Below are 57,671 nucleotides of genomic sequence, written 5' to 3' on the forward strand. Positions count from 1 at the left end.
CGACCAGGACCGTCCGGCTCCGGAGCACCACAGCCATACCCGTGTGATCACCGGCGCGGAGTGAGAAGGGGGAGACGGTGGTGTACAGCTACGCGCGCGACCGCGACGGAGCCGCTGGGCCCCGCGCCAAGGGCACGACCGCGACAGAGCAGGGGCCGACCGCGACCGGACAGGATCAGGTCGTCACTGAACAGGGTGCGACCGAGACCCGACGGAGGCCGATCGTGACCGAACACGGGCCGATCCTGGCCGCCTTCCGGCAGCAAGCCGCCCGCTCCCCGGAGACGACCGCCCTCATCATCGGGGAAGCGGTCCTCACCTACCGCGAACTCGACCACGCCTCGGCCGGGCTCGCCCAGCTCCTGCGGCAGCGCGGTGCGCGGCCGGGCCGGGTCGTCTGCATCCGCGTCGAACAGAGCGCCCTCGCCGTCATCGGGGTACTCGCCGCGCTCCGGACCGGCGCCGCCTGGGCCGCGCTCGAACCGGACCTGCCGGCCTCGCGCGTACGGGCGCTGTTCCGCGACACCGACTGCGCGGTGGTGCTGAACACCGGGGACGACCCGGCCATGACGGGCCTGGCGGACCCGCCGCAGCGGCTCGAAGCCGCCGGACTCCGGATACCCGACCTCATCGAGACGGGCGCGCGCGTCGCCGACGTGGACGAGGGGTACCCGCCGGTCTCCGAGGACGCCCCCGCCTACCTCGTCTACACCTCGGGATCGACCGGGCTCCCCAAGGGGGTCATGGTCAGCCGTGCCCAGCTCGCCGCGTCCATCGGCTCCCGCGCCGGGGTCTACGGCACCGAACCCTCCACCTTCCTGATGGCGATGCGGCTGTCGTTCGACGGCATGCTCGGCGGCATGTTCTGGTCGTTCCGCAACGGCCACACACTGCTGCTGCCCGATCTGCGGCAGCTGAGGCAGGTCCGGGAACTCGCCCGGCTGGCCGGCGCACACCGGGCGACCCATCTCATCGTCGTCCCCTCCTACTACCGGGCACTGCTGGACGAGAGCCGGCTGCTCCCCGATTCCCTGCGGCTGGTGGTGGTCGCGGGCGAGGTCTGTACGCCGGAGCTGGTGCGTACCCACCACGAGCGGCTGCCCGGCGTGCTGCTGGCGAACGAGTACGGCCCCACCGAAACGATCATCTCCTGCACCGTCGAGCCCGACCCGGACGCCTCCCGGCCACGGATCCCCATCGGCCGGCCCTGGCCGGGCGCCGAGGCTTGGGTACTGGACGACCGGCTGCGCGAGGTACCGGCCGGGGTGGAGGGCGAGCTGTACATCGGTGGCGCGTTCGTGGCCCTCGGCTACGCCGGACAACCGGGCAGAACGGCCGAGAGGTTCGTCGCGGACCCGTTCGGGCGGCCGGGAGCGCGCCTGTACCGCACCGGTGATCTCGCCCTCGTCGACGAACGGGGAGCGCTGCACTACCACGGCAGAACCGATCTCCAGGTGAAGATCCGCGGCACGCGTATCGAACTCGGCGAGATCGAGAGCGTCCTGGAGCGCCATCCCGCCATCGGCCAGGCGGTGGTGGTCTGCGAACCGGCCGAGGACGACGAGCCGCGCCTGACGGCCTTCTTCACGCCCGCCGGGCCCCAGGTCACGCCGCCCGGCGGGATGGCACTGCGCCGGCACTGCCTCGGACATCTGGTGGAACAGGCCGTGCCCACCGTGTTCGTGCCGGTCGCGCGGATGCCGCTGAACAGCAGCGGCAAGGCCGACCGTACGGCGCTGTCGCGCGACTTCGCCCCGGCGGGCGGGCCCGAGGGCGGCGCGGCGGGGGATCCGGCCGACGGCCGGCTCGCCGGCTCGACGCGCGAGAACTCCCCCTGGGAGGGGTGGACCGGCCACCGGCGGAGCGTCGGAGCCATCTGGGCGGCCGTGCTCAGACACCCCGACACCGGTCCCGACGACAACTTCTTCGCGGTCGGCGGCAGTTCCCTCAAGATCATCGATCTGCACGCCCGGCTGAATCAGCGGTGGCCCGGGGTGCTGCGCATGGGAGAGCTGTTCGACCTCATCACCATCTCCGCCCAGGCGGAGGCGATCACGAACCGCGTGGGCACGGGCACGGACGCGCAGGCGGACGCCCGGCGACAAGACCTCACGACCCCGACCGCTTATGAGCTGTGAAGGCAGGGTGCTGCATGAACGGGATGGCGACATGAGCGGTACGGGCACGGCATACGGGCGCGACGCGACGCGCGAGGACCGCGCGACGCGGGGAGACGGTGTGACGGCGGACGACGGCGCGACGCGGGCGCGACCGGCCGTCGCGGTCATCGGCATCGCCACGCGCTTTCCGCAGGCGGACAGCCTCGACGCGTTCCGGGCGAATCTGCGGAACGGCGTCGACTCGGTGCGCCCCATACCGCGGGAACGTGTCGAGTCCACCTGCCTGGACCCCTCCGCGGACTACCCGGAGCTGGGGTATCTCGACCGGATCGATCTCTTCGACCATGAGTACTTCGGTCTGTCGCGGCGCGAGGCGGAGGTCACCGACCCGCAGCACCGGATCGCCCTCGAACTCACCCACGAGGCCCTGCAGAACGCCGGATACGCCCCCTCGGGCCTGCGCGACAGCCAGACCGCCGTGATCTTCAGCTCCCCGAGCAACGGCTACGCGCCGCTGGTCCGCGAGCACGGCACGCTGAGCATGATCGGCAACGTCCCCTGCATACTGCCCGCCCGGATCTCCCACATCTTCGGGCTGACAGGGCCCTGCTACGGCGTCGACACCGGCTGCAACGGCTCGCTCGTCGCCGTACACCAGGCATGCCGCGAACTGCGCGACGGCGACGCGGAGTACGCGGTGGCCGGCGGGGTGAGCCTGCGTCATGTCGTCGCGCCCGCCGCGACCGTGGCGGCCTTCCCCGGCATCAGCTCGCCGACCGCCAGATCCCGGGCGTTCGACCACGCGGCGGACGGAGCGGGCGGCGGTGAGGGGGGCGCGGTCCTGCTGCTCACCACCCTGGAGCGGGCGTTGGCGGACGGCGCGTTCATCCACGCCGTGATCCGCGGCAGCGCCGTCGTGCACAACGGCCGGCACTCGGCCACCATCAGCACGCCGAGCGCCAGGTCCCAGGCGGAGGTCATCCGCAAGGCGTGGCGCAGCGCGGACCTGGACATCGGGACGGCCGGGTACGTCGAGACACACGGCTCGGGCACCCGGCTCGGCGACGCCATCGAGGCGGAGGGGCTGGCGCTCGCCCGCCCCGGCGACCGCCGCGGCCTCGCGGTCGGTTCCGTGAAGACCAACCTCGGACACCTGGACCACGCCGCCGGAATCGCCGGGCTGGTCAAGACGATCCTCAGTGTGCGCCACGGTGAGCTGTACCCTTCGCTGCACTTCGAACGGGCGGCGGACGAGGTCGATCTCGAGGGTGCCCGCCTCGACGTCGTGACATCGCTCCGGCCCTGGCGCGACGAGGTGCGCCGCGCCGGTGTCAGCTCGTTCAGCCTCGGCGGAGTCAACGCGCACTGCGTGGTGGAGCAGGCGCCCGGGACGGCCGTACGGCGGCGCTCGGCGGACACCGGCGCCGGCGCGGCCGGCGGAGCGGCCGGCGGACCGGGCGCCGACGCGGCGCGCTTGGTCGGTGTATCCGCCCGTACGCCCGCCGAGCTGATCGCCCTGTGCGAACGGCTCTCGCTCGAACTGCGCCACAGCACACAGCCGTTGGCCGATGTCGCCAGGACGCTGAACGAGGGACGGGAGCACCACCCCCACCGCGTCGGCGCGGTGGCCGGCCGGACCACCGAACTGGCCGTCAGACTGGCAGCGGAGGCCACCTGGCAGCGACTGGAGACCCCGGCCACGGCAGTGTCACCGCGGACGGGCAGGACCGAGGCCCGGTCCGCCGCCGCGCCCCGCGTGGTGTTCCTGTTCTCCGGGGACGCCGACCCCGGCCGGGCGCCGGAGGCGGACCCGCTCCCGGGCCCGCTGCCCGAGCGGCTGCCCGTACCGGCCGACCGCGCCACGATGGTGCGCGGCCAGCTCGCCGCGTACACCCGGCTCACCCGGGCCGGAGTGACCCCCGACGGACTGATGAGTTCCGGGATCTCCCGGTATACCGTCCGGCATCTTCAGAACACCCTGACGCCCGCCGACACCGCGACGCTGGAGCGGGCGACGAGCGGCCAGGACCCGGCGGTGGCCGGGAAGGCGCTCCGGCTGGAACAGCTGAGGGCGGCGGCGGACGAACAACTCGCGGGCGGACCCGTCGTGTTCGTGGAGCTGGCGGCCCGTGGTGAGCTGGGCGAGCGGCTGGCGGAGTATCTGCACGGCCGCGCGGACGCCGCCGTCCTCACCCTGGACTCCGGCACGGACGGGGTGCTCGACGTCCTCGGGCACCTCTATGAGCGGGGGTGGGACCCCGACTGGTCCGCGCTGTCGGTGGCCGCCGGTGAGCGCGGGGGCGGCGTCGGACGCCGGGTCCCGTTGCCCGGCCACCGGCTCAGGGGCGTCCGCTGCTGGGCGCGGCCCGTCGGCGACATCATCTCCTTCGGGGGCTTCGGAGCCGCCGCGCCGGCGACGAGGGCCGCCGAGGCGGTGCCGCCCCCGGCGCTCGCCACCGAGCCCGTCCACGTCCCGGCGCCCGCCGAAGCCCCCGAGCCTGTTCATGTCTCCGCGCCCGCCCACGTGCCCGCGCCCAGGGCCGTTCCGGCGTCCGTTCCGGCTCCTGTACCCGCCGCCCCTGAGGCCCCCGTACCCGCGCCCGCAGCCGTTCCCGCCGCGCCCGCACCCGCCTCGCCCGCGCTTTCGTCCGGGCCCGGTCCGAGTGCGCCGTCCGGCCCGCAGACAGTGCTGAGCTGGCTCCGGGAATCCCTCACCGATCTGCTCCGCGCGGACGAGGTCCCGGCGGACGCCGACTACTTCGCCATCGGCGGGAACTCCGTCATCGGGCTCCAGCTCGTCCAGGGGATGGAGCGGCGCTACGGCGTCCACCTCAAGCTGGTCGACATCTACGACCATCCCGTCGTCGGCGACCTCGCGGACGCCCTCGCGGCCCGGCTGCCGCAGGCCCCGCCGGAAGAGGGGACACGGCCGGAACCGTCGGCCGCGGCGCCCGCCGTCCAGGACGACGGCCATGCGCTGCCCCCGATCCTTCCCGGCGAGGAACTGGTGCTGTCGTACGGGCAGGAACGCATGTGGTTCCACCACCAGCTGGACCCGACCACCACGCTCTACAACCTGCCCGGCGTCTCCCGGCACCGGGGCCCGCTGGTTCCCGGCGCCGTCCGGCTCGCCTGGGAGGATCTCGCCCAGCGGCACGAGACCCTGCGATCCAACTTCATCGAGGCCGACGGACGGCCGCGGCTGGTGATCCGCCCTGAGCTGGGCGACTTCTTCCGGTACGAGGACGTCACCGCCGACCCGGACCCCGAGGCCGCGGCGCGCGCGATCATCAGGACCGAGACCGGCTGGGTGTTCGACATCGCCCGTGATTCGCTGGTCCGGGTGACGCTGGTACGCGTCGCGCCCGAGGAGTATCTCTTCTGCTGGGCGATGCACCACGCGGTCAACGACGGCTGGGCGCCCCAGATCCAGATGAAGGAGTTCCTCGCGTTCTACACGGCCCGTCTGGAGGGCCACGTACACCGGTTCGACCCGCTGCCCGTGCAGTACCGGGACTACGCGCGCTGGCAGCGGGAACTGCTGGAGGGCTCCCGGCTCGACGGCGAACTCGACTACTGGCGCGGGCGGTTGAACGATCCCCCCGCGCTCGAACTGCCCACCGACCGGCCGCGTGCCACACGCATGGACTTCGCGGGAGCGTCCCACGGGTTCACCCTCCCCGGTGACCTGGTCAACGGACTGAGGGCCGTGGGCGGCAGGGAGACCGCCACGCTCTTCATGGTGCTGCTCACCGGCCTCAAAGTGCTGCTCGCGCGCTGGTCCGGTCAGCGGGACATCGTGATCGGCACGCCGACCATCGGCCGCAGCCGCCCCGAACTGTGGGGTCTGCTCGGCTTCTTCAACAACACCATCGCGCTGCGCTCCGACCTCTCCGGTGATCCGACCTTCCGGGAACTGCTGCGTCAGGTACGCGGTGTGGTGCTAGGCGCGCTGGACCATCAGGAGATCCCGTTCGACAAGATCGTGCGCGAGGTCGCACCGGAGCGTGATCCCAGCCGGAACCCGATCTTCGACGTGATGTACGTCCACCAGACGCTGCCGGCGGGCCTGGCGTTCGGCGAGGACCTGTTCGGCCCGGCCGGGCACGAGGACACCGGTCCCTACTTCCCCGGACTGCCCAAGGGCACGGCCAAGTTCGACCTCACGGTGGTCGTCGCCGAGCGGGCGGGCGAGGAATCACTCGACGTGGTGATCGAGTACGCCACGCAGCTCTTCGACGCCGGTACGGTCGAGGCCCTGTCGGCGTCGCTGATCGAGCTGTTGCGCGCCGTCGCGGCGGACGAGGACACCCCGTACGGGGAGATTCCCGTCCAGCCGGCCCCTGCCCAGCGGACTGTCACCGTCCCGACCGTCCCCGAGCCGACCGTCGCCCCACCGACCGTCACCGTGCCGGCTGTCACCGTGCCGGCTGTCACCGATCCGGCTGTCACCGTGCCGGCCGTCATCGAGGCCGCCGCCCCGGACCTCCCGGTCCCGTCCGGCGTTTCCGGAGACCCGGTCGGCGTCTGCGTGGAACTGCGTGGCGAGGTGGACGGAGCACGGCTGCGGACCGCGTTCCAGGAACTGGCCGAGCGGCACGCGGTGCTGCGCCCCCTGCGCGGTGACTTCTTCACCGCCGTCGACACCTCCGGCCTCGACGAACCGACGGCCGCCGCCCGCGAACTCGCCCTGGCCGAAGGGCGGCGGCCCCTGGACCCGGTGGCGGGCCGCCCGCTGCGCGCGCTGCTGATCACCACGGGCCGCACCGAGCACATCCTCGTGGTGACCACTCACCCCACGGCCTACGACGGAGGACAGCCCGGTGTGTTCTTCCGGGACCTGTTCGCCCTCTACGGCGCACGGCTGCGCGGACACCCGGCGGGTCTGCCCGCGCTGCCCGAAGTCCCGGTCCGGAACGCGGAGTACGCGCGCCAGGACGATTCACCCGATCCGCTCGCGGTCGCGGACGGTCCGCTCAACGGACGGCTCGACCACTGGAAGCGCACCCTCTCCGGGCTGCGCGCCTCCGGCCTGCCCGCCGACCGGCCGCGCCCCCTCGCCGGTACCGGCGCCTGCGCCGCCCACACCTTCCGGGTTCCGGAGGAACTCGCCGTCGAACTGACCCGGGCCGGAGCCCGCGAGGGGCTGCTCGCGGGCATCACCACGCTCCTCGCCCTGCGCTCCGAGACCGAAGAGGCGGTCATCGGACTCACCACGGCGCCGGGCCGGGCCCCCGGGGGAACGGGAGACGGCCGGGAGCGGCCCGGCACGGACGAACGGATCGGCGCGTTCGCGCGCACCGTGCCGCTGCGTATCGCGCTCGCCGACGATCCCTCCTACGACCTGCTCACCGAGCGGATCCGCGAGGTGGTCGCGGACGCCGAGAGCCACCGGGACGTGCCGCTCGCCGATATCGTCCGCGCGGCCGGCGTGCCCCAGGAGCCGGGGCGGGCGCCGCTCTTCGATGTCGTCTACGCCCACCACCGCCTGCCCGCGGCGCTCGGCTCCGCGGCCGGTGTCGAGGCCGGTGCCGTGCGGTGGCCGGGGGAGGAGGCGGGACGGCTCACCCTGCCCACCGGTACGGCGGTCCACGATCTGGCCTGGTCCGTCGTCGAAGGCCCCGAGCCGGGCGCGTTGCAGGTGTCGGTGGAGTACCGCACCGAGATGTTCGACGCCTCGACGGTCACCGCCCTCGCCGACGACCTGGTCGCCCTCGTGCGCGCCGCCGTCCGTGAGCCCGCCTCGCCCCTGTCGCACCTGTGGTTCAGCGCCACCGCGTCACTCGCCGACTGACATCCCGGACAGAGCCGAAGGAGATCCGCAACCGTGCGCGAACGCAAGGACAGTGAGCCGGCCATCGCCACCGGCGCGCCCGTGGGCGTCGTCGGTGCCGGAACGATGGGGATCGGCGTGGCGCAGTGCTTCGCGGAGGCCGGGTACCCCGTGGTGGTCGTCGATTCCGACCCGGCGGCACTCGGCGGCGGCCCGGCCCGCCTCCGCGCGGGGGTGCGGATGGCGCAGCTGCTGCGGCGTCGCTCCTCCGCATCAGCCGGAGCCGGAGCCGGAGCCGGAACAGACTCAGACTCAGGTACAGACTCAGGCAGAGGTGCCGGGGCCGGAGGCGGGACGCCCGCGTCCTCCTCTCCGTCCCCCGAGGCGCGTGTCGTCTGGTCGGAGAAGCTCTCCGACCTGGCCCCCGCCTTCTTCGTGGTCGAGTGCGCGCGCGAGAAGGTGCCGGTCAAGGAGGAGATCCTGCGGCAGCTGGACCAGGTGTGCGGCCCCGACACGGTCTTCGCGTCCTGTACCTCGTGCATCCCGATCACCCGGCTCGGATCCGTCACCGGCCGTCCCGACCGGGTGATCGGCACCCACTTCATGAACCCGGCCCCCCTCAAGGACGCCGTGGAGGTCATCCGCGCGCCCCGGACCAGCGAGCAGACCGTCCGGCGGACCGTGGACCTCCTCGCGGAGATCGGCAAGCAGGCCCTCGTGATCCGCGACGCGCCCGGTTTCGTGACGAACCGCGTGCTGATGCTGACGCTCAACGAGGCCGCCACCGTGCTGGGCGAGGGAACGGCCGACGCCGAGACCGTGGACCGCATCTTCCAGGACTGCTTCGGCCACCCGATGGGGCCGCTGCGTACGGCGGACCTGATCGGGCTGGACACCGTACTCGACTCACTCGACGTGCTGCGCGAGTTCACCGGCGACGAACGCTTCCGGCCATGCGCCCTGCTGGCCCGTCATGTCGCGGAAGGCAGCGTCGGCCGCAAGTCCGGCCGCGGTTTCTACCAGTACCCGGAGCAGAGGCAGCGTCCGGAACACCATCTCGTCTCGCGGGGAGGAGCCAGCCATGGCTGACCACCAGAGTGCGCGCACCGCAATGTCCGCCGCGGGCCGGGAGGTCTGGCGCGGCTCGCCGGACGGTCCCCGGGGACCGGGCCTGTACGCCGCGGAGGTCGTGGAGATCCACGGCGCCCTGGACGTCACGGCGTTCGAGAAGGCGCTGGCCCAGGTCGTCCAGGAGAGCGACGCGCTCCGCCTGCGGCTGCCGGGGAGCGAGCCCGGTACGCGGGAGGCCCCGGCCCTGGAGTCCGCCGACAGCCTGCCGTTGCCGCTGGTGGACGTCAGTGCCGAGCCCGATCCGGTGGCCGCGGCGGAGGAGTGGGTACGGGCCCAGCTCGCCCGGTCGGCCCGTCCGGCCGGGAACGCGGCGTCGGCACAGGCACTGATCCGCCTCTCCGCGCACCGCTTCCACTGGTTCCACCGGCATCACCGCTCGGTGCTCGACGGCTTCGGCTGCTCACTGATCACCCGCCGGGTCGCGGAGGTCTACACGGCGCGTGCCGAGGGCCGGCCGCTACGGGATTCCGCGCTGGTGTCACCGGCGGTGCTGCTCGCGGAGGAGGCCGAATACCGCGCGTCGGACGACCACGGGCGGGATCTGGCGTTCTGGCGCGAGTATGTCGCGGGCAGGACCGAGCCGGTGACCCTGGCCGAGGAAACGGCGCCGGGCGCCGCGGGCGCCGTAGGCGCTTTTGCCGAGGCTGCCGTCGAACCCGGGCTCCCGTTCGTTCTCACCACCGCCGTCACCGACCGCGTGCGCGCGGCGGCCCGCTACAGCGGCACCCCGTCCCGGGCCGTGCTGTTGGCCGCCGTCGCGGCGTACACACACCGGATGAGCGGCGGTACGGACCTCGTGCTCGGTCTGCCGGTCGACGGACGGCCGACCCGGATCTCCCAGCGCGTGCCGGGCGCCGCCGAGGACATCGCGGCACTGCGGCTGACGGTGCGCCCCGGTACGGGCTTCGGTCAACTCGCCCAGCGGGCGGCCCAGGAGAGCCGCCGTGTCCGCGCGCGTCAGCGGCTGCGGCACGAGGAGCTGTGCCGGGAGCTGGGACTGCCGGGCAGCCGCCCGCAACTCTACGGGCCCGTCGCCGACATCCGGACCCCCGGCCCGGAGATCCGGTTCGGCGCGCTGCCCGCCGTCACCCGCAGGGTGGGTCACGAACCCGTCCAGGATCTGCGCGTGGTGATCGACGAGCTTCCCGGCGACAGCCGTCTGCGGATCGCTTTCGAGGGCGCCCCCGGCCGGTACACCGCTGCCCAACTGGCGGCCCACGGACAGCGTTTCGGGCGTCTGCTGTCCGCCGCCGTGGCCGCTCCCGGCCTGCCGGTCGGCACGTTCGATCTCCTGGACGCCGGCCTGCGGGCGACCGTGCGCGGCTGGACGGGGGCCGTGGAGCGGCGCCCTCAGCAGGGCACGCTCACGGAACTGCTGGAGACCGCGGCGGCCCGGCACCCCGACGCGATCGCCGTCCGGGACCGTACGACGCGGCTCACCTACGGCGAACTCCACGAGCGGGCCAACCGCCTGGCCCATCTGCTGATCCGCCGGGGGGCCGGACCCGAGCGGGTGGTGGGGCTGCTGCTGCCCCGGTCGACCGAGGCGATCGTCGCGATGCTGGCGGTGCTCAAGACCGGCGCCGCGTATCTGCCGCTCGACCCCGCCTACCCGGCTCAGCGGATCCGTTTCATGATCGAGGACGCGCGGCCCCGGTGTGTGGTGACCGACACCGAGGGCGCCGGCCGGGACATCGAGGGCCTTCCGGGCGAGGTGCTCGTACTGGACGACGCGAGGACCGCGGACGAACTGGAGCGCTGCTCCCCGAAGCCGCCCACCGACGCGGACCGTGCCGCACCGCTGCTGCCCGCGCATCCCGCGTATGTGATCTACACGTCGGGATCCAGCGGTACGCCGAAGGGTGTCGTCGTCGCTCATCGCGGGGTCGTGCCGCTGATCGCCTGGGTGGCCGCCGAGTTCGGCGCTCAGGCGCTCGCGCACACGCTGGCCGCCACCTCGTTCAGCTTCGATGTGTCGGTGGCCGAGATCTTCCCCGCGCTGGCCACCGGTGGCAGTGTCGAGGTGGTCGGCAATCTGCTCTCGCTGCTCGACGGTGACCCGCCGCGCTGGTCGGGCGGGCTGCTGTGCGCGATTCCGTCCGTGTTCGCGAAGCTCATGGAGTTCGGCGGCGTGGAGCTGTCCGCGAAGACGCTCGCGATGGCCGGGGAGGCGCTCCCGGCCTCTCTCGCCTCCCGCGTGGCGCGGACCATGCCGGGCAGCAGGCTCCTCAACGTGTACGGGCCGACCGAGGCCACCGTGTACGCCACGGCCTGGTCCTCCGACGAATCCCCGTCCGGTGAATTCTCGCCAGGCGACCCGCTGTCCGGCGACCCGCTGTCCGGCGACCCGCTGTCCGGCGACTCGCCGTCCGGCGGTGTGCCGCCCATCGGCCGTCCGCTGACGCATGTGCGGGCGTACGTACTCGACGGGGCGCTCCAGCCGGTGGAGCCGGGTCGGCGCGGTGAGCTGTATCTGGCGGGTGCCGGGCTGGCCCGCGGCTATCTGGGCAGGCCGGGACTGAGCGCGGAACGCTTCGTGGCCGATCCGTTCGGTCCGCCCGGCGGCCGTATGTACCGGACCGGTGATCTCGCCCTCTGGGGCGAGGACGGACAACTGCGTTTCCTGGGGCGGGCCGACGCGCAGGTCAAGGTCAGCGGATTCCGGATCGAGCTGGGCGAGCTGGAGACCGTACTCGCCGCGCACCCCGGGGTGGGCGAGGTCATGGCCGCGGTACGGAAGGACGCGGCCGGTGACGCACGGCTCGTCGCCTACGCGGTGCCGGTGACCGGGGCCGGGCGTCCGGATCCGGAGACGCTGCGGGGGTGGGCCGCCGAGCGGCTGCCCGCGTATCTGGTCCCGGGTGAGATACGGCTCGCTGAGTCGCTGCCGCGCACCCCGAGCGGCAAGCTCGACCGCGAGACGGAGCCCGCCGTGGCGCTGGAACCCGCCGCCGTGCCGGATCCCGCCGTCGTGCCGGAGCCTGCCGCACCGGCACCGGCACCGGCACCGGCACCGGTCGCGGCACCGGAATCGGTCGCCGCGCCCGCCGAGGCCGTCGCCCCGGCCGAGCGCGCGGAGCCTGCCGAGGCTGTCGTGCCCACCGAGCCCGTCGCGCCCGCCGCCCGGACCGAGCCCGTCAGGCCGGAGCCGGCGGCTCCCGAGGCGCCCGTGGTGACGCCCGCCGCCGAAAGCCGGGTGGAGCAGGTCGCGCGGGTGTTCTCCGAGGTCCTGCGGCGGCCCGAAGTCCCCCTCGACGCCAGCTTCTTCGACCTCGGCGGCGACAGCATCATGTCGATCCAGCTGGTCAGCCGGCTGCGTCAGGCGGGTCTTGTGCTCACCCCGCAGGACATCTTCGAGTACAAGACCGTCACGGCGCTGGCCGGGGCCGCCCGTGAGACCACGCGGGCCAGGGCCGCGGGCGCCGCCTCGGGCGTCGGCGACGTACCGCTCACCCCGATCATGCGGTGGCTCCGCGAACTGGACGGCCCCGTCGACGGGTTCCATCAGGCCGTGCTGCTCCAGGTCCCCGGCGGGGTGCGTGAGGACAGGCTGGTCGCCGCCGTACAGAAACTCCTGGACCACCACGACGCCCTGCGGCTGCGGCTCGACCGGTCGTCGGCGGAGTGGCGGCTCTCGGTACGGCCGCCGGGCTCCGTGTCCGGCGCGTCGTGTGTGCGGCGGGTCGATGTCCGGGGCGTGGGTGATCTGGAGCGGGTCCTCGCGGACGAGGCAGGCCGGGCGAAGGGACAACTGGACGTCCAGGCGGGCGTGATGGTGCGTTTCGTCTGGTTCGACGCGGGGGACGACGCACCCGGCCGGCTGCTGTTCATGGCGCACCACCTGGCCTGTGACGGGGTGTCGTGGCGGATCATGGTGCCCGATCTGGTCGGGGCGTACCAGGATCTCGAAGCGGGCCGGGTTCCCGAGCTGCGCCCGGTGGAGACATCGCTGCGGCACTGGAGCCGCGCGCTGTCCGCGCAGGCACGCGAGGAGCGCCGTACGTCCGAACTGCCGCTGTGGACAGACATATTGTCCGCGCAGGGGCCCCGGCTGGCGAAGCGGCCGCTGGACCCGGCCGTGGACACCACGGGCCGCGCCCGTTCCCGCGCCGTGACATACGGCGCCGACCGTGCCCGGCATCTGTTCAGCACCATCCCGGCGGCGTTCCACTGCGAGATCAACGATGTGCTGCTGACCGCCCTGGCGCTGGCGGTACAGCGCTGTGTCGGCAGTGAGCGGGATGTGGTGATCGATGTGGAGGGCCACGGCCGTGAGCCGGTCGTCCCCGACGCCGATCTGTCGCGTACGGCCGGCTGGTTCACCAGCATGTACCCGATACGGCTCGCGCCCGGCGGCGCCGACGCCCCGGGCCGGCGCGACTCCCGCCAGGAACTGGGCCGGGCGCTGCGGCGGGTGAAGGAGCAGTTGCGGGCGATTCCGGACAAGGGCATCGGCTTCGGTCTGCTGCGCTTCCTGAACCCGGAGACCTCGGGCGCGCTGGCCGCGGCCCCGCCACGCGAGATCGGGTTCAACTACTTCGGACGGTTCCTGCTGCCCGCCGCGTCGGGGGAACAGGACTGGGGGCCGGCGCCGGAGACGGGCATGACCGCGGGGGCCGACGCGGACATGCCGCTGGCCCACCCGCTGGAGATCACCGCGCTGACCCAGGACACGGCGCGGGGACCGGAACTCGGCGTCAGTTTCACCTGGCCCGAGGGCATTCTCGACGAGCGGCTGGTCGATGAGCTGGCCGACGCCTGGTTCGAGATCCTGGACGCGCTGGCGGCGCACGCCGCGGAGCCCGGAGCGGGCGGCCGTACGCCGTCCGACTTCCCGCTGGTGAACCTCAGCCAGGACGAGGTCGAGCGGCTGGAGCGCGACTATCCCGGCCTGGAGGAGATCCTTCCGCTGTCACCCCTCCAGCAGGGGCTCCTGTACCACGTCCTGGTCAGCGGACTGGGCGCGGACGCTGACACGGATACGGACGCTGACGCCGATACGTACGAGGGCGCGCGGGAGCGTGCGGATGAGGCGGACGCGCCGGCCGGTGAGCACAACGTCTACACCGTGCAGGTGTGGCTGGAACTCGTCGGTGATCTGGACCCCGACCGGCTGCGCGCCGCGGGCCGGGCGCTGCTGCGGCGTCACACCAACCTGAGCGCCGCCTTCGTCCACGAGGGCCTGGCCGAGCCGGTCCAGGTGTTCGGGGCCGCGGCCGAACTGCCCTGGCGGGAGGAGGATCTGAGCGCGCTCGCGGAGGACGGGCGCGAGACGGAGATCGACCGGCTGCTGGGGCTTGAGCGCAACCGCCGCTTCACCCCGACCGCCCCGCCGATGATGCGGCTGATGCTGATCCGGTTGGCGGACAACCGTCACCGGGTCGTCCTGACGACCCATCACATTCTGATGGACGGCTGGTCGTTGCCCATCGTGCTGCGAGAGCTGTTCGCCCTCTACCGCGAGGCGGGCGCCGAGGGCTCCGGCACGGCCACGGTTCTCCCGGCCGGTCATTCCGCTGCCGAGGATCTGCCGGCCACCACCCCCTTCCGCGAGTACCTGTCGTGGCTCGGCCGCGTCGACGGCACGGAGGCGGAGGGCGCGTGGCGGGAGGCGCTGTCGGGGCTGACCGCGTCGACCCGGGTCGCGCTGGAGGAGGGTACGGCGGAGCCGATGGCGCCGCGCAACGTCACCGTCGAGCTGAGCGCGGAGACGACCGTGGCTCTCGTCGACATGGCCCGCCGCCACGGCGTGACGACCAACACCGTCCTCCAGGCGGGCTGGGGCATCCTGATGGGCCAGGAGACCGGCAACACCGATGTGGTGTTCGGCTCCGTGGTCTCGGGGCGGCCCGCCGAACTCGCCGGTGTGGAAACGATGGTGGGGCTCTTCATCAACACCGTACCGACACGGGTCCGGCTGGAGCCGGCGGAGTCGCTGGGCGCGCTGCTGGTCAGGCTCCAGCGGGAGCAGGCCCGGCTGCTGCCGTACCACCACATCAGTCTCGGTGAGATCCGGCGGATCACGGACGTGGGGAACCCCTTCGACACGGTGATGGCGTTCGAGAACTACCCCCTCGACACGGAGGAGCTGGCGGAACCCGCCCCCGGTCTGAAGCTGGCGCGGGCCTACGGCGACGACGCTCCGCACTTCCCGCTGAACCTGGTGGTGTCCGCCCGGGGCGAGCGGCTGCTGCTGCGGTTCGACTACCGTCCGCATCTGATGGAGCGCGAGCGCGTGGCATCGCTCGCGGACCGGTTCGTCCGGCTGCTGACGACGGCGGCGACCGAGCCCACCCGGAGCGTCGGCGGCTTCATGGCACGCGGCGCGACGGCGGCCGGGGCGGCCGGCGAGACCGCTGCCGGGCATGCCGGGACGGCGGCCGAGGTGCTGCTCGCGGGCACACAGCGGGCCCCGGAGAGCGGAATCGGCGTGCTGCTGCCGCTGCGTGAGTCGGGTGACAGGCCGCCGCTGTTCTGTGTCCACCCGGCGGCCGGAATAGCATGGTCGTACGCCGGTCTCTCCGGGCCGCTGGGCACGGACCAGCCGGTGTACGGCCTTCAGGCGCGGGGGCTCGACGGCGAAGAGGTACTGCCCGCGTCCGTTCAGGAGATGGCGGCGGACTACGTCGATCACATCCGGTCCGTGCAGCCCACCGGCCCGTACCAGCTGCTGGGCTGGTCGTTCGGCGGGCTGGTGGCGCACGAGATGGCGGTACAGCTCCAGCTGAGCGGGGAGGAGGTCGGTCTCCTGGCGGTTCTGGATGCCTATCCCGCGGACCGGGAGAAGGACAGCGCGAGTCTGCCGACGGCGCGGGTGACCGGCGGGGATGTGCTGGCGATGGTGCTGGAGTTCTTCGGCTACGACCCCGCCGGCTGGGCGGGCGAGTCGCTGACCTATCCCCGGTTCGTGGAGATCGCCCGAGAACAGACGGGGCTGCTGGCCTCGTTCGACGAGCAGCGGGTCGCGGCGGTCGCCCGGATCTTCGCCAACAACTCGGCGCTCTCGTATGCCCACAAGCCGGGCCGGTTCACCGGCGACCCACTGGTCTTCACCGCCCGGGAGACCTCCCCGGAGGTCGCCCGTGACCTGTGGCGGCCGCTGGTGGACGCCGGCGGAGTGGAGATACTGCCCATCGACTGCACCCATGGTGAGCTGGGGCGGCCCGGCCCGCTGGGCGATGTCGCCCAGGTGCTCTCCCAGCGGCTGAAGGCCCGTCCGGCCACACCGGGGAACGTCGTATGAGGCAGGGTACGGAGCCGGGGAACACGGCGGACCGCCCCGGCTCCGTCCCTCTTTCCACCGCGCAGTACGGGGTCTGGCTGGGGCAGCAGTTCGCCCCGCCGGCCCGGTACCACGTGGCGGCCGGCTTCGAGGTGTCCGGAGATCTGGACCCCGGGCTGTTCGAGACGGCCTTTCGGCTCACGGTGGCGGAGGCGGAACCGCTGCACGCCCGGTTTCCCGCCGTGGACGGGGCGGAACCCCGGCAGTGGGTCGGGCCGTTGCCGTCGTGGGACGTCCCGCGGGCCGATCTGCGGCGCGAGCCGTTCCCGATGGCCGCCGCGGTGGAGTGGATGCGGGCCGACGCGGCGCGCCCGTTCGACCTCGCGGCCGGTCCGCTGTTCCGTACCGCGTTCATCCGGCTCTCGGACGAGCGGGTGTGCTGGTATCTGCTCTGTCATCACCTGGTCATGGACGGTCTGGGGGGCGCGCTCTTCGCCCGGCGCCTCGGCGAGATCTACGCGGCACTGGAACGCGGCGAGGACCCGGAACCCGGCCCCCGGATCCCGCTGGAGGCGTTGCTGCGGGCGGAGTCCGACTACCGGGCCTCACCGGAGTTCGGCGCCGACCGTGCCCACTGGACCGGCAGGCTGGCGGACTCGCGGCCCGTGCCGGGCCACCCCGTGCCGGGCCACCCCCTGCCGGGCCACCCCCTGTCGGTCGCCCCCGGGACTGTTCGCTCCGGGGCGGCCGGGCTCGGGACGGCGGACGCGGCGGACGCTGTGAGCGGCGTGGCATCGCGTGGCGTCGCGCGGCTTCCGGGGGCGGGCCTCGCCGAGCTGCGACTGCTGGCCCGCAGGCTCGGGGTGCGGTGGCCGGTGGTGGCCACCGCCGCGGCGGCCCTGCTGGCACACGCGCGCGACGGAGTGGGCGGCGGCGAGGAGGTGGTGCTCGGGCTGCCGGTCGCCGGCCGTACGGGCGCCGTGGCCCGCGCCCTGGGCGGAATGACCTCGAATGTGCTGCCGCTGCGGGTGCCGGTCTCCCTGGACCGGCCGGCGGCCGAGCTGGTGCGAGCCGTGGACGCGGAGATGACGTCCGCGCTCGCGCATCAGCACTACCGCGCCGAGGACCTGCATCGCGATCTGGGCCTGACCGGCACCGGGCGAGCGCTGTACGGGCTCGCCGTGAACGTGATGCCCTTCAGCTTCGGACGGCGGTTCGCGGGCCGGCCGATGACGATGCACCACCTCGCCGTGGGCCCGGTGGAAGACCTGTCCGTCACCGTCCACCCGGAGACACAGCGCTCCGGTCTGCGCGTCGACCTCTACGCCGATCCGGCCAGGTACGGGGCGCGCGAGGCCGCCGCCGAGGCGCGGCGTTTCGTACGGCTGCTGAGCGGGCTGATCGCCGAACCCGACCGTCCGGCGGGGGAGTTCGGTCTGCTGTCGGCCGGGGAGCGGCGGCGGACGGTGCCCCGCGCCACCACCCCGGTGCCCCGGCCCGCCGTCACATTGCCGTGGCTCGTCGAACGCTGGGCGGCGCGGACCCCGGCGGCCCCCGCGGTCACCTGCGGGCGGGACGTGCTGTCGTACGGAGATCTCAACGCCCGTGCCAACCGGCTGGCAGGGGCACTGATCCGGCGCGGCGCAGGTCCCGGGAACACCGTCGCCGTTCTGCTGCCGCGCTCCGTCGACCTGGTCACGGCGATTCTCGCGGTGAGCAAGACGGGCGCGGCGTATCTGCCCATCGATCCGGCCTGGCCCGCCGACCGCGTCGGCATGATCATGGCGGACGCGCGGCCGGTGTGTGTGCTCACGCCCGACGATCCGGCCGGACCGCTGGAGGAGTTCTCGCCCACCGACCCCGTGGACGCGGACCGTACGGCCCCGCTGACGCCCGGCCATGCCGCGTATGTCATCTACACCTCGGGCTCCACCGGCCGGCCGAAGGGCGTGGTGGTCGAGCACCACAGTGTGGTGTCGCTGCTGGAGAACGCCGCGGCCGGATTCGGGTTCCACGCCGGTGACGTGTGGACGATGTTCCACTCCTGTGCCTTCGACTTCTCCGTCTGGGAGATGTGGGGCGCGCTCGCACACGGCGGGCGGCTCGTCGTCGTCCCCCACGAGGTGAGCCGGTCGCCCCGGGAGTTCCTGGGTCTGCTGGCCCGGGAGCGGGTGACGGTGCTGAACCAGACGCCGTCCGCCTTCTACGCACTGGCGGCGGCCGACGACGAGGAACCGGGGCGGGGCCGGGACCTGGCGCTCCGCCGGGTGATCCTCGGTGGTGAGGTGCTGCGGCCCGCGCGGCTGCGGTCCTGGTTCCGGCGGCGCGGCGACGCTTCGCCGGTCGTGGTCAATATGTACGGCATCACCGAAATCACGGTCCACGCCACCCGGCTCGATCTGAACGCCCGTCATGGTGCCGAACCGGGCAGTCCGGTCGGAACCGCGCTTCCCGGAACGCGCCTGTACGTGCTGGACGCACGGCTGCGTCCGGTGCCGCCCGGGACGGCGGGGGAACTGTATGTGGCGGGCCCCGGTGTCGCCCGGGGCTATCTCGACCGGCCCGGCCTCACCGCCTCGCGGTTCGTCGCCGATCCCTTCGGCCCGCCGGGATCGCGGCTGTACCGCTCGGGTGACCTCGTACGGTGGCGGCCGGACGGCGGTCTGGAATACCTCGGCAGGGCCGACGACCAGGTCAAGGTCCGCGGCTTCCGTATCGAGCCCGCCGAGATCGAGTCCGCGCTGCTGGCCGTGCCCGGGGTGGCCCAGGCGGTGGTGGCCGCCGTACCGGACGACGGCGAACACGGCGGTGCCGGCGGTGACGCGCGGCTGGTGGCGTACGTGGTGCCCGCGCGCGGTGCGACGGCGGGCCACGCTGGCCCGTTCACCGCGCGTCTGCGGGAGCACCTGCGCGAGCGGCTGCCCGGCCACCTGGTCCCGGCGTTGTTCGTGCCGCTGGAGTCGTTGCCGCTCACCGCCAACGGCAAGCTGGACCGGGCGGCGCTGCCCGCCCCCGCGCCGGTGGCGCCCGTACGCGCCGCGGGCTCGCCGGGTACCCCTCGGGAGCGACGGCTCGCCTCCCTGTACGCGGAGCTCCTCGGTACGGCACCGGTCGGGCCGGAGGACGGTTTCTTCGATCTCGGTGGTGACAGTCTCCGCGCGACACGGCTGGTCAGCGCGGTGCGCGAGAGGTTCGGGGTCGAGCTGGACGTACGGGATGTGTTCGCGCATCCGACGGTGGCGGATCTCGCCGCGCACCTGTGGCGGCACGCCCCGGACACCGGCCCGGACCTGGACGCGGGCCCGGACCTGGACGCGGGCCCGGACCTGGACGCGGGCCCGGACCTGGACGCGGGCCCGGACGTGGACGCGGGCCTGGACCTGGACGCGGGCCCGGACGTGGACGCGGGCCTGGACCTGGACGCGGGCCCGGACGTGGACACCTGCCCGGCCCCGGACATGGGCGGGACCGAGGGCCCGGATCCCTCTTCCGACGCGGTGACGGACGGCCGCCCCGAGCACCTCCCGCTCTCTTTCGCGCAACGGCGGTTGTGGTTCCTGCACTCGCTCACGGGTCCGGACAGCGCCTACAACGTGCCCTTGGTGCTGCGCCTGACCGGCGAGGCCGACGAGGAGGCGCTTCGAGCCGCGCTCATCGATCTGACGGTGCGTCATGAGACGCTGCGCACCGTTGTCCAGGAGGCGGCCGGCAGACCGGTCCAGCGGGTGCTGTCACCGGCGGACGCCCGCCCGAGGCTGACCGTGACGCGGACCGGGGCGGCGGACACGGAGGCGGCGGAGGCGCTCGCCACGAGCGCCCGGTACGCCTTCCGGCTGGATGCCGAATGTCCTTTGCGGGCCGAGCTGTTCATCACCGTCTCGGGTGAACAGGTGCTGCTGCTCCTGCTGCACCACATCGCCTGCGATCACGCCTCGCTCGCTCCGCTGCTGGCCGATTTCCGAACGGCTTACACGGCCCGGCTGCGGGGGCTGGAGCCCGACTGGCCGCCCCTGCCGGCGCGGTACGCGGATTTCACCCTGTGGCAGCGCGGAACGCTCGGTACGGACAGCCGCCCCACGCCGCGCGCGGAGCGCGGGCTCGCGCACTGGACCCGGGTCCTGGACGGATTGCCGGAACGGATCCAGCTGCCCGCCGACCGGACGGCGGGGGCGGCGGACGAAGAGGCGGCGGACGGCGGAGACACCGTCACGTTCCGCGTTCCCGCCGCGGTGCACACCCGGCTCGCCGAGCTGGCGGCGGCGGAGCGCGCCAGTGTGTTCATGGTGGTGCACGCCGGACTGGCCGAGCTGCTGACCCGGCTCGGCGCGGGTACCGACATCCCGGTCGGAACGGCGGTGTCCGACCGTGCCGACGCGCGCTGGGACGAGAGCGTCGGATTCTTCGTGAACACCCTGGTGCTGCGCACCGACACCTCCGACCCCTCCGGAACGATGACGTTCCGTCAGCTGCTCGGCAGGGTCCGGGAATCCGATCTGGCGGCCTTCGCCCATCAGGACATCCCCTTCGACTTGGTGGTCGAGGCGCTCGCACCGCACCGTTCCGCGAGTGGACAGGCGCTGTTCCAGGTGATGCTGGTCGTCACGGCGGCGCCTCCGCGACGGCTCGAACTCCCCGGTCTCTCCGCCGAGATCGGCACGGTCGGCACCGGCGCAGCCAAGTTCGATCTGTCCGTGAGCCTGCACGAACACCGCGGCCCGGATGGCGCCTGCCTGGGAATGGACGGAGTACTGGACTTCCGGACGGGACTGTTCGACCGGGCCACCGCACAGGCGATCGGCGACCGTTTCGCGCGTCTGCTGGCGTCCGTGGCCGCCGCCCCCGACCGCCCCGTCCACCTCGCCGACATCCTGGAGAACGGGGAGCGCGACCGGCTGCTCACCACGTGGGGCGCCTCCCCGGTCTCCGTGCCGCTCACACATGACACCGTGCCACGGAGATTCGCCGAGTGGGCACGCCGTACGCCCGACGCCCCGGCGGTCCGCGTATCCGGTCAGGTGCTGACCTACGCGGAGCTGGACGCCCGGTCCGACCGGCTGGCCGGCCGGCTCGCCGCCCACGGTGTCGGTACCGAGACCAGGGTCGCGGTCCTGATGGAGCGCGGCGCGGACTTCGCGGTGGCGGTGCTGGCGGTCCTCAAGTGCGGAGGCGCGTATGTGCCGTTGGACTCGCGGTCGCCGCGTGCCCGGCGGGAGCGGGTGGTCGCCGAGTCGGACGCGCGGGTGATGGTCATCGGCGACGGCACGCCCCCCGACGTGCGCTCCGGCGACGCGTCCCCCGAGGGCGTGCCTGCCGGTGACGCGCCCGTTCGTGGTCCGCGCCTCATCGACGTGCGCGATCCGGGCCCGGCGACGGATTCCGGTACGGCCCGGACGCTTCCGGTGGGCAGCCCGGCGGGCCTGGCCCAGGTCATCTACACCTCCGGTTCGACCGGTGTGCCCAAGGGGGTGGCCGTCACCCATGGCGATGTGCTCGCTCTCGCGCTGGACAGGTGCTGGGAGGAGAGCCGGCCGCAGCGGATTCTGATGCACTCCCCGCTGTCCTTCGACGCGTCCACGCTGGAGCTGTGGGTTCCGCTGCTGAACGGCGGGGAAGTGGTGGTGGCCCCGCCCGGTGAACTGGACCTGGCGACACTGGAGCGCCTGATCACCGGTACGGGCGTCACGACCCTGTGGCTCACGGCCGGTCTCTTCCAGCTCGTCGCCGAGGAGAACCCGGGCTGTCTGCGTGAGCTGGACGCGGTATGGACCGGGGGAGACGTGGTGGCGCCGCGCGCCGTGAGCGCGGTGCGCCGGCACTGCCCGTCCACGCGCGTGGTGAACGGTTACGGGCCCGCGGAGGCGACGACGTTCACGACCCGGTACCCGGTCGACGCTGCCCCGGCCGGCCCGGGGGACCGGACCCTCCGGCCGGGTGTGCCGATCGGACGTCCGCTGGACGGCCTCCGTGTCCACGTGCTCGACCGCTTCCTGCGACCCGTGCCCGCGGGGGTGACGGGCGAGTTGTACGTGGCGGGCGCGGGTGTCGTGCGCGGATATCTGAACCGGCCCGGACTGACCGCCGAGCGGTTCGCGGCCGACCCGTTCGGACCGCCGGGGGCGCGGATGTACCGTACCGGCGATCTGGTCCGGTGGCTGCCCGACGGCGTACTGGCGTTCGTGGGCCGTGCGGACGGCCAGGTGAAGCTCCGGGGGTTCCGGATCGAGACCGACGAGGTCGCCTCCGTAGTGGCCGGGCGGGGCGGGGTGGGCCAGGCCGTGGTCGTGGTACGGGAGGACCGGCCAGGAGAGCGGCGCCTGGTGGCGTACGTGGTCCCGGAGGAGGGCCGGAGGGTCGACGAGGCCGCGGTGCGGGAGCACGCGGCCGGTGTGCTGCCCGAGTACATGCTGCCGCAGGCCGTCGTCGTCCTGGACCGGCTGCCGCTGACCCGTCATCACAAACTCGACCGGGCCGCGCTGCCCGCGCCGCCCCGGACCGTGGTGGTCTCGGCGGCGCCGCGGACTCCACGTGAACGCGTGCTGTGCGGCATTGTCGCGGAGCTGCTCGGCGAGGAGTCGGTGGGGGCCGGTGACGAGTTCTTCCGGCTCGGGGGCGACAGCATCACGGCCATTCAGCTGGTCAGCCGGGCCCGCGACGCGGGTCTTCGGTTCAGTGTGCGCGATGTCTTCCGCTATCCCCGTATAACCCAACTGGCTGAGAAGGCTGAGGAGTTCGTGGCGGACGCCGCTCCCGCGCCGTCCGGGGAGCGCGAGGCCGCCGGTGCGCTGCCGCTGACACCGATCATGCGCTGGTGGCGGGAGCGGCCGGGTGGCGATCCCGCGTCCTTCAGCCAGTGCGTCACGCTGCGGACCCCGCCGGGACTGACCCGCGAACAACTGGCCGATTCCCTACAGGCTCTGCTGGACCACCACGCGGCGCTGCGCCTGCGCCTGAGCCCGGGAGACTCGGACGCTCCGGCCGGCCCGGACAGCCCGGACAGCCCCGGCATCCCCGACGGCCCGGACACCCCGGGCTCGGCGGACCGGCTCCATGCTCCGGCTGCTCCGGCTGCTCCGGCTGGATCGGGCGGATCAGGCGGACCGGTCGGGTCGGGTGATCAGGGGCGATGGACGCTGGAGGTCCTGCCGCCCGGAGCGGTGCGGGCGGCGGACCGGGTGCACCGGGTCGATGCCGCCGGTGACTGGGCCGGGCTGCCCGCACTGCTCTCCGACGCGGTCCGCGCTGCCCGGAGCCGTCTGGACCCCGCCATGGGAGGGATGGTGGCGGCGGTGTTCCTCGACGGCGGGCCCGTCCGGCCGGGCCGGCTGGTCCTCGTCGTCCATCACCTGGCCGTCGACGGGGTGTCCTGGCGCATTCTGCTGCCGGACCTGGTCGCCGCTCACCGGGACGTGGTCGCCGGCCGGCCTCCCGTACCGCCCGCCGCCGGGACTCCGTTCCGCGACTGGGCCGGCTACCTCGCCGGGCAGGGCGAAAGCGGCGCGCGGCAGGGCGAGTTGGCGCTGTGGAAGGAGGCGCTGTCCGGCGGCGACGCGCTGACGGACGCCCCGGTCCCGGAGGCGGGGGGTACGGTGCGGCGGTTCGGGGCGACGCTGTCGCCCGAGCGCACCCGCCCCCTGCTGACGGAGGTGGGGGCGGCCTTCCACTGCGGTGTGGAGCCCGTACTGCTCACCGGGCTGTCCCTCGCGATGGAGGAGTGGCGGCGCCGCCGGGGCCGGGCGACCGGCGGGGACTCCCGTGGTGTGGTCATCGAGCTGGAATCGCATGGCCGTGCCGAGGTGGCGGGGGTGGACCTGTCGCGGACGGTCGGATGGTTCACCAGCATGTTCCCGGTCCGGCTGGAGCACACCGGCTGTGTCTGGGCGGACGTGTGGACGGCGGACCCGGCGCTCGGCCGGGCCCTCAAGCGGGTCAAGGAGCGCTTGCGGGCCGTGCCCGATCTGGGCATCGGCTACGGCGTGCTGCGGTATCTCGACCCGGTGGCGGCGCCGGAGCTGTCCGCTCTCGGCGCGCCCCGCGCCGGGTTCAACTACCTGGGCCGGATCGCCGCGGAGGGCCGCCAGGACTGGGACATCACCGCCGAGTTCACCACACTGGCCGAGACGGACGCGACGCTTCCGGCGCCCGGCGCGCATCTCCTCGACCTCAACGCGGTGACCGTCGACGGTCCGGCCGGTCCCCGGCTGAGCGCCGAGTGGTCGTGGACGGAGGCGGCGTTCACGGAGGCGGAGATCCGCGAGCTGGCGGAGCTGTGGTTCACCGCGCTCGACGCCCTCGTCGTGCACGCCAGAACCCCCGGGGCGGGCGGACACAGCCCATCCGATCTGCCCCTGGTTCCGCTTGAGCAGACGGAGATCGAACAACTGGAATCGGCCTACCCTGGGCTCGCGGACGTGTTGCCGCTGACGCCCCTTCAGCAGGGGCTGCTCTTCCACTCGCTGTACGCGCCGGACAGCCCGGACGTCTATCAGGCGCAGCTCGTGCTGCGGGTACGGGGCGACGTGGACGGAGAAGCGCTGCGTGCCGCGGGGGCCGCCCTGCTGGAGCGGCACCCCAATCTGCGGGCGGCGTTCGTCCATCACGATCTGCCCCGTCCGGTCCAGGTGGTGCCGGGCGCGCTCGTGCCCGAGTGGCGTGAACTCGACCTCGGCCCGGTGTCGGACGAGCGCCGGGAGCGTGTCTTCGACCGGATCACCCACGCCGATCTGCGGAGGCGCTTCGAGCTGGACCGTCCGCCGCTGCTGCGCTTCACGCTGTTCGCCTGGGGGCCCGGCGAACACCGGCTGGTGCTGACGCACCATCATCTGGTGCTGGACGGCTGGTCGATGTCGTTGCTGGTCGGTGAGTTGTTCGCGCTGTACGCACACGGGGGCGCGGCGGACGCGCTGCCCGCGGTGACGCCCTACCGCGAGCACCTGTCCGTGTTGGCGGCCCAGGACCGTGACGCGGCCCGGGACGCCTGGCGGACCGCTCTCGCCGGCGCCGAGCCGCCGTCCCTCCTCACCGGAACCGGCGCCGGGACCGGGACCGTCGTCGGTGGTGGCGTGGTGCCCGTACGGTCCGTGGAGTTCACACTGCCGGACGCGCTGACCGCGTCCCTGCGCGGCCTGGGCGCGTACGGTCTGACGCTCAATACGGTGGTCCAGGGGGCGTGGGCGCTGCTGCTGGCCCGGCAGGGCGGGGTGCGGGACGTGGTGTTCGGCACCACCGTCTCGGGACGCCGCCCGGAGATCCCCGGTGTGGAGTCGATGATCGGGCTGTTCATCAACACGGTTCCGGTGCGGCTGAGGATCGATCCGGCCGAAGCCGTCAGGGACCTGCTGGTGCGCTTCCAGGACGAGCAGGCCGGGCTGCTGGCGCACCAGCATCTGGGGCTGGGGGACATCCAGCGGCTGGCGGGGCGGCGTGAACTGTTCGACACGCACGTGGTCTTCGAGAACTATCCGCTGGACCGCGTGAGCCTGGCCCGTGCCGCGCCGGGGCTCCGGCTGGTACACAGCGAGGGGCGGGACGCCACGCACTACCCGTTGACACTGGCGGCCTTCGCAGGCGACGGCCCGCTGACGCTGCGGCTGGGCCACCGCCCGGACGCGGTGGACGGCCCCCGGGCCGAGCGGATCGCGGCGGAGCTCCCGCACCTGCTGGAGGCGATGGCCGGCGCGCCCCACGAGCCGGTGGGCGGCCTGCTCGGGCCCGAGCCCTGGGCACCGGCCCCTGGCTCGCGCGTCCCCTGGCTCCCGGCAACCGAACTCCCCGCCCCCAGACCACCCATCCCCTGACCACCCGTCCCCAGACCGCTCGATCTCTGACCGCCCGATCCCTGAACTCCCGCCCCGTTCCCCGGCCTTCGCCCCGCTCCCGTGAGAGGAATGATCTGTTGTGAGCACGAACCCCTTCGACGACACGGACGGTGTCTTCCATGTCCTGGTCAACGACGAGGGCCAGCATTCCCTGTGGCCCTCCTTCAGTCCGGTCCCGGCGGGCTGGACGGCGGCGCTGAGCGAGGTGGACCGTCAAACCGCCATCGACTTCGTCAACGAGAACTGGACCGACATGCGTCCGCGCACCTTGCGAGAGACATCGGACACCCCGGCCTGAACCCGATGGCGATAACGGGACATCGGATGGTACTGCTGAGGGTGGGGCCGACATCGGCCCGTGACTGACGGATCGTCCGTCTGCCGGAAGCGCCCCCGCTTCTGGGAATGTGCGAGGGGTGTACCTGCCGGTGACACTGTGGAAGCGCCATGGCCTGCTGTTCGGTGCCGGAATCCTGTGCATCGCGGTGAACGTCCAAGGCATCGGACCGTTGTGGTACATGGGCGTCGCGCTGCTCGCGGTCGGGCTGTTCCTGCGTTGGGCCCTGGTACGGGCCCAACGCCCGCCCGGGGCCCGGCGGCCCGTGCTGGTCCGGTTGCCCGCCACCGGCCGGTGGACGGCGCTCAACGGGCCTGCCACGAAAGTCCCGAGCCATACGCACAGCCATGCCCAGACCTTTGCCATCGACCTGATCCACAACCCGCCGCGGGCCGACGCGGACACATCGCCCGCACCGCCCCCCAACTGGTGGTGGCCCCTCGGCCGGCGTCCGCGTTCCTACCCGTCCTTCGGCAGGCCCCTCCTCGCCCCGGCCGACGGAGTGGTCGTCGCGGAGGCGAGCCGCCAGCGTGACCACCTCACCCGGACGTCACTGCCCGGCATGGCCTTCCTCTACCTGGAGGCCTTTGTGCGGATCATGGGATGGCCGTGCCATCTGCTGGGGAACTACCTCGTGCTGGATATCGGTGACGGTGTGTACGCGGTCTACGCGCATCTGCGGCGCGGCTCCCTCCGAGTGGGCGTGGGCGACCGCGTCACGGCGGGGCAGGAGCTCGCGGAGTGCGGGAACTCCGGCAACTCGTCCGAGCCGCATCTGCACTTCCAGCTGATGGACGGCCCGGACGTGATGACCGCGCGAGGCGTGCCGTTCGAGTGGCGCTACCACGATGACGAGGGGAACGAACACCGCGGCGTGCCGGAGGACTTGACCCACTTCTCCTCGGACCGGCCGGTCGCGCTGAGCGACTGAGACTCCGGAGATCACCGGAGAATCACCGGAGATCCCCGGGCGGAGGACGAGCACGCGTGCGTGCGTGAACGGGTCATCGGACACGGATTCGACGCGGTTGCCTCAAGATCGCATAACGCGGGCAACGCCACGGTGAACATCCTGATCCATATCAGCATGAAGATTTCTTTCCTCATACACAACGCCTATGGGATAGGAGGGACCATCACCACGACGTACAACATGGCCGGCGCGCTGGCCGAGCGGCACGAAGTGGAAATCGTCTCCGTGTTCCGGCACCGGGAGAGCCCGAACCTGACCCCGGATCCGCGCATACGGCTGCGCCCGCTCGTGGACCTGCGGCAGGAGAGCGAACATCCGCTGTATCCGAACCCGGCGAAGGTGTTCCCCGCGTACGAGTACCGCTACGGGCAGTACAGCGAGCTCACCGACCAGCGGATCGGGGAGTTCCTGCGGACGACGGACGCCGATGTCGTGGTGGGCACGCGGCCGGGCCTGAATGTGCACATCGCCCTCCAGGCTCCGGCCCGGACCGTCCGGGTGGGGCAGGAACATCTCACCCTGGACAACCATCCGCCGAGACTGCGCCGCGTACTGCGCCGCGTCTATCCGCGTCTGGACGCCCTGACCACGGTCACCCACGCCGACGCCGCCGCGTACCGCAAGAAGATGTGGCTGCCGGGCGTCCGCGTGGAAGCGCTGCCCAACAGCGTCCCCGACCCGTCGCTCCCGCCCTCGGACGGCACCGCCCCCGTGGTGGTGGCCGCGGGGCGGCTGGTCCGGGTGAAACGGTACGACCTGCTCATCGAGGCGTTCGCGGCAGTGGTGGCCGAGCGCCCCGACTGGCAGTTACGCGTCTACGGCAAGGGCGAGGAGCACGGCCGCCTCAGACGGCTCATCGAGGAACTGGGCCTGTACGACAACGTTTTCCTGATGGGCGCCGCGACTCCGATGGAGGCCGAGTGGACCAAGGGCTCGATCGCCGCCGCGACGTCGAACTTCGAGCCCTTCGGCATGACGATCGTCGAGGCGATGCGCTGCGGTCTTCCCGTCGTCAGCACCGACTGTCCGCACGGTCCGGCCGAGATCATCGCGGACGGCGCGGACGGCAGGCTGGTGCCCGTCGGCGACCGTGAAGCGCTCTCGGCCGCCCTGCTCGACCTCGTACGTGACGACGAGGCACGCCGTCGGATGGGGCGCACGGCGCTGAAGAACTCGGAGCGGTATGCCCCCGGGCCGATTGTGAGACAGGCCGAGGAACTGTTCGACGCGCTGGCGTCGGCGAGGGCGGCCGGCCGCGCTCCCGCCGCGCGCACCGCCGGCATCGACCGCGCTCTGGTGACCGGCGGCTACGCGGCCCGCGACGCCGCCTACTCGGCGGCCAGCACCATCCTCAAGTCCGTACGGAAGGCAAAGCGATGAGCCCGGACCGCGACGGTGGCCACCGCGACGGCGGAAGCCACGGCGACGGAAGCCCGCGCGAGGAAGGGCCCGGCGCCGGGAGGCCGCGCCCTCGTGCCGACTGCACGGTGGACGGGGAGAACCGGATCGTCGTACGGCTCACCTCCCCGCCCGGCCCGAAAGCCCCGGACTCCCGGCCCCGGCTGCTGCTGCGTCTGCGTCCGCCGAAGGGACAACCCGAACAGGTCAGGCGCGTGTTCGAGCTGGAACCGGCCCCCGGCCAGGACCGCTGGCAGGCGACCATCGACCCGGCGCCCGCCTTCGAGGAAGGCCGGTGGGACGCCTACGTACTCCTCTCGCCCGACGAACCGCGCCTGCGGCTCCTCCCCGGCGTCCGCGACCTGCGGGCCCTGGTGACGGGCCGTGCTCACGACAGCACGCACTCACCCGTGGCGGTCCGGATCCCGTACGCCACCCTGGACGGCTACTTCGCCGTACGCTCCTGGCTGCGCCCCACACACGCGGAGGCGGACCGTATCCGTGTCGCCGACGGCGCGGCCACGGTACGGGGCCGACTCTTCGGCGCCGGACTGGACACCGGGGCGGCGGCACTGCTGCGCCGCCGGGGGAGGGGCGGCCCCACTCGCGAGGTGGAGTTGACCGCCGAGAGCGATCACGCCTTCTCCTTCACCGTCGGCTACCGCGACCTGCTGAGCACACCGGGCGGCGCGGGCCCGGCGGTGTGGGACGTGTTCGCACGCCCGACCGCCGGCGCACCCCTGATCCGGATGGCGCGGCTCCTGGACGACCTCGCGGACCGCAAGAAGGTCTTCGTGTATCCGGATACGGCAGTCGACGGCCTGACGGCGCGGCCCTACTACACGGTCGACAACGACCTGTCGGTGGAGATCACGCCAGGCTGACGGGGCGGCCCCCGGGGGCAGCGGCTCGGAAAGGCCGCTCAGCGGGAGCCGTTCCACGTCCGTGGCCGCGCTCAGCCGTCCAGCGCGCTGCCGGCGAAGTCCACTGCCAGATCGTGTGTGTCCTGGAAGGGAAGCGGGGCGTCCTCGAACCAGTCCTCGGTGGCCTCCGGGTGGGGTCCCACGACGGCGACCCTGCCCGCGCCGTACGAGGTGACGAGGGCGGCGGCCAGGTTGTTCGGGTACCTGGCGAGCACGGTCGTACCCGGGCCGGGACGGAGCGAGAAGTACGGTCCGTCCTGGAAGAAGACCAGACGCCGACTGCCCCGCCACTCGATCTCGACCAGGCTGTCGTCCTCGGTCCTGACCGTGGCGCCCGGCGAGACGATGTACTGGTCGACCTCGCCGGGCAGGAGACCGAACCCCTCGTCCTGTCCGGCGAGGTAGCCACCGAGACAGAAGCCCAGGTAGCTGCCACCGTTTCCGACGAAGTCGCGGATCGCCCCGGCGTGCCGCCTCATTTCCCGGTAGGCGGGGGTCAGGGAGCCGCCGCCCGGCTGCGCGTACAACCGGGCCCGCGCCAGCGTGCCGGAGGACAGAGGCAGTTCCCCCCGCGGCCCGGTAGTACGGACGTCCAGGCCCCAGGGGCCTCGTGAGAGCAGACCGGCCACCGTATCGGCACAGTCCATGTCCTCCTGTGTACGCCCCCGGTAGACGAGGGCCAGCGGGGACGCATGGCGCGCGGCGGGAGCATCACGCAGGAGCCGGACACCGGCGCGCACGTCGTTCATGATCCCCTCGACTCCCGTCGGCCGGCCGAACCTCCCTTATGACACCCTCACCACAGACACCACCGCACGCCACCGGAACGTTCATCCCTCACCCGGGCCACCGCCGTGCTCAGGCCCACAGCGGGCCGAGACGGCGGGCCGAGCGCCGGACATCGGCGTAGGAGCGGGTGGAACTCTTGGCCTCTCTGATCACGTTCACCCCGAGCGCCTGCGAGATCGCCACACGGGCAGTCGCCCACGGGCTCTGATAGCGCACCTGACCGCTGATCCAGGTGAGTGCGTCCGCTTCGGGCTTCCAGGCTGCCTCGAAGCGCGCGCCCGCGGTCTCCGGCGGTCCGGAGGCCAGGATCTCGTCGAGCACGACCGCCGATTCCAGGGCCGCGTTGCCTCCCTGGCCGATCGGCGGGAAGGCGGCAGCCGCGTCCCCGATCAGCACGGCCCGGCCGCCGTACAACCGGGAGCAGGTCAGCCGCTGGCCCAGGTGCACGGCCTCGCGCCCGGAGAAGTCGGCGACCGCTCGCTCACTCGTCAGGTCCAGAGCGAGCGGAACGTACCGGCGCAGCCAGGTGGCGGCCTGCTCGGGCGAGGCGAACCCGATCGGCTTGTTCACCCCGACGAAGCAGATCCAGCGCACGCCGTCCGGCCTGGACTCGTCGAGGATCACCCCCGTGAGAGTGAGCGGGCTCATCGCCAGCCCGTTCAGATAGCGTCTGTCCAACTGGTCGCCGACCCGGTCGAGTTCCAGGACGAGCCCGTAGTTCGGGATGGCGCCGGTCTCGACGGTGAACCCCTCGATCTGCTCCCGCATCGCCGTCCGGACGACCGAGCCCGCGCCGTCGGCGCCGACGACGAGGTCGAAGGTCCGCCCGGCCACCGTGCCGGCCCGGACGTCGACGGTGCTGATCCCGCTGTCGAAGGCGAAGTCGATCAGGCCGCGGTGCCGTTCCTCGGCGACGGACATCAGCGCCCGCGTGATGTCGCCTCGCGAACCGATCCAGCCGGGCTCGGACCAGGCGTCGACGATCCTGCCGCGATTCCTGATGCCGCGGAACGGGGTCATATGGGCGTCGAAGTGGGCGACGGCGTCGATATGCCGCACCGCCCGCAGTCCGTGACCGGTGAGGTCGATCGGATAGGAGCGGTCCGGGTTGAAGCGCGGCATGGTCTCCGGGGGGCCGTCGCGCTCGAACACCGTGCTGCGGATGCCGCGCCGGGCCAGTGCGATGGCCGCGGTCAGCCCGCCGGGGCCGCCTCCGATGATCGCGATGTCTTTCACAGTTCCCTTTCGTCGGCGCCTCGCGAGCGGGTGGCTGTCGGGCGGATCACCGGCGAGGTCCTCGCACGAAGCGGGGGAAGAGTGTGAGCGCGTTGTCACACTCCACGCCGCGCAACTCGTCCGGGCTGAAGCCGTCGAAGCCCGTCAGGTTGTCGATGTTGCGTACGACCGTGGGTTCCGGGGCGGCGGGCCAGTCGGTGCCGAAGAGGATGTGGTCCGCGGTGGTCACCTCAAGGGTCGGCAGCAGCGAGTTGCGGCTTCCGGCGAGGGCCGTGTCGTAGTAGAGCCCGCGCAGTACCTCGGCGACGTGGTCCGGGTCGATGTCCGCGTCGTCCGGTCCGCGTCCCATGACGGTGTGTTCGCCGATCCGCCAGCCGAGTGCGGGGAGCGCCCCGCCGCAGTGCGCGAGGATCAGGCGCAGTCCCGGATGGCGCTGGAAGACGCCGGTGTAGAGGGCGTTGGTGATCGTACGCGCGGTGTCGAAGGGGAACTCGACGACCGAACTCGGACGGCCGAAGCCCAGGACATCGATGTGCGGACAGTCGGCCGGGTGCACGAAGACCGGCACGCCCCGCCGTGCCAGCTCCGCCAGCACCGGTTCGAGGGACGGGTCGCCGAAGTAGCGGCCCAGTACGTTCGAGGTCAGCACCACTCCGTCGAGCCGTAGCTCGTCCAGGGCGTACGCGAGTTCCGACAGTGCCACGTCGGGCCCGTCCGCCGGCAGGGTGGCGAAGGCTCCGAAGCGGTCGGGGTGCCGGGCGATCAGCTCGGCGTGCCCCTCGTTGATGATCCGCGACAGGCGGGTTCCGAACTCGGGGTCGTCGTCCGACCCCGCGAACGCCAGCGGCATGGACAGGAGTTGGGCGGCGATCCGCTGCCGGTCCATATAGGCGAGTGCGGCCTCCGGTGACCAGCGCACCGACATGCGATAGCCACCGGTCAGCCGGTGCCCCCGGGCCATGAGGAGCGCGACGGCTTCGTCCGGGATGCCGTGAGTGTGGACATCGATGCGTTGAGCGGACACGGCGAGCACCTCTGCTTCCTGGTACATGGACATGCTGACCACGCCGCGTCCGGCATCGCACGCCGGCGAGGTTCCGACGCGCTCCGGCGTGACACGCCAGGGACGTCGGATGCGGTCGTTACGGTATCCACCGTAGGCATTAAAGTGTTTGCAGTCAATTAATATGCGAGGTGGTTGCCTCGTGCGCATGCGCCCCTATGTTTGCCGTTGATCGTCACATCTTCACGATCGGGATCGCTTGGTGATTCCACGGCGTCAATTAAATTGACAGTTGACTCTTTAAAGTCTACGGTCGACACCACAACGGGCCCGCCTCCCTGGAGGCCGCCCCTCCTCGGCAGGCACTCGCCACCCCGCACACCTCATGTCGCCCCCCGTCGATGCGGGACGGGCGGACCACCCTTTGGAGGGCTTTCCATGCGCATCGGCGATGTGACGGTTCATCCCCTCGGGCGTGCCCACGTTTCCCCGGGCCGGACACCACATCCACACCGCGCAGGACGGTACGGTCGCGCCGTCTGGTGGCGTGTGACGGCGCGGGCTCCCCGATCCGCAGGGCGCTGGTCAACCCCCGCCGGATCGTGCTCGGTTCACTCGACGGCGGTGATCTGTGGCGCGTCACCTACCCGCTCGCGGACGGCGAGTCGCCCGCACCCGGCGAGGTCCGAGCGGCTGTCGCCGAGGCGCTGGACCGCGCGGCCGGGGATGTCGGGGTACTCGACACCCGGGAGTGGAGCGGTGACGCGGTGGTGGCCGAGTCCTTCGGCTCCGGCCGGGTCCTGCCGGCGGGCGACGCAGCGCACCGGATGTGCCCCTCCGGCGGGCACGGAATGAACACCGGCCTCGGCGATGTGGCCAACCTCGGCTGGAAACTGGAGGCCGTCCTGCGGGGCTGGGCCCCCGGCACTCTGCTCGACACCTACACCGCGGAACGCCGCCCGCAGACCGAGCGCCTGGTCCGCCGCCGCGCCTGGCACAACTACCGTGCGGACAAGGCGATCCTGCCCGATCCGGCGCCGGACGACCCGGCGAACGAAGAAGCCCGCGTCGCGGCCGGCGACCGGATCACCGCCACCCGCCGTACGGAGTGGTGCTCCCTCGGCGTCCAGCTCGGCGTGCACCACGCCCACTCACGCCCGATCGTCCCGGACGGGACGCATGCTCCGCACACCCCGCGCACGTCACATCGCCGGTGAACCGGCGGACGAACCGACCGGCCACGTAAGGCCCAACCATCAGAAAGTGGTGAAAACCAATGGCGCAGTCGACAGAACTGCCCATCCCGGAGTCCTTCGCGTACTTCCGTACGATCGACACCCCCGCGGGGCGGTCGCTCAAGTGGAAGCTGGAGAAGTACGCCAGGAGCCACCTCGACGTCTCCGAGGAACTGGCGACGGCGTTCGGCCGCGCCATGAACACCGGGGACCGGCTCGGTGACACCTACATCGACGCCGCCTTCGCCTCGCCCAAGGGCAAGTCCCGCGCCAGGAAGGATGTCGAGCAGGCCCTCCTCGGCGGCATCGAGAGCGTCAAGGACGCCTCCCCGGAACTGGTGGCGCTGTTCGAGCAGATCAACACCGACCCGGAGTGGGTGGACTGGGCGAAGGTCGAACACGGCGCGGAGGTCTTCCGGCGGTACGGCAAGGAGCTGTATCCGTACTTCGGTATGTCCACGTTCAACGCCTACGCGCTGGAAACCGTCGCCAAGCCGCTCGCGCTGACCGGCGCCTACACGGGCGGGTCGGCGTTCGGCCGGTTCCTGGAGACCTCCCGTCTCTGGACGGACACGACCGAGCCCGGGGCCCTGCGCCCCGGCGGTGTCGGACGCCGCTCCGCGGTCTTCGTGCGCACTCTGCACTCGATGATCCGCCACACCCTGCTGCCGCATCCCGAGTGGGACCGGGCCAGGCTGGGCATGCCCATCAGCCAGTTCGCGCAGACGGGGACGCTGCTGCTCAGTTCGTTCGCCCCCGGGATGCAGCTCAAACTTCTCGGATACCGGCCCACCGACGGTGACATCGAGGCGATGATGCACCACTGGCGCTATGTCGGACACCTCATGGGCGTCGAGTCGCCCTGGTACCCGGAGACCGTGACGGACGCGTTCAAGGCCCAGTTGCTGATCGGGCTCGCGGAGGAACCGAAGATCGACAGGGATTCCCAGGAACTGTGCCGGTCGTTCATGGACACCTACCTTCCCCCGGAGGACGCCCGGGGGCTGCGTCAGGTCTACGGCAGACTCCGCTACAAGGCGCAGCTCGGTCACGCGCGTTTCTATCTGGGCGAGGAAAGCTACAGCGGTACGGGCCTGCCCGATCCCGGACTGTGGCGCCTGGCTCCGCTGGCCAGGGTGATCCCGAACGTGACACGCGAGACTCTGCGCCGCAACGTCCCCGGCGTGGCCGGGTGGATCGACCAGACCCACCGGCGCGCGCGTCACGAGTTCCTCGACAAGAACCTCGAGGGCGGCGAAGCGAAGTTCAAGCCCGTCGACACCCTCACCCGGTAACGGAACGGCCGCCTGAACCGGTCCACTCCGATCGAGGCGTCCGGCGCCTCGATCGGAGCGGACCAGGGTGACGTACGTACCGGGTACCCACGACATGGGCGGTGGTGACTGTTCGCACCGGTCGCGGGTTGCCGTTTGCCGGAGCGATGGTTTGGCCGTCTTCCCGTCCGGTTAAGGCTGGGAGCGCAAGGGCACCCGTCGTTGAGCCGCTCGGGGGAATGAGGGATGGACCGCCTCACCGCTCGATGGTCGTACGCGCGATGGGCCCCGCACACCATCATGGTCATCGCGGTCGTCGTCGATGTCACCACCCCGGCCGACTACACGGGCGTACCGCTGATCTCAGCCGCGTGCGTACTGGCAGGCGCGATGATGAGCTTCCGTGGCGCCGTGTGGGCCGGGGTGTTCGCGCTCGGCGTCACCGTGCTGCTGGATTGGCGCACCGGTGTGCTGCTGAACCCCATGGGCTGGTCGGCGATCACCAACGTCGTGCTCGCCACACTCATCGGCCTGGACATGAACCGCATGTTCTATCGCCACAACAAGCGTCTGGCCAGCGTTCGCTCCATGGCCGAGACCATGCAGCGCGCGGTACTGCCGAACCCGCCCACACACATCGGCCCGCTACAGGTGGCCGCCCACTACGAGGCCGCCGGTGCCGAGGCGAGGATCGGGGGCGACGCCTACGCGATCCAGGACACCCCCTACGGCGTACGCATCCTGATCGGGGACGTACGCGGCAAGGGAACCGGAGCCGTGTCCACCACCTCCACCCTCATCGGCGCCTTCCGCGAAGCGGCCCACTACGTGTCCGACATCGGCGAACTCGCCACCCGGCTGGAACAGTCCCTCGAACGGGAGAACGCGGAGCACCGGGACGAGGAACGCCACGAGGAATTCGCCACGGCGCTGATCGCCCAGATCGACCACCGGGGACAAACGCTGCTGGTGATCAACCGAGGACACCCCGAGCCCTACCTCATCCGCACCGGCAGCGTCACAGCCCTGACCGCCACCACACCCGACGTCCCCCTCGGAATGGGGACCCTCACCGGACAGCGCTCCGGCCCCGACCTCTTCTCTCTCGCACCTCGTGACATCCTGCTGTTCGTCACCGACGGCGTCACAGAAGCCCGAGCCCCGGACGGCGCCTTCTACGCCCCGGAAACAGAGCTCCGCCTCCCTCGTACCCGGCCCATCACCCCGGCCGCCCTGCTCGATGAACTCGCCGACGCCATCCACCAATGGACCGGCGGCCCCCGCGACGACGACATGGCCACACTCGCCGTCAGGATCCCCTGACGTGGCCGGCCGGCGATGTCTCACCGCCTTCACGATCAGGACCGGAGCTGTCCTGGTGCCGTCGTAGTGTCCGACCTGTGAGGGAGCCGCCGAGTCCGGGCCGGACTCTCTCCGCGTCGATCACTCGCGGTATGGAATCGAGGAATGACATGGCAGTGAAGAATCTCGGCGATTTCACGGCACTGGAGCCCTTCTTCCACATCATCGGGCAGGGGCTCGACGGTCTGGTCGACGGAGATCATTTCTTCGAGTGGTTCACCGACGACGTCGTGACCGAGTACGTGGTCACCGTGCCCGACTACCCCCGGAAGGTCGAGGGCCTTGAGGCCCTGGCCGAGCTGTACCGCGGCTACGGGGACACGATGACCGCGGAGAGCGCCGACGGCCTGGCGGTCCACCATGACCGCGAGACCTCGGTCGTCGTCCTTGAGTACGTCGTACACGGCCGGGCGGTCGCCACGGGACGGCCGTACGACAACCACTTCGTCTCCGTGATCACCATCAGGGACCGCAAGATCACGCACTGGCGTGACTATCTCGACCCGCTGGCCGTCTTCGACGCGATCGGCGCGGCGGTGCCGGTGCGCCGCGCCGAAACCGGCACCGGCTCCTAGCCCCCCGCCGCGCCCCCGCGCACCGGCCGGACAGGTTCAGACCGATTGACCAGCCGCGGCTGCGGAGGCCGGCGTCGACTGCCGGTTGAGCTTCTCCAGGACGCGGTCACGGAGAAGCTCGTACTCCTCGCGGAGTCTGCGCAACTCGGTCACCGGCGGGCGGGGAATGACGATGCCTCCGGTGACGATCTCCTCCGGCGCGAACTGCTCGCGGGTGAGGTCGATCTCGATGCCCATGCCCAGGCGGTTCCACCAGTGGTAGTCCACACGCTCCCCGTTGACGTGGACCTCGCCCCGGATCAGCTCGCCCCCCAGCAGATCATTGAGCACCAGGGCGGTCACCCCGCACTGGTCCCGGGCCGGGTTGTCGTATTTCCAGCGCGACCGGAACTCGGGCGTGCATGTCTCGGCACTCCAACTGCTGCGGACGGCTTGTTCGATGTCGGTGAGAAGCAACGGTGTCATGCCGGTGATCCTGCCAGGAGGCACTGACAATGGCCGGTGCCGCCCGGCAGTCAGGGCGAACGACCTTGGATCCCCGAGGACCGGTTGTCGCCCTCACGTCTACCAAGCGACGGCCTCCGCGCGTACCGGAACAACGCGCCCTGGGCCCCGGTGAAGGACGCCCAGGGCGTGTGCCGCCGGTGCGGAACGGAACCGGCGGTCCCGGTCCGCCGCTCCTCGTTATCCGAACTGGCCGGGCTGGTAGTCGCCGGCGGGCTGCTGGACGATGACGTTCATGCGGTTGAAGGTGTTGATGAGGGCGATCGCCAGCACCAGGGCGGCGAGCTGGTCCTCGTCGTAGTGCTTGGCGGCGTTCGCCCAGACCTCGTCCGTGACTCCACCGGCCGCGTCGGCGATGCGGGTGCCCTGCTCGGTCAGCTCCAGGGCGGCGCGTTCGGCATCGGTGAACACCGTGGCCTCGCGCCAGGCCGCGACCAGGTTGAGGCGCACCGAGGTCTCACCGGCGTGCGCGGCGTCCTTGGTGTGCATGTCGGTGCAGAAGCCGCAGCCGTTGATCTGACTGGCGCGGAGCTTCACCAGCTCCTGCGTCGTGGCCGGCAGCGCCGCATCCGAGAGCACCTTGCCCGCCGCGACGATGTGCTTGAGGGCCTTGGCCGCGATCGGGTTGCCGAAGAGGTTCAAGCGAGCGTCCATCAGGGACTCCTTGCCGTGTTTGGTGATGACAGCTCACTGACGGAACGCCTCGGGGAGATGTGACACGACCGGGTGTGACGTGCGTCTCCCTTGCCGCAGCGGCTGTCGCCCGAGGGCGCGCTTGTCGCGCGGGAAGCCGGCGAGGGGCGGGTTTGGTTCATCCGCATTAACGTGGTTTTGTCTGCATCCCCGCCATAGAGGAGCCGCCGTGAACGACAGCGCGATGGACAAAGCCAAAGGCAAAGCCAAGGAGATGACCGGGAAGGCCACCGGTAACCGCCGCAAGGAAGCCGAGGGCAGGACCGACCAGGCCAAGGGCAAGGCGAAGGACGCCATGGAGGACGCCCGCGACCGCGCCAAGGGCGTGAAGGACTCGATGAGCGACGACGACTGAGCCGCCCCTTTTTTTCGCGGGCCCCGCCGAGCCCGGCGGGGCCCGCGCATGTCGCCCCGGACCTCCCCGAGCTGTGAACGCCCCGGAACGCGCTCCGCGCTCCGGGGCGTACGGTCACTCCCGCCCGGGGTTCCGTGCGGGGTGTCAGTCCACGATCATGACGTTGAGCGGCACCGCTCCGCCCGTCCGCGAGAACGCACCGCCGAAGTTGCCCTCGACCTCCGCCTTCTCAGCCGTGTTCGGGTACGGGTTCGTGCAGGTGGTTCCCGCGGTGGAACCGGACATCAGGCTCGAACAGGGGCCGGGCTTGCGGTCCGGCAGCCCCAGGATGTGGCCCAGTTCGTGAGACGAGATGCGGATCGTGTCGTGGCCCTCGTTCACCGCCTGCCGTCCGATGTAGACGGTTCCGTTGCCGAGCGAGGTGGTGATGGCGCGAGGCCAGCCGTTGTCCGCCAGGACCCGTATGTTGGCGCGTTGCCCGGCCGCGGCCGGCCGCAGTTCGACGGCGTCGACACTCTCGTTCCAGATTGCCGCACCCCGGTCGACCGCCGACCTGAATTCCGCGGAACCGCTGGCGTCGTAGGTGACGACACGCGCGGCCAGGGCTCTGTCGGCGTCCGCGGAAGGAGCGGCCACGGCCTGGCCACCCACCAGGGAAAAGGTCAGGGCCAGGGCGGCAGCGAACCCGCTGGTCAACTTACGGACGTGCATGGTCGGCCTCCTTAGAGGAGAGAGTTGGTCGTGCACATGACATGACTTCCTGCTCACTGCCCAGAGAGGACCGACACCAATCCGTCAATCCGGCGGCCGTGTCGAACGCCATCGCCATCGGGCCCAACCAGTAGGCCCGGGGCGGGAGTTGGTGGCTTCGAGCGGACGGGTGCCACGGGCCGGACAGGGCCTAGCCAGGTGGCCTCCGATTCGGCATTCTTCAGCCTGACCGGTCCACCACGGAGGGGCGCCGACCGATACGAGGTCCGGGCCCCGACGAGTCCACACCGGCTGCGATGCTCTTCTTCTCGCAGCACGGCGCCCAGTACAGCGTCCGGCTCGGCGCCTCGGACGACTCCCAGGACAGTGGCGGGTCCGGCTGTATGTGGGCAGACATCAGCGGCAGTTACTGGTTCGACCGAGAGGCGTTGCTCCGATGGCGATCTACACCTACGGCGGCACCCCGTCCGATGTCCTCACCACCGCGACCGGAGGCGTGTTGCCCGACTGCCCCGTCAACGTCCGTGTCGCCGGCACCGGAGAGTTGATCACGGCCCTGTACGAGGCCGATGGCATCACCCCGATCGGCGCACTGCGCTCCAACCCGGCGAGCCACCCCGCACCGGGGGCGGTCCGCACCTTCAAGATCGACGGCATCGCGGCGATCGAGTACGAGTACCTCGACGCGGCGGGCCGGCCGGTGCGCCGGCACCAGGCCGCGCGTGAGGCCGCGACAAGGGCCCTCGAACACATCCAAGGCACGTTCGACACGACGACCACCCCCGGCCCGCTCGCCGCGGCCCGGTTCGATTCCGCCGGGCAGAGCCTGTTCGATGTGACGGCGTTCGGGGCGAAGGGCGACGGCATCGCCGACGACACCGCACCCATCCAGGCCGCGCTGGACGCCGCGTACAACGCCGGCGGCGGCAGCGTGTTGTTCCCGGGCGGCCGGACGTACAACGTCAACACGTTCATGGTGGTCCGGGCGAACACCACGATCTGGGCCTATGGGGCGTCCATCCGCTCCACACACGCGACCACCGGCGTCCTGCGCAACTTCTACGGCACCGACGTCTTCAACGGGTATGGCGGCCACTCCCACATCAAGATCCTGGGCGGCACCTGGGACTGCAACGCCTACTCCGCGAGCCTGGGCACAGGCATCGTCACCGCCACGACGAACACCATGTGCTTCATCCACTGCGCGGACATCACCGTGCGGGACTGCCGCCTCCTCGACTCGTCGAGCGCTCACGCGCTGGAGTTCAACGCGGTCAACGGCGCTGTGGTGGAGGCCTGCCGCTTCGAGGGCTTCATCGACAACAGCGGCGACGGCTCACGTCGGTCGTCCGAGGCCATCCAGATCGACATCGCCAAGTCGGGCAGCAGCAGCATCGGAGCGTTCGACGGAACACCGGCGGTCGGCATCCGTGTCTCCGGCTGCTGGTTCGGCCCGAGCGCACGTCTGGGCACCTTCGGCCGCGCGATCGGCTCGCACGCCCAGGTCGCCGCCAGGTACTTCGACGACATCGTCATCGAGAACTGCGTGATCGAGGGAGCGCTGGAGAGCGGGATCCGCGGCTGGAACTGGCGCCGCGCGAAGATCCGCGGCAACACCGTCCGCAACACCGCGGCGTCCGGTGTCCACGTGTCGGTCCCGGACCCGGCCGCCGGCACCGTCTACACCACGTACGGCATCACCATCACCGACAACATCATCGAGGGCACGCAGACCGGGTCCGGGATCCGGGTCCTCGGGTACGACACGGCCCCGATCACCGACGTGGTGATCAACAACAACACGATCAGGGGCGCGGCCGCTACCACCGCGAACGGCATCCAGCCGCAGTGCACGCCGGGCGCGGTCGTGTCCGGCAACACCGTGGACGGTGTGCGGTCGACAGGCATCTTCCCGCAGTACTCGGACGGCGTGAACCTGACCGGCAACACACTCACGAACACCTTCTCGAACGCCGTCAACGTCGCCGGGTGCACGGCCGCTTCCGTCACGGACAACGTGGTCGACACCACCGGCTCCAACCACGGCATCGTCATCGGCGGCGGCACCGACGGCCGCGCCGGAGCCGGGGCCCTCGTCGCCGGAAACAGGATCCGCGCGGCCGCCGTCGCCGGAATCCGGTTATCGCAGTCCGGCTGCCACGTCACCGGCAACAAGGTGATGAAGGGCTCCGGCACGACCGTCAACGGGATCTCGCTCACCTCGGCCGCGACCGGCTGCGTGATCACCGACAACGACCTTTCCGGCAACGGCTGGACCGTCGCCGCGGCGCTCCTCACCTCGACGGCGGACCCGGTCGTGACCGCCAAGGGCGGAACCGTCCTGCCGGGATCGAACCTCGTCCACGCCATCGTGTCCAACGGGACGCTCGCCACCGTCGCCGACACGGCCACCGAGACCGCCATCGCCACGGTCACCATCCCCGGCAACGACCCTCAGCCCGGCTCCGCCTACCGGGTCCGGGTGTACGGCACGGCGAGCACCACGGCGACGCCGACGCTCGGCTTCGGCCTGAAGATCGGCGGCACGGTGATCGCCGCACCGGCGACCGTGACGGCCCGATCCGGGGTGTCCGGGAAGGGATGGATGGCCGAGGCCGTCCTGCACTGCATCGGCAACGGCGTCTCCGGCACCTGGGCCGGCGGACTGACGCTCATGCAGCAATACGGCACCGCCTCCGTCGTGACGTCCATGTCCGACGGCGCCGTCACGAACGACACCACAACGGACATGGACGTCGCCGTCACCGCGAAATGGTCCGTGGCCGGCGCGGGCAACACCGCGACGGCGACAGCAGCGGTCATCGAACGGATCGGCTGACCCGACCGTCCTCGGACGGCCCAACGGGTGGCCGGCACCGGTCAGGAATCGAGAAGCGCGAGTCATGAGCCGCGCCTAGCATGATCGTCATGGACATCACCATTCACACGAGCTTCCTCCCGCATGTCGACCCGGACGCCTCCCTGGCCTTCTACCGCGACGTCCTCGGCTTCGAGGTCCGCAGCGACGTCGGACAGGGCACGATGCGCTGGATCACGGTCGGCCCCGTCGGCCAGCCCAGCACGTCCATCCTCCTGGCACCGCCGACCGCCGACCCCGGGGTCACCGACGACGAGCGACGCGTCATCGCCGAGATGATGGCCAAGGGCACCTACGGCTGGATCCTGCTGGCGACCCGGGACCTCGACGGTGTTTTCGAGCAGGTACAGGCCGGGGACGCCGAGGTCGTCCAGGAGCCGACCGAGCAGCCGTACGGCATCCGCGACTGCGCCTTCCGTGATCCGGCGGGCAACATGGTGCGCATCCAGGAGCTTCGCTGAGCCATGCGGCGGTGCCGCGTCCTGGCGCCCCCGGCGTCACCGAGGTCCGCCTCGCGGCAGGACGCGCCTCAGACCGACCCGATGATGAGCTCGTCGGTGACCCACCGTGCGACATCGGCGGGGTAGGGCGCCGGCAGTCCGAGGACGATGTGCCGGAAGCCGGCGTCGATCGCCTCACCGATCGCGTCGCGCGTGACGGTGGGCCGGTCGTAGGAGACGGGCAGGTGGATCGAGCGGGTGACCGAGGCGGGATCGCGGCCGATCTCGGCGCAGTAGCGGTCCAGCAGTGCGCCTCGGCTGACGGCGTCGTCGATGTCGCCGCCCGGGATGTTCCACAGGTCGGCGTGCTCGGCGACCACGCGCAGCGTCGGGGACGAGCGTCCGCCGATGAGGATCGGCGGGTGGGGACGCTGGACGGGTTTGGGATTGCCGAACGCTCCCGTGAGGTGGTGGTACGTGCCGTGGAAGTCGAACGGTTTCTCCTCGGTCCACAACCGCCGGATCACCACGCAGGCTTCGGCGAGACTCCCCACCGCGTGCGCGGAATCGTGGAACGGCAGGCCGTGTGCTTCGTACTCACGGCGGGCCAGGGGATGGCCTGGGCGTGATCCGACGCCGATGCCGAAGTCGAGCCGTCCGCCGGAGACGATGTCGACGGTCGTGGCGATCTTGGCCAGCATCGCGGGTGGCCGGAACCGGTTGCTGGTCACCAGTACGCCGAGCCGCAGTCGTCGGGTGTGGGCGGCGAGGGCCGAGAGCAGCGTCCAGCCCTCGTAGGCCGGTCCGTCCGGGTCACCGCCGATCGGCATGAGGTGATCGAACAGCCACGCGTGCTCGATCTCCGGGATCGTGTCCGCCTCGCGCCAGACCCGCAGGACGTCGTGGTAGTCGACCTGCGAGGGGGCGGTCATGATCCCGAAACGAGGCCGGGGTAGGTGCGACATGGAGCTGTTGGTCCTTTCGGCACCGGCAGCGCCGGATGGGGCGCGCTGCCGAGGTTCCAGCGGGAGACTCGTCCGGTACGGTGCGGGACGTGCTCCGCACCGTCAGCGTCGCCGCAGCGACGGGTCGAGCAGCGCCGGCGGAGTGTCGTGCTTCTCGTGCGCGGCCAGGTCGACACCGGGGGCCACGATCGCGTCGATCGCGTCGAGTACGTCGGCGGGGAGCACCGTGTCCGCGGCGGCGAGTTGCGAGTGCAGATGCTCCAGCGTGCGGGGGCCGATGATCGCGCTGGTCACGGCCGGGTGCGCGGTCACGAATCCCAGCGCGAGCTGGATCAGGGTCAGGCCCGCCTCGTCGGCGACTCCGGCCAGCTGCTCGACGGCGTCGAGCCTGGCCCGGTTGGAGGGGATGGTCGTGTCGAAGCGCTGCGGCATCAACGTGGAGCGACTGGTGGTGATGTCCCGGCCCGCGCGGATCGCGCCCGACAGCCAGCCCGAGGCCAGCGGGCTCCACGCCAGCACACCGAGCCCGTACTCCTCGGTCACGGGCAGTACGTGGGTCTCGATCCCGCGCTGGAGGATCGAGTAGCTGGGCTGTTCGGTGACGTAACGGCCGAGCTGGTTGTCCCGGGCGGCCCACTGGGCTTGCACGAGCCGGTACGCGGGGAACGTCGAGGAGCCGAAGTACCGGATCTTTCCGGCACGTTGGAGGTCGGTCAGAGCCGACAGCGTCTCCTCGTCGCTGGTGCGCGGGTCCCACCGGTGGATCTGGTAGAGATCGACGTGGTCGACACCGAGACGGCGCAGGTTGTTGTCCAGCTCGGTGACCAGCCAGCGGCGCGAACTGCCCTGATGGTTGCGCTCGCCGCCCATCGGCATGCCCGCCTTCGTGGCCAGCACGATGTCGTCGCGGCGGCCGGCGATGGCCTTGCCGACCATCTCCTCCGACTCACCGTCGCTGTACATGTCGGCGGTGTCGATGAGGTTGATCCCGCCCTCGAGAGCGGCATCGACGACAGCGGTGGCCTCGTCCTGGGTGGTGCGCCCGATCGTGCCGAAGTTCATCGCGCCGAGTGCGAGCGAGCTGACCTGCACACCGGTGCGGCCCAAAGTGCGGTACTGCATGACCGTGTTCCTCCATTGCGGGTGAGGCGTGGTGGCCTCAGGTGGTGACACACGCGTGGTGACAACGCGTGGTGTGGTCGTCCGGCCCGTACTCCGGCATCATGAGTAAACGGAACCTTGTTCCGGTACGGACGATACGGAACGCTGTTCCGTTTGGCAAGCGTGACAGCGGAGGGGCGCGCGGTGAACGGGGCGCTCGCCCGCCGGCATCACCGCCTCGCTCGGCGAAGCGTGCGGGCAGGGCGGAGCACGGTCATCGTCATCGGGAGTGTGTCGGCGTCATGCGGCCCGTCAACCGTGACGGGCGGCACGTCGGCGCCGGTCTCGGTGAACCCGGCCGCTTCGAGGGCCTTGGTTCACCGTGCGCGGACGTGGATGAGAGCGTCCTGCGGTGAGGGTGTCAGTTGCCGGTCGGCAGCAGCATCTTGATCGCGGCGACGGCGGCTCGCGGTTCGTCGGCGTGACAGCGGATGGTGTGCACCTCCGTGCGCCGTCCCAACAGGCTTACGGCGGTGACCGGGTGGGCCAGTTCGATGGTGACCGAGGTCTGCGATGCGACGGCCACGGTCAGCACCCCGTCCTCTGTCTTGTTCGCGTCGGGGAACCGGAGATCATGGCGTGCGGACACGATCAGATCGAGAGGTAGGTGAAGGTCGAGCCGTGCTCCGCGTCGTATCCGGAGCCCGCCCGGCCCCACGGTGTGCGGGCGTGTGACGGCGGCGGCGTGCAGCCCCAGTGCGAGCAGCACCGTGTAGAGGTCGACCAGCAGCATGACCAGGTGGACGGCCGGATAGGGGGCGAGCATGATCGACACCCCGATCGTCTCGATCACCAGCACGATCACCAGCCCGTACATCGTGGGTGCTTGAGCGCGCGCATACCCAAGAGCGGTATCCGCGACCCCCACCCCGTTCGTCCGCCGAACCGCCCAGAGTCCGAGGCTCACCATCCAACGCACCTCGTGTGCCGCCAGCCGTCGCGTGCGTGCGATGAGTTCCCCGGTCCCCATACGTCCCAGTGAATCAGAGGAACATCCCCGAATTCTCCCGATAAGCCGAAGAGGAGTCAGGGGCAGGGCGGGCCGGGCCACGGGCCTGAGCGTCGCCGCGTACGGCGCCCACGCCCCGGCGTATGGTGCGCATTGACATTCTGATCGATCACGCAGAGACTCCATCGCATGTATGAGGTCCTGCTGCTCACCCGCGAGCTGTGTGTCGACCTCCTTCGTGTGTCCAGCGCACGCTGTTGACCCTCCAGCCCCTCCCCGTATGGCGTCCGCGACGACGGACGGGACGTCGCTCGTCCTGAGGGGCGAGCGTTCGCGCGGCTGCGTGGCGACGTCCTGACCGGTTCCGGACTCGGCGATTCGCGTCGCCACCCCGACCGCGTGCAGGCGCGGTCCGCCCAGCTCGCCGCCATCGCCGCGGTGTCTGCCGAGCAGAGATCGGAATCATGATGAGTCTGGAATTTCTCTGGTACATCCCCAACACCATCGAACCGGGCCACCGCGGCGACGACACGACGACCGGCTGGGGCTCCATCGAGTACTCCACCGAGCTCGCCCGCACGGCGGAGGCGCACGGCTGGGGCGGAGCGCTCCTGGGTACCGGCTGGGGGCGCCCGGACACCTTCACCGTGGCCACCGCGCTGGCCGCCCGGACCAGCACCTTCAAGCCCTTGATCGCGATCCGCCCCGGCTACTGGCAGCCTGCCCACTTCGCCGCCGCGGCGGCGACACTCGACCAGCTCAGCCGAGGCCGGGTCCTGGTCAACATCGTCAGCGGACTCGACAACCTGGCCGCCTACGGCGACACACGCAGCGACCCCGCGCAGCGGTACGCCCGTACCCAGGAGTTTCTGCACCTCGTACGGCGCCTGTGGACCGAGGAGGACGTGACGTTCGACGGCGAGCACTTCCAGGTCGGCGGATCCACGGTCGCGCCACGCCCGTACGCCACCGATACGAGGACGCATCCGACGCTCTACTTCGGCGGCGCCTCCGAGGCCGCGGAACGGGTGTCGGCGGCGGAGGCGGACGTCCAGCTCTTCTGGGGCGAACCGCTCGACGGCCTCGCCGAACGCATCGGCCGGCTCAAGGAGTTGAGCGAGCGGGTGGGACGCCGGCACAAGCCCCTCGAGTTCGGACTGCGGATCACCACGCTGGTGCGCGACACCACGGAGGAGGCATGGCGGGCGGCCGAGGAGAAGGTCGCGAAGATGGCGGAGGACTCGGGGGAGTCCACCTGGACGGGGAACCGCAGGACCGCCGCCGGACAGCAGCGGCTCTTCGACCTCGCGGCGCGGGGCGAGGTCCTCGACACCTGCCTGTACACCACCCCCGGCAAGGTCGGCGGCGGGGGAGCGGCGACCACCTGGCTGGTCGGCTCAGCCGCCGACGTGGCCACGGCGCTGGACAACTACCGCGCGCTGGGCATCACGCACTTCGTCCTCTCCGACACCCCGTACAAGGAGGAGACCATCCGCATCGGAGACCACCTGCTGCCCAGGCTGCGCTGACCATCGCGAGCGGACGGGCCCGGCCGCCGACTCCAACTCCCCAGCCCACGCCGGGTTCCGGAACCCGCCGTCCGCCTCGATATCTCCAGCCTCATTTCTGGACTTACTGGTCCATTTTTGTCGGCCTCACGTTCAGAACGTCAAACCCGCGCGCGACCTGATCGCGGCGGAGTGCGAGGCGATAGGAGAGTTCCCATGCATGCGATATTCGTACGCGAGTACGGCGGCCCGGAGGTCATGGCCTGGACCGAGTTCCCGGACCCGGAGCCCGGTGCCGGCGAGGCGCTCGTCCGGCTGGGCGCCGCCGGGGTGAACTTCATGGACGTCGGCGTACGAACCGGGCCGCTTCCCGCCTGGTCGCTTCCCACCGTCCTGGGGGTCGAGGGCATGGGCCGGGTAACGGCGGTGGGCGACGGAGTGCGCGACCTGGCCGTGGGCGACCGCGTGGCGTGGTACTACCACAAGGGCAGCTACGCCGAGCTGCTCGCGATCCCGGCGGCCTCCCTGGTGAAGGTCCCGGACGACGTGGACGACGAGACGGCCGCGGCGGTGATGATGCAGGGGCTGACCGCGAGTCACCTCATCACGGACACCTACGCCGTCAAGCCCGGCGATACGGCCGTCGTGCACGCGGCTGCGGGCGGTGTCGGCCTGATGCTCACCCAGATGATCAAGGCACGCGGGGGCACGGTGATCGGCCTGGTCTCCCAGGAAGAGAAAGCCGCCGTCGCGAAAGAGGCCGGGGCCGACCACGTCCTGGTCTCCAGCGGGGGCGGCTTCGAGGAGCGAGTCAGGGAACTGACCGGCGGCGAGGGCGCGCACGTCGTGTACGACGGCGGGGGCCCGGCGACGCTGCGCTCGTCCCATCTGGCGCTGCGCACGCACGGTGTCCACGCGTACTACGGCGTCCTGATGGGCGACATGCTGCTCAATCCGAGGGACATGCCCAACAGCATCCTGATGTCCTATCCGGTGGTCGGCGACCACGTGCGCACCCGTGGCGCGCTCGTCAGGCACTCCGGTGAGATCTTCGATCTGATCCGGACCGGCCGGGTCGCCGCGCGCATCGGAGCGCGCTACGCGCTGGCGGACGCGGCCAGTGCGCACGCCGATATCGAATCGCGCGGCACGACCGGAAAGCTTCTGCTCGTGCCGTGACGGATGTCGGCCTGGCTGCTGCGGGGAATCCGGCGGAGTTCATCGCCGGCCTCCGCGGGACCTTCCGCACGCTTCGCTGAACACCCGCCGCGCGGCAGCCTTTCGCGTCGCCTTCTCCTGGCGTGGGACACGTGGGCCGGCCGGTTGCCGTCAGCGGCCGATCGGGCCGGACCGCAGACGCGTGATCCCGACGTCGAGCGCGGCCCGTAGGTGTGTGGACTGGCCCGTGGACAGCATGATTGACACGCCGCCCTGAATACCCGCCAGCAGCGCGGCCGCGGCCTGCTCCACATCGAGGTCGGCTCCGACCAGACCCCGGTCCCGCAGCGCGCGGATCCCCGCGGCGAGGTACTGCTGCCACTGGCGCATCAATTCGACCACTATCGCCCTGGCTCCGGGATTCGAGCGGCCGATCTGAAGGAACAGCGACCCCAGCGGGCACTGGTCGCCTTGCGCCTCGTAACGCTCGACGACCGCGTCCCGCCATCGGTACCAGGTCTCCCAGGAGTCCAGGCAGCCCAGATAGGGCTGCTGGTCGTCCAGGACCCGGTCCGCCTCGTACCGCGCCACCGCCAGCAGCAATTGGTCCTTGCCGTCGGGAAAATAGTGGAACAGCTGGCTCTTGCTCGTGCCCGTCCGCGCCCGTATGTCATCCAACGTCGCGAGCGCCACACCGCGCTCGCGCAGCACCTGGGCGGCGCCCTCGATGATGCGCGCCCGGGTGGCCTGCCCCTTCGGCGTCAGCACGGCGTCCATCGACCCACCTCAACACACTGGACCAGTCGGTCCACTGTAACGGAGGGCCGATCCGCCCGGACCGTGACCGGCGGGGCGGGCACGCTGATGACGGGGCGCGGAGAACGGCCGTTCCGGAGCGGGAGCGCCGTCGGCTCGGTCGATGGCGCGCAACTCGTCGAGGCTGTCGGCGAGGGTGCGGCCCGCCAGTGCGCCGAGGACGGCCACCTCGGTCTCGTCGGTGAGCCTCGCGAAGTACTCGGCGGAGTGGTTGGTGACCAGGCACTCCCGGGGCCCCTCGGGCCGGGGGGCCCACAGCGGCTTGTCGCCGACGGATGAGCGGTAGACCTCTCCCAGTGTGATCCGGTCCGCGGGCCGTCCGAGGCGGACACCTCCGCTGCGGCCCCTGATGGACGCGACGAGAGCGTCCTGTACCAGCGGGACCATCAGTTTGCGTACCAGGCTCGGGTTCGTGTTCAGACTCCTGGCGAGCTGGGTCGAGCTGAGGACGGGGCTGCCCTCTTCCTCGGCATGGCCCAGCAGGAGCATGGCCTTCAGCGCACTGGAGAACCTTACGTCCAGCATGCTCGTACCCCTCTCGTCCGCCGCTTGGCCGGGTGGCTCCCGACGCCTCCATATTAGCAACTCTTACAGTTGCATTTCCGTCCAAGGATATGTACTTTTCACGCGTACGGATTGAGCTCATCGAGGTGCCCGCCCGCGGAGCAAGCGACCGGTCGTGGTCGTGTGCCTGCCGCACGAGCCCGGACACCGACAGGCACCACCGAGAGAACCGGAGAACGTCATGAGCACAGAAGACGAGATCAGAGAGATCGTCTCCCGGTACACCCGGGCTGCGGACTGGCGCGACGGCGACACACTGTCAAAGCTCTTCGAGACCGACGCCGCCGTCGAGATCCACTACCGCGGGCCCGACGGGATGGAGTTGCTGGGAACCCTCTCCGGAGGGGCGCAGATCGCAACGGCCATGTCCACGGCCATGGCGCCGCACCCGCCCCTGGGCTGGAGCCACCACACCACCTACGACCATCTGGTCTCCGTCGACGGCGACGAGGCCGGCATCGATACCCAGTTCATCACCTTCGACGTCTCCGCAACCAGCAAGCCCGAGGGCGGGTGGCCCGCCGGCACCTTCGGCGCCCGAGGCACCATCAAGCCCATCGAGTCCGGCTACTACCGCTTCGCCTTCCGCCGAACCGACGGCGTCTGGCGCGTCCGTCACCTGGACGTCATACACGACATCCCCTATGTCTTCTGATCACCCGGCGGCGCCGCATCGTCGAACTGACACAAACGCTGGGCACGTTACGATCAATTCGTACGTAGCCGGCATCAAGTGCGTTGCTCCCCTGGCAGGAGAGATGAATGGCCACCACGGCGAAGCCCGCGCGCCGGATCGAGCCCGGCACGTACGAGGCGTACATGCGCGACTGTCCTGCGGTGGCTTTGCTCTCGACGATCAGCAACCGGTGGGTCAGCCTGACGATGTGCACCCTCGGGTCATACGGCGACGCGATGCGGTACAGCCACATCAGCCGCGAAATCCCGGGCGTCAGCCAGAAGATGCTCACCCGGACCCTGCGCATGCTGGAGCGCGACGGCATAGTGAAGCGGACGGTCACACCGACTGTGCCGGTACGCGTCGACTACGAGTTGACCCCGCTCGGGCAAGGGCTCTACGGCCTGCTGTCCCAGGTGCGCGACTGGGCCGTGGACAAGACCGACGAGGTCGACGAGGCCCGCGCACGCTACGACAGCCGCCAGAGCGACGAGTAACGACAACTGAAGTCCCCGTGCGGGGCCGTATGCCTGCGTCCGGAGAATGGCGTAACGCACTTCAAAGTGCCTCCTTACGAACCGACCGGAACCTTCCTAGTGTTCGTAGCGCTCCTGGCGTTCGAAATTGCAAAGGGAAGAGCGAAGATCATGCGCGCAGCAGTCGTCAAGAAGACCGGTGGACCCGAGGCCGTCGAGGTCGTGGAGGTCCCCCTCCCGGAACCAGGTCCCTTCGAGGTCCGTATCAAGGTCGCGGCCGCCGCGCTCAATCCCGCTGACGCCGCTGTGTGGGCCGGGGTCTTCAGGCCGTTGGAGGACGTCGGATACACCGGTCTCGGTCTGGACGCGGCCGGGACGGTCGACGCGGTCGGCCAGGGTGTCTCCCTGAAGGGCGGAACCCCGGTGATCGCATTCGACGCCCCTGTACTGCGCCCCACGAAGGCTCAGGCCGAATACCTCGTGACCGACGTCAACTCCATCGCCCCCGCCCCGGAGGGTATGGACCTGACACTGGCGGCGACGATCCCGCTCAACGCGATGACCGCCTCACTGGCCCTGGACAACTTCCCGCTACGCCCCCGCGACACGCTGCTTGTCACAGGCGCCGCCGGAGCGGTGGGCGGCTACGCCGTCGAGCTGGCCCGAACCCGGGGCGTGCGCATCATCGCTCAAGGGCGGCCCGAGGACGAGGAGTTCCTCCACGGTCGTGGCGCCACCTGGTTCGCATCACGCGACGAGAACCTGAGCGAGGCGGTGCGCCGGTTCGTACCGGAGGGCGTGGACGGCGTACTCGACGCGGCGGCACTGGGCGCCCCTGCGCTGGCGGCTGTCCGCGACGGCGGCATCTTCGTGAGCGTGAGGGGCGACGTGCTGCCGGCCTCGGAGCGGAGCGTGGTGGTGCGGCTCACCACCGCAGGTCCCGACTCGACCCGTCTCTCCTACCTCTCCGCGCTCGCCGAGGTCGGCGTGCTGACGCCGCGCGTGGCGCAGACCTACCCGCTGTCGCAGGCCGCCGACGCCCACGCCCGGCTCACCCGGGGCGGCCGGCGCGGCCGGATCGTGCTCGTGCCATGAACGCAGGCACCGACGGCACCGGCCGGAAGCCACCGGAGTACCGGGCCGCCGGTTCCGGTCAGGACAGGGCGGACGGCTTCCGGGGAGGGGGCAGCCGGTTCAGGATTTCCCACAGGGGCCGGGATCCCGCGGCCCATTCGCCCAGCAGATGCCGGTCGACGAGGTGGAGACGCTGGGACTTCGCGTACGGCGGACACTTCGAGCTGAAGCGGCCGTTCGTGACGAGGACGATGACGTCGCCGCCGTGGAGCTGGCGGCCCGTGCCGTTGAGGACATGGAGGTCGGGGGTGCCGATCGCGGACCCGGACCAGCCGGCCCGGCGGTGTTTGCACTGGATGACCCAGCGGCGCCCGAGCGGATCGGTGGCCTTCACGTCCGCTCCGTTGTCGCCGCGGCCGCCCACCTGGACCGCGTCGCGGCAGCCGTCCCGCTTCATCAGATCCCGCACCGCGTACTCGAACTCCCGGTGGCCCAGGGCGTCCAGCTGCGCGAGCTGATAGCGAAGCCCCTGCTCCTTCACCCGCGCCCACCGCGCGTGCTGCCCTCGCCAGTGCACCCAGGCCACCGCGGCTCCGGCCGCCGGCACGCCCAGGACCACCAGCACCCACCAATGCGCCGCCAGCCACTGCAACACCGCCACCGCGACCGACACCCCTGCCACCACGATGAGCAGCAGTCCGACGCCTTCGATCCGCGCGGCCTGCTTCCCGCGCAACCGACGCCCCGCCGCCCTGCCGCGTCGCGCCGCCGGACGGCGCCGGGCGGGTGGCCTGTGCCGGGTCACCGGCCCGCCCCGGGACCGCCCGTGACGCCCGTACCTCCGGCCGACCCATCACGTAAGCAGGCCGGCCTCGGCAACATGGCTGCCCGCAGTACCCAGTCCGCGAACTGTCGGCCTCCTGAGACCTGGAGGCCACTGCGCTTCACTCGGACGTCAGTCCACATAACTCTCCCCTTGAACGGACCGGCGCTCCCCGCGCCGGCGAACATCCAAGCACTCGATGCGGACAATCCGCGACCGACTGATCGCATAGTGCTACGCGAGTGGTGGGTGGGACTGTGGAGGCGCTCCGTCGTGCGCACGGCATCGCGGAGCTGGCCCGGGACTGGGGAGTCCAGGTGGAGCTTCATCGCTTCGGCGCACCCGAGCGGTAGGTTCCCCGCGTCCGGAGCGCCGTGCTGCACGGGCCAAGTCCTCCCTCTTCGGCCACCATTCCCCCGTGCACCGCCCCACGTGCACCGCCACGTGCTCCTACGCCGATTCCGGCCGTGGGCGCCATGTGCCGTCGAGCGGAATGCCGGCGGCCGCCGCGATCCGGTCGCGTGATGCGATCAGTCGGGTCCTCAACGCCGCCACGTCCACGCCCACCAGCACGCCGTCGCGTTTGACGACGCGGCCGGCGACGAGGACGGTGTCCACCAGGCCGGGATGGCCGGCGCTGACGAGGGTGGCGACCGGGTCGGTGACCGGGAACACGGTCAGGTCGTCGGCGCGCAGAAGGATGACGTCGGCGTCCTTGCCGGGCGTGATACTGCCGGTCCGGGCGTCGAGCCCGCACGACCGGGCGGCATCGACGGTGGCGAACTCCAGCAGGTCCCGGGAGCGCAGGCCGCCGTCCAGGCCGCGCTGCACGGCGAAGGCGGTACGCATCGTGGAGAACATGTCCCCGCCGGCCGACGGGACGTCGTCGACGGACAGCGTCGGGCGCAGGCCGGCGGCCAACGCCCGGCCGGTCATCGGCGATCCGAACCCCATCTTCAGCTCGACGTCCGGGCTGATCGACAGCGAACTGCCCGCGTCGGCGAGCATCCGCAGCTCTTCGTCGCTGACCCCGTTGGCGTGCACGAACGTGGTGGTGTCCCGCAGCAGACCGTGCTCGCGCAGACCGGCGACCGGGCGCCGCGTCCCGCCTGCGTCGACATGCAGGCTGGTGCGCAGGCCGAGTTCGGCCGCCAGCTCCAGCTCCCGGGCGACGGTGCCCATGCTGGTGTCCTCGGGTCCGCGCAGCCCCAGTGCCATGGTGACGAGGCCGTCCCCGGCCAGGTCGGAGCGGACGCGGCGGATCTCGTCGTCGACGGGGCCGGGGGTGCCCCATCCGGCGCCGAGGCAGAAGACCGACCGTCCCGGCGCGTCCCGCAGGGCGGCAACGGCGGCGTCCTCGTGTTCGTGGCTCCGCGCGACGTGGTACCAGTCCAGCATCGTGGTCACGCCGGAGTGCAGGGCCTCCAGGCGGCCGAGCAGGGTGCCCGTATAGACGTCCTCGGGCTGGTAGTGGGGTTTGACCGTGCCGTGCATGGCCACCGCCCACTCGGGGAACGTCCAGTCGGCGCCGACGCCCCGGAACGCGGTCTGCCAGGTGTGGCGGTGGTTGTCGACGAAGCCGGGCATGACGATCCGGTCGGTCGCGTCGATCACCTCGGCGTCCGGCGCGTCGACGCGTTCGGCCACCTCGACGATCACGCCGTCCTCGATCAGCACGTCACCGCGGTCGAGATCGCCGACGGCCGGGTCCATGCTGACCACGGTTCCGCCAGTGAGCAGGGTCTTCATCGGATGAACTCCTTCACAGAGGCTTTCGGATTGTTCACGATCATGTGGTGGCGGCCCACGGCTCTGCCGGCGGCCGTGCGGATCATCCGCGGGCGCTCACCAGGCGTGCGAGGGTGTCGCCGCCGCAGCGCGAACGGTCGCTCAGGTGGTCGTGGCTCCGGCGAGCAGCGCGTCGGCCGCGGCGAGCGCGTCGGCGACCAAGTCGGCCGTGTCCTCCGTGCCCGCGGCCAGCCGGACCAGGCCCGGCGGAACCGATTCCGCGATCTGTTCCTCGCTGAGCATCCCGCGCCACATGGACGCCGGATGCACGGCCAGCGATTCCATGCCGCCGAGGCTGGCCGACCGGCGGGGGTACCGCAGCCGGCCGAGGAAGGCGTCCGCCTTCTCGAAACCACCGGCGAACTCGATACCGAGCACCCCGCCGAAACCGCTCATCTGGTCGGCGGCCAGCGTGTGCTGCGGGTGGGTCGCCAGACCGGGATAGTGCACCGTCGTGACCGCCGGATGTCCGTCCAGCGCCTCCGCGAGCGCCAGGCCGTTGGCGTTGTGACGCGGCACCCGCAGCGGCAGGGTGCGCATGCCGCGCAGCAGCAGCCACGCGTCGATCGGTCCGAGCGTGGCCCCGGTGAGCAGGCCGACGTCCCAGATCCGGTCCAGGAGCTCCGCCGGACCGGCCAGCACTCCGGCGGAGACGTCCGCATGGCCGTTGAGGTACTTGGTCGCGCTGTGCCAGACCAGATCGATGCCGAAGTCCGCCGGTCGCTGATTCAGTGGAGTGGCGAAGGTGTTGTCCGCCATGGTCAGCACGTTGTGCGCGCGGGCCAGGTCCGCGACGGCGCGCAGGTCGGTGATCTGCAACAGCGGATTGCTCGGGGATTCCATCAGGATCAGGCGGGTCCGCGGGGTCAGTGCCTTCGCGAACGCCTCCGGGTCCGTCTGGTCCACCAGGGTGGTCGATACGCCGAGGCGCGGCAGCAGGTTCAGCAGCACCGACGCCGTGCCCCCGTAGGTGGACTTCTGCCCGATGACGTGATCACCGGCGGACACCAGGGCCAGCGCGGCCGTGGTGAGCGCGGCCATCCCGGACGCGGTGACCATGGCCGCCTCGGTGTTCTCCAGTTCGGCGACGACGGCGGCGACCTGTGCGTGGTTCGGGTTGCCGAACCGGGTGTAGAAGTCCTTGCCCCGCGGGTCGACGGCGGCCTGCGCGAACGTCTCCGCGTCCTCGGCCGAGAACGCCGCCGTCTGGTAGATGGGCGGTGCCACGGCACGGCTCGGATGGACTTCGCGATCTGCGTGAACGGTGATGGTGCTCTTGCCCGGCATGGCTGCCCTCCGTGGACCGTCGGTGTGACTCCATGAAGCGTGGCCGACCGGCGCTCCGATGTGACCGGATCTCGGCAATTTTGGCAGCACATTGCGCACAGAGCAGGCGCACGATTGTGGTAGACGAGCTCTGGGAGCAATAATCTGCCACCATGGATGAGGTGGACCGGTCGATTCTGGCCGTACTCGAACAGCATGGTCGGATCAGCAACAGCGAGCTCGCCGCCCGGGTCGGGCTGTCGCCGTCACCCTGCTTGCGGCGCGTGCGTCAGCTGGAGGAAGCCGGGGTCATCCGCGGTTACCGGGCGCTGATCGATCCCGCCGCGATCGGCCGCGGTCTGCGGGTGTTCGCGGGTGTCCGGCTGATGCGGCACATCCGCGCGGACGTGGTGGCGTTCGAGCGTGGGGTCACCCGGCTGCCCGAGGTGGTCGCCTGCCACCACATCACCGGCAACTTCGACTATCTGCTCCAGGTCGAGGTGGCCGACCTGCCCGCCTACGAGGCCTTCCACGCCAACCAGTTGTCCACGCTGCCCGGCGTGGCCACGGTGACCAGCTACGTCAGCATGAAGACGCTCTCCGCCGACACCGCATGACGGTCCACGTCCCGGGCCGGTGGTCCGGCGCGGGGACCGCCGCGTAGCCGCCCGCGCTCCGGCAACTGCCGGCGGGAGCGCGGGCGGTGGGGCGGTCAGAGAGTGATGGTGCCGCGGATCCAGACGGTGGCGGCGCCGCTGACCCAGACGGTGCCGTCCGAATCGGCGGTGATCTCGATGCTCGCGGCCCGTCCCAGTCTCGTGCCCTGGGAGACCCGGTAGGAGGAGGGTGCGGCGCCGGCGGAGGTGAGCCACTGACCGACGGCGGCGTTCATGCTGCCGCACGCGGGGTCCTCGGGCACGCCGGCACCAGGGGCGAAGGTGCGCATCTCGAAGTGGTGTCGGTACCTGCGGGGATGGGCCCCGATCGCGCCGACCATCGCGGTCGGGATGAGGGAGAAGTCGGGTTCGAGCGCGAGGACCTCGTCGGCCGTGGGCAACTGGATCACGGCCCAGCCGGGACCGTTGTCGACCCACTGGTGGGCCACGACCCGGTCGCGTGTGATGCCGAACGCGGCCACGATCCGGTGCAGATAGTCGTCGTCGAGCGCTCCCTCACGTACGCGAGGCGGGGCGGCGAAGGACAGAGTGTCCTCGCCACGGCGCACGGTGACCAGGCCGGCGGCGCACTCCTGCACGATGCGGTCGGCGTGCCGCGGGATGCCGCCGCTGTCCAGCCAGGCGCGCGCGGAGCCGAGGGTGGGGTGCCCGGCGAACGGCAGCTCACCCTGGGGGGTGAAGATCCGCAACCGGTAGTCCGCCTCCGGGACGGTCGGGGGCAGCACGAACGTGGTCTCGGACAGATTCGTCCAACGCGCCAGGCGTTGCATCTCCTCATCGGTCAGGTCCGTCCCGTCCAGGACGACCGCGACCGGGTTGCCGGAGAAGGGGCTTGTGGAAAACACGTCGACCTGCACGAACGAGCGTGTGCGCGGCATGGTCATCTAGGGCCTCTCGTTTGGATCATGCCGGGCTCGCGTGCCCTGGCACCGCGCCTCGCCGCGTTGTCGTCGGTCACCAGGGCTCCGCCATGGCTCCCTCCTCCGCCTTGCGATCCACGGCACCAGACCCCGCTCCCTGATC

Annotated in this window: 38 protein-coding genes (1 of these 38 running past the window's edge); 23 read left to right on the top strand and 15 right to left on the bottom strand. The window is 71.3% G+C overall.

Annotation, left to right across the window (positions count from 1 at the left end; translation table 11 throughout):
* From CU044_RS01425 to CU044_RS01470, 10 genes are all read left to right on the top strand, one after another.
* Nucleotides 1–64, top strand: partial view of an HAD-IIIC family phosphatase gene (locus tag CU044_RS01425; protein WP_240045259.1) — the 3' portion only. The gene continues 1,016 nt to the left of window position 1, outside the view; 64 of the gene's 1,080 nt are visible here — the last part of the coding sequence; its start codon lies off the left edge, out of view; the stop codon is at nt 62–64.
* A gap of 160 nt (nt 65–224) precedes the next feature.
* A complete protein-coding gene (locus tag CU044_RS01430; RefSeq protein WP_165371738.1) occupies nt 225–2,138 on the top strand; it encodes a non-ribosomal peptide synthetase in 1,914 nt (637 codons plus the stop codon).
* Nucleotides 2,139–2,169: 31 nt separating this feature from the next.
* Nucleotides 2,170–7,914 (top strand): condensation domain-containing protein, encoded by a 5,745-nt coding sequence (locus tag CU044_RS01435; RefSeq protein WP_165371739.1) that lies wholly within the window; start codon nt 2,170–2,172, stop codon nt 7,912–7,914.
* A gap of 33 nt (nt 7,915–7,947) precedes the next feature.
* The gene (locus CU044_RS01440; RefSeq protein WP_275670166.1) at nt 7,948–8,982 is read left to right on the top strand and encodes a 3-hydroxyacyl-CoA dehydrogenase family protein; all 1,035 of its coding nucleotides are present in this window, start codon (nt 7,948–7,950) and stop codon (nt 8,980–8,982) included.
* Nucleotides 8,975–16,267, top strand: coding sequence for a non-ribosomal peptide synthetase (locus tag CU044_RS01445; RefSeq protein WP_165371740.1), 7,293 nt, complete (start codon nt 8,975–8,977; stop codon nt 16,265–16,267). The genes CU044_RS01440 and CU044_RS01445 overlap by 8 nt, the downstream gene beginning before the upstream one ends.
* Nucleotides 16,264–26,040, top strand: coding sequence for a non-ribosomal peptide synthetase (locus tag CU044_RS01450; protein ID WP_129766501.1), 9,777 nt, complete (start codon nt 16,264–16,266; stop codon nt 26,038–26,040). The genes CU044_RS01445 and CU044_RS01450 overlap by 4 nt, the downstream gene beginning before the upstream one ends.
* A 100-nt stretch (nt 26,041–26,140) precedes the next feature.
* Nucleotides 26,141–26,359, top strand: coding sequence for an MbtH family protein (locus CU044_RS01455; protein WP_129766502.1), 219 nt, complete (start codon nt 26,141–26,143; stop codon nt 26,357–26,359).
* A gap of 130 nt (nt 26,360–26,489) precedes the next feature.
* On the top strand, nt 26,490–27,329 hold the full coding sequence (locus CU044_RS01460) for a M23 family metallopeptidase (protein ID WP_345790108.1): 840 nt from the start codon (nt 26,490–26,492) through the stop codon (nt 27,327–27,329).
* A gap of 156 nt (nt 27,330–27,485) precedes the next feature.
* Nucleotides 27,486–28,751 (top strand): glycosyltransferase family 4 protein, encoded by a 1,266-nt coding sequence (locus tag CU044_RS01465; RefSeq protein WP_129766503.1) that lies wholly within the window; start codon nt 27,486–27,488, stop codon nt 28,749–28,751.
* Nucleotides 28,748–29,653 carry a hypothetical protein gene (locus tag CU044_RS01470; protein WP_240045260.1) on the top strand — a complete coding sequence of 302 codons (906 nt, stop codon included), beginning with the start codon at nt 28,748–28,750 and terminating at the stop codon, nt 29,651–29,653. The genes CU044_RS01465 and CU044_RS01470 overlap by 4 nt, the downstream gene beginning before the upstream one ends.
* Before the next feature lie 71 nt (nt 29,654–29,724).
* Here the strand turns inward: CU044_RS01470 and CU044_RS01475 are convergent, their stop codons facing one another.
* The 3 genes from CU044_RS01475 to CU044_RS01485 all read right to left on the bottom strand — a co-directional run bounded on the left by CU044_RS01475 (nt 29,725) and on the right by CU044_RS01485 (nt 32,768).
* Nucleotides 29,725–30,441: a BPL-N domain-containing protein gene (locus tag CU044_RS01475; protein WP_129766504.1), complete on the bottom strand. Its 717-nt coding sequence runs from the start codon at nt 30,439–30,441 to the stop codon at nt 29,725–29,727.
* Nucleotides 30,442–30,550: 109 nt separating this feature from the next.
* On the bottom strand, nt 30,551–31,717 hold the full coding sequence (locus CU044_RS01480) for an FAD-dependent monooxygenase (protein ID WP_165371741.1): 1,167 nt from the start codon (nt 31,715–31,717) through the stop codon (nt 30,551–30,553).
* A gap of 46 nt (nt 31,718–31,763) precedes the next feature.
* Complete coding sequence (locus tag CU044_RS01485; RefSeq protein WP_129766507.1) at nt 31,764–32,768, bottom strand: amidohydrolase family protein; 1,005 nt, start codon at nt 32,766–32,768, stop codon at nt 31,764–31,766.
* Between the two features lie 494 nt (nt 32,769–33,262).
* Between CU044_RS01485 and CU044_RS01490 the strand changes: the two genes are divergently transcribed.
* From CU044_RS01490 to CU044_RS01505, 4 genes are all read left to right on the top strand, one after another.
* Nucleotides 33,263–33,937 carry an FAD-dependent monooxygenase gene (locus tag CU044_RS01490; RefSeq protein WP_165371742.1) on the top strand — a complete coding sequence of 225 codons (675 nt, stop codon included), beginning with the start codon at nt 33,263–33,265 and terminating at the stop codon, nt 33,935–33,937.
* 59 nt (nt 33,938–33,996) lie between these two features.
* Nucleotides 33,997–35,250 carry an oxygenase MpaB family protein gene (locus CU044_RS01495; RefSeq protein WP_129766511.1) on the top strand — a complete coding sequence of 418 codons (1,254 nt, stop codon included), beginning with the start codon at nt 33,997–33,999 and terminating at the stop codon, nt 35,248–35,250.
* Between the two features lie 225 nt (nt 35,251–35,475).
* Nucleotides 35,476–36,552: a PP2C family protein-serine/threonine phosphatase gene (locus tag CU044_RS01500; RefSeq protein WP_129766512.1), complete on the top strand. Its 1,077-nt coding sequence runs from the start codon at nt 35,476–35,478 to the stop codon at nt 36,550–36,552.
* A 149-nt stretch (nt 36,553–36,701) separates the two neighbouring features.
* Nucleotides 36,702–37,166: a nuclear transport factor 2 family protein gene (locus CU044_RS01505; RefSeq protein ID WP_129766514.1), complete on the top strand. Its 465-nt coding sequence runs from the start codon at nt 36,702–36,704 to the stop codon at nt 37,164–37,166.
* A 36-nt stretch (nt 37,167–37,202) separates the two neighbouring features.
* Here the strand turns inward: CU044_RS01505 and CU044_RS01510 are convergent, their stop codons facing one another.
* Both CU044_RS01510 and CU044_RS01515 read right to left on the bottom strand, forming a co-directional pair.
* A complete protein-coding gene (locus CU044_RS01510) occupies nt 37,203–37,631 on the bottom strand; it encodes a hypothetical protein (protein ID WP_129766516.1) in 429 nt (142 codons plus the stop codon).
* A gap of 219 nt (nt 37,632–37,850) precedes the next feature.
* Complete coding sequence (locus CU044_RS01515; protein ID WP_129766518.1) at nt 37,851–38,324, bottom strand: carboxymuconolactone decarboxylase family protein; 474 nt, start codon at nt 38,322–38,324, stop codon at nt 37,851–37,853.
* 208 nt (nt 38,325–38,532) lie between these two features.
* Between CU044_RS01515 and CU044_RS01520 the strand changes: the two genes are divergently transcribed.
* Entirely contained in the window at nt 38,533–38,718 is a 186-nt protein-coding gene (locus tag CU044_RS01520; protein ID WP_193563842.1) for a CsbD family protein, read from the top strand.
* Nucleotides 38,719–38,862: 144 nt separating this feature from the next.
* Here CU044_RS01520 and CU044_RS01525 read toward each other — a convergent pair whose 3' ends face one another.
* Complete coding sequence (locus CU044_RS01525) at nt 38,863–39,429, bottom strand: snapalysin family zinc-dependent metalloprotease (RefSeq protein WP_129766520.1); 567 nt, start codon at nt 39,427–39,429, stop codon at nt 38,863–38,865.
* 436 nt (nt 39,430–39,865) lie between these two features.
* Between CU044_RS01525 and CU044_RS01530 the strand changes: the two genes are divergently transcribed.
* On the top strand, nt 39,866–42,268 hold the full coding sequence (locus tag CU044_RS01530) for a right-handed parallel beta-helix repeat-containing protein (RefSeq protein ID WP_129766522.1): 2,403 nt from the start codon (nt 39,866–39,868) through the stop codon (nt 42,266–42,268).
* Between the two features lie 89 nt (nt 42,269–42,357).
* Nucleotides 42,358–42,768: a VOC family protein gene (locus CU044_RS01535; protein ID WP_129766524.1), complete on the top strand. Its 411-nt coding sequence runs from the start codon at nt 42,358–42,360 to the stop codon at nt 42,766–42,768.
* A 68-nt stretch (nt 42,769–42,836) separates the two neighbouring features.
* Here CU044_RS01535 and CU044_RS01540 read toward each other — a convergent pair whose 3' ends face one another.
* From CU044_RS01540 to CU044_RS01550, 3 genes are all read right to left on the bottom strand, one after another.
* Nucleotides 42,837–43,712: an LLM class flavin-dependent oxidoreductase gene (locus tag CU044_RS01540; RefSeq protein WP_129766526.1), complete on the bottom strand. Its 876-nt coding sequence runs from the start codon at nt 43,710–43,712 to the stop codon at nt 42,837–42,839.
* Between the two features lie 102 nt (nt 43,713–43,814).
* Nucleotides 43,815–44,834, bottom strand: coding sequence for an aldo/keto reductase (locus CU044_RS01545; RefSeq protein ID WP_129766528.1), 1,020 nt, complete (start codon nt 44,832–44,834; stop codon nt 43,815–43,817).
* A gap of 400 nt (nt 44,835–45,234) precedes the next feature.
* Nucleotides 45,235–45,690, bottom strand: a complete 456-nt coding sequence (locus CU044_RS01550; RefSeq protein WP_240045261.1) for a hypothetical protein — start codon at nt 45,688–45,690, stop codon at nt 45,235–45,237.
* A gap of 596 nt (nt 45,691–46,286) precedes the next feature.
* Here CU044_RS01550 and CU044_RS01555 point away from each other — a divergent pair.
* On the top strand, nt 46,287–47,351 hold the full coding sequence (locus tag CU044_RS01555) for an LLM class flavin-dependent oxidoreductase (protein ID WP_240045262.1): 1,065 nt from the start codon (nt 46,287–46,289) through the stop codon (nt 47,349–47,351).
* Nucleotides 47,352–47,546: 195 nt separating this feature from the next.
* Nucleotides 47,547–48,509, top strand: coding sequence for a quinone oxidoreductase (locus tag CU044_RS01560; protein WP_129766532.1), 963 nt, complete (start codon nt 47,547–47,549; stop codon nt 48,507–48,509).
* Nucleotides 48,510–48,659: 150 nt separating this feature from the next.
* Here the strand turns inward: CU044_RS01560 and CU044_RS01565 are convergent, their stop codons facing one another.
* Both CU044_RS01565 and CU044_RS01570 read right to left on the bottom strand, forming a co-directional pair.
* Nucleotides 48,660–49,265 (bottom strand): TetR/AcrR family transcriptional regulator, encoded by a 606-nt coding sequence (locus CU044_RS01565; RefSeq protein WP_129766534.1) that lies wholly within the window; start codon nt 49,263–49,265, stop codon nt 48,660–48,662.
* Between the two features lie 9 nt (nt 49,266–49,274).
* Complete coding sequence (locus tag CU044_RS01570; protein ID WP_240045263.1) at nt 49,275–49,829, bottom strand: Rrf2 family transcriptional regulator; 555 nt, start codon at nt 49,827–49,829, stop codon at nt 49,275–49,277.
* Between the two features lie 220 nt (nt 49,830–50,049).
* Between CU044_RS01570 and CU044_RS01575 the strand changes: the two genes are divergently transcribed.
* From CU044_RS01575 to CU044_RS01585, 3 genes are all read left to right on the top strand, one after another.
* Nucleotides 50,050–50,523 carry a nuclear transport factor 2 family protein gene (locus CU044_RS01575; protein WP_129766536.1) on the top strand — a complete coding sequence of 158 codons (474 nt, stop codon included), beginning with the start codon at nt 50,050–50,052 and terminating at the stop codon, nt 50,521–50,523.
* Between the two features lie 107 nt (nt 50,524–50,630).
* Nucleotides 50,631–51,041, top strand: a complete 411-nt coding sequence (locus CU044_RS01580) for a helix-turn-helix domain-containing protein (protein ID WP_129766538.1) — start codon at nt 50,631–50,633, stop codon at nt 51,039–51,041.
* Nucleotides 51,042–51,191: 150 nt separating this feature from the next.
* A complete protein-coding gene (locus CU044_RS01585) occupies nt 51,192–52,115 on the top strand; it encodes a zinc-binding dehydrogenase (protein WP_129766540.1) in 924 nt (307 codons plus the stop codon).
* A 58-nt stretch (nt 52,116–52,173) separates the two neighbouring features.
* Here CU044_RS01585 and CU044_RS01590 read toward each other — a convergent pair whose 3' ends face one another.
* The 3 genes from CU044_RS01590 to CU044_RS01600 form a co-directional block, all read right to left on the bottom strand.
* Nucleotides 52,174–52,830 carry a restriction endonuclease gene (locus tag CU044_RS01590; protein ID WP_129766542.1) on the bottom strand — a complete coding sequence of 219 codons (657 nt, stop codon included), beginning with the start codon at nt 52,828–52,830 and terminating at the stop codon, nt 52,174–52,176.
* A gap of 537 nt (nt 52,831–53,367) precedes the next feature.
* A complete protein-coding gene (locus tag CU044_RS01595; protein ID WP_129766544.1) occupies nt 53,368–54,666 on the bottom strand; it encodes an amidohydrolase family protein in 1,299 nt (432 codons plus the stop codon).
* 141 nt (nt 54,667–54,807) lie between these two features.
* Entirely contained in the window at nt 54,808–55,992 is a 1,185-nt protein-coding gene (locus CU044_RS01600; protein ID WP_129766546.1) for an aminotransferase class I/II-fold pyridoxal phosphate-dependent enzyme, read from the bottom strand.
* Between the two features lie 152 nt (nt 55,993–56,144).
* Here CU044_RS01600 and CU044_RS01605 point away from each other — a divergent pair, with 152 nt between their 5' ends.
* Nucleotides 56,145–56,588 (top strand): Lrp/AsnC family transcriptional regulator, encoded by a 444-nt coding sequence (locus tag CU044_RS01605; RefSeq protein WP_129766548.1) that lies wholly within the window; start codon nt 56,145–56,147, stop codon nt 56,586–56,588.
* Nucleotides 56,589–56,683: 95 nt separating this feature from the next.
* On the opposite strand, the gene CU044_RS01610 is transcribed toward CU044_RS01605, so the two are convergent.
* Nucleotides 56,684–57,532: a PhzF family phenazine biosynthesis protein gene (locus tag CU044_RS01610; RefSeq protein ID WP_205124042.1), complete on the bottom strand. Its 849-nt coding sequence runs from the start codon at nt 57,530–57,532 to the stop codon at nt 56,684–56,686.
* Nucleotides 57,533–57,671: the final 139 nt, after the last annotated feature.

The organism is Streptomyces sp. L-9-10, from assembly GCF_004151105.1.
Classification (GTDB): domain Bacteria; phylum Actinomycetota; class Actinomycetes; order Streptomycetales; family Streptomycetaceae; genus Streptomyces.

Excerpts from the sequence above, each read along its gene's own strand:
- CU044_RS01445 (WP_165371740.1), top strand. The coding sequence starts at position 8,975 with ATGGCTGACCACCAGAGTGCGCGCACCGCAATGTCCGCCGCGGGCCGG.
- CU044_RS01450 (WP_129766501.1), top strand. The coding sequence starts at position 16,264 with ATGAGGCAGGGTACGGAGCCGGGGAACACGGCGGACCGCCCCGGCTCC.
- CU044_RS01610 (WP_205124042.1), bottom strand. The coding sequence starts at position 57,532 with ATGACCATGCCGCGCACACGCTCGTTCGTGCAGGTCGACGTGTTTTCC.
- CU044_RS01465 (WP_129766503.1), top strand. The coding sequence starts at position 27,486 with ATGAAGATTTCTTTCCTCATACACAACGCCTATGGGATAGGAGGGACC.
- CU044_RS01580 (WP_129766538.1), top strand. The coding sequence starts at position 50,631 with ATGGCCACCACGGCGAAGCCCGCGCGCCGGATCGAGCCCGGCACGTAC.
- CU044_RS01515 (WP_129766518.1), bottom strand. The coding sequence starts at position 38,324 with ATGGACGCTCGCTTGAACCTCTTCGGCAACCCGATCGCGGCCAAGGCC.
- CU044_RS01500 (WP_129766512.1), top strand. The coding sequence starts at position 35,476 with ATGGACCGCCTCACCGCTCGATGGTCGTACGCGCGATGGGCCCCGCAC.
- CU044_RS01505 (WP_129766514.1), top strand. The coding sequence starts at position 36,702 with ATGGCAGTGAAGAATCTCGGCGATTTCACGGCACTGGAGCCCTTCTTC.
- CU044_RS01605 (WP_129766548.1), top strand. The coding sequence starts at position 56,145 with ATGGATGAGGTGGACCGGTCGATTCTGGCCGTACTCGAACAGCATGGT.
- CU044_RS01560 (WP_129766532.1), top strand. The coding sequence starts at position 47,547 with ATGCATGCGATATTCGTACGCGAGTACGGCGGCCCGGAGGTCATGGCC.
- CU044_RS01530 (WP_129766522.1), top strand. The coding sequence starts at position 39,866 with ATGGCGATCTACACCTACGGCGGCACCCCGTCCGATGTCCTCACCACC.
- CU044_RS01470 (WP_240045260.1), top strand. The coding sequence starts at position 28,748 with ATGAGCCCGGACCGCGACGGTGGCCACCGCGACGGCGGAAGCCACGGC.
- CU044_RS01555 (WP_240045262.1), top strand. The coding sequence starts at position 46,287 with ATGATGAGTCTGGAATTTCTCTGGTACATCCCCAACACCATCGAACCG.
- CU044_RS01575 (WP_129766536.1), top strand. The coding sequence starts at position 50,050 with ATGAGCACAGAAGACGAGATCAGAGAGATCGTCTCCCGGTACACCCGG.
- CU044_RS01595 (WP_129766544.1), bottom strand. The coding sequence starts at position 54,666 with ATGAAGACCCTGCTCACTGGCGGAACCGTGGTCAGCATGGACCCGGCC.
- CU044_RS01435 (WP_165371739.1), top strand. The coding sequence starts at position 2,170 with ATGAGCGGTACGGGCACGGCATACGGGCGCGACGCGACGCGCGAGGAC.
- CU044_RS01510 (WP_129766516.1), bottom strand. The coding sequence starts at position 37,631 with ATGACACCGTTGCTTCTCACCGACATCGAACAAGCCGTCCGCAGCAGT.
- CU044_RS01535 (WP_129766524.1), top strand. The coding sequence starts at position 42,358 with ATGGACATCACCATTCACACGAGCTTCCTCCCGCATGTCGACCCGGAC.
- CU044_RS01570 (WP_240045263.1), bottom strand. The coding sequence starts at position 49,829 with ATGCTGGACGTAAGGTTCTCCAGTGCGCTGAAGGCCATGCTCCTGCTG.
- CU044_RS01485 (WP_129766507.1), bottom strand. The coding sequence starts at position 32,768 with ATGTACCAGGAAGCAGAGGTGCTCGCCGTGTCCGCTCAACGCATCGAT.
- CU044_RS01525 (WP_129766520.1), bottom strand. The coding sequence starts at position 39,429 with ATGCACGTCCGTAAGTTGACCAGCGGGTTCGCTGCCGCCCTGGCCCTG.
- CU044_RS01540 (WP_129766526.1), bottom strand. The coding sequence starts at position 43,712 with ATGTCGCACCTACCCCGGCCTCGTTTCGGGATCATGACCGCCCCCTCG.
- CU044_RS01565 (WP_129766534.1), bottom strand. The coding sequence starts at position 49,265 with ATGGACGCCGTGCTGACGCCGAAGGGGCAGGCCACCCGGGCGCGCATC.
- CU044_RS01550 (WP_240045261.1), bottom strand. The coding sequence starts at position 45,690 with ATGTACGGGCTGGTGATCGTGCTGGTGATCGAGACGATCGGGGTGTCG.
- CU044_RS01475 (WP_129766504.1), bottom strand. The coding sequence starts at position 30,441 with ATGAACGACGTGCGCGCCGGTGTCCGGCTCCTGCGTGATGCTCCCGCC.
- CU044_RS01495 (WP_129766511.1), top strand. The coding sequence starts at position 33,997 with ATGGCGCAGTCGACAGAACTGCCCATCCCGGAGTCCTTCGCGTACTTC.
- CU044_RS01545 (WP_129766528.1), bottom strand. The coding sequence starts at position 44,834 with ATGCAGTACCGCACTTTGGGCCGCACCGGTGTGCAGGTCAGCTCGCTC.
- CU044_RS01585 (WP_129766540.1), top strand. The coding sequence starts at position 51,192 with ATGCGCGCAGCAGTCGTCAAGAAGACCGGTGGACCCGAGGCCGTCGAG.
- CU044_RS01600 (WP_129766546.1), bottom strand. The coding sequence starts at position 55,992 with ATGCCGGGCAAGAGCACCATCACCGTTCACGCAGATCGCGAAGTCCAT.